Here is a 55,236-nt window from a genome sequence, read left to right as displayed (position 1 = left end):
GCGCATCAGGCCGGAGACGAGCAGCTCGTGGCCTCCACGCTCGCCCACCGTGCCGGTCTGCAGGACACCCGGAGCAATCCCGAGCAGGTGATCGACCTCGCCGTCGCCGCCCGCAGGCACCTCGGCCCGCCCACACCGCTGGACACGATGGCCTACCGGCACGAGGCGCACGGTCACGCCATGGCCGGAGCCGAGGACATGTGCCATCGGCGCCTGGAGGAGAGCGCGGAGTCACCCGTGGACATGACCGGCGACACGCCCTCCGCGTTCGACTACCCGCTCGGGCTCCACCACACGCTGGCCGCCGGATGCCTCATCACCCTGCACCACCCCGACGACGCGATCGAGATCCTGGAGCATGATCTGCCGGGAGCCCCACCGACCTACATGACGGCCTACAACCTGGCCTGTCTCGCCCACGCCTACGCCGACGCGCACGAGGGCGAGCGCTCGGCCTCGGTGGCCCATGAGGCCTTCGCCATGTCCCGGCGGACGGGCGCGACCCGCGCCCTGCGAGAACTCCACCTCATCCGGGATGACATCTCCCGATGGTCACACCAGTATTGACGACGCCGATCCGTGCCGCCGGCGCGGTGGCCTCACCCTCGCCAGCGTCATCATCCCCACGACGGTGAACGTGGCCACGCTCACCAGCAGTACGGCCCCGGACGTCACCGTCAGGTCGGCCGGCGCGAGCCCCCTCGCCGCCTGGAGCACGCTCACCGCGATCAGCCCGCCGTACCCGGCGGATGCCACGGCGACCAGCCGGGTCCGGGCACGCTCGGTCCAGGTGGTGAGCGTCAGCAGCGCGGCGAGCACGGGCAGCACCTGGAGAGCGTGCAGCGTGACCGCGTGCGGCACCTTCAGCTGCCCCGCCGCGCCGAAGATCGACAGATCGGTCGCCTCGGGCGGCAGCCCGATCGCCCTTCCGTTGGCGATCAGCGCCCCGCCGGCGACCTGGCTGAGCAGCAGGACGGCCAGGCCCGCGCGTATCGCCACGCGCATGCTCGGCGAGGCGTCCAGTTCGCGGAACGCGAGCACCGTCATGATGACGATCGGCGGGATCAGGCCCACGAACGCGAACCCGGCGAGGGTCGCGGACACGACCGCGTCGGCCGTCGTGGAGAAGTTCAGATGGGAGGGGACACCACGCCAGCGCTGAACGGCGATCAACGCGACCTCGACAGTGCTGGCCACGCTGAGCGCGCCGACAAGCCACCGGCCCCGCCGGGAGGTGAGCCGAAGCCTGCCGGCGACCCAGACCAGGCTGAGCAGCGTCATCCCGAAGGAGAAGCCGAACAGTATCGGCTTGCGCCACGACACCGGCCCCGCCCAGCTGCCGCCGTCGATGGCGTAGACGACCAGATGGAAGGCGCTGCTGGCGAGCAACAGCACCGCGACGCCGTATCCGAGCCGTTGGTAACCGCGCATGAGCCAAGCCTCGGGCACCGGGGCCCGCCGGCAATCCCCCGCCGGGAGACTCCCGGCCTACACCGAGCGGAGTACACCAGGTAGGGCGCGCCGGGCAGGGCATGCCGGGCGGGCGCGGAGGACCGGTTCCGGGGAGAGCACCGGGGTCGTGGAGTCGGCCTCGAAGGTGGGGGTATGGACATCGGATGAGCATTCAAGAAGAACTCCGCCAGGTCGAAAGCGATCTGGCGAGACTGCGCGCCGAGGCCGCCGACCTGCGCACGCAGGTCGGAGAGATCGGTCCGACCGATGTCAACGAGCGAGCAGCGTTGATCACCATGGCCGAGCAGCAGGAGTCCCTGGCCGGCGAGCTGGAGGCTCGGCGCGAAAGACTGCTTGAACAGATCGGTGACGCGAAACATGCGGAATCCCAGGGCTCCTGACGCGATTCACCTGCCCACGGCACAAAAAAACCCATCTTTTCCGACATTCGATTACACATGACACCAAGGGGTAACGATAAGGACGAATCAACACCAGGGGGACAAAATGATCAGGATGCTCCACAGGATGGGTGTACGGCCGGGCATGATGTACGCGGCGGGGGTCGCCTCCATCGGCCTGTCAATCGCCTCCTGGATCTCCTCACTGACGATGGAGAAGGCCGGGATGGACCGAGCGGATCGATGGGGGATCTTCATCGGCGAGTGGGCGCCGACCTTCTTCGCGATGGGCCTCGCCCTGCGGATCGAGGAGACACACGGCGGCGTCGAGGCGAGGGAAACCGAGACTCCCGAAACGACCTACACCGAGGGCAGGATGCCGTCGCGCGCCGGCGTCTAGCCAGGCACAGGAGCGATCGTGGGCAGGTCGCGTTCCGGCGAACGCGGCCCCGCCTGCCGGCCGATCCCACTCTCATGATCTCTCGACCATCGCCGGGTGCCTCAGATCGTCGACACGGACGACCACGTCGGCGACGTTCACCGGCTGAACCTCATGCTCGTACCGCGCGTAGGCGGGCAACGTCCACTGCTGCTCCGGAGCGGTCCGCCGGGCGAGCGCACCTGGTGAGAGCCAGAGATGCACGGCCAGATCGAACGGCAGCCCCCGGCCCAGCAGCAGGGCTCCGTCGAGCAGCAACACCCCGCCCTCCGGCACGGTGACGTAGGGAGCGCGGGTGGCTCTGTCGATGGTGGCGTCCCACAGTGTGGGCAGGATCTTCCCCGACCGGCCGGGCTCAAGCGGGCCGAGGACCTCGCGAGTCAGCGCTCCGAAGTCGAGCCAGTCGGCGTAGAAGGCGTCCGGATCGGTCCGGCCGCATTCGAAGCGCAGCGACGCCGGGCGCAGGAAATCACCCGAGGACACCCGGAAGACCTCACGACCTCGGAGCCGGAGGGGATCCACCAGCGCGCCCGCGAGCCGTCCCGGCTGCGCCGCCGGAGCTCCGTCGATCACCACCCGCACCCAGGAATGCCGGGGGGCCGAGGCTATCCGATCGGCGACTTCCTCAACGAGCAGCGACGGGGAGATGGGCCGTATGTCCACACGGACATCTTCACCGATGGCGCCCGGACGAGCCGCCGGGCGTTCCGGCCCCGACCACCTATCGACCGCCCATTCTCCGGCAAAGCCCTCCCCTTGCTCCCGTGAACCGGTCAACCACCATGATCTAGTCAAAGTCGGACGTGATCCCGCTCAAAAGTCAGCACTCTCGGGTTGCCTGACGGTCACTCGCGGTAACGATCCTTGTGGATCGCACCGGCTCGGCCGTGACTGGATGCCGGTCTCCCGATCGTGGCCCTGTCCTGGAGGCCGCGCACTCAGGGAGCCGCATGACCTTCGCGTCTTACCGTCACCACGATTACGGGCGGCTATCTATGGAGACAGCGATGTCAGGAGAATCTAAATGATCAAGCGTGGTAAGCCCACCAAGAACGGGCAGGTCAGACTCACCTTCACCGTGCCGGTCGATCAGCCCGTCGGCGGGATCTCGCTGGTCGGCGACTTCAACGACTGGGACCCCTACGCCCACCCGATGCAGCGCAAGGACAACGGCACCTACCAGGTGAGCCTCACCGTTCCATCGCAGCAGCCCATCCGTTTCCGCTACCTCGCCGACGGCGGTGTGTGGTTCGACGACGCCGACGCCGATCACCACGACGAGCATGGCTCCCACCTGAACCCGGTGAAGCAGTAGGGCTCCTCGGCCTGCACCGTCACCACGCCCGCCGGCTGAAACCCGGCCGGGCAGCCGCTCACAGCCCAGCCGCGCCGCAGGGCAGAGTTCCGCCGCCTCCGCGATCAACCCATTGTCCGGGACGGCCTCCCCCCTCCCACTCTCATGCGGGTCCAGCGGAGGATTCCGGACGCGGAGAGTGACCGGCCCGGCGGGCACGGGCGCGGCGGAACACGCCGCCCGGCCTCACCCGGCGCCATGGTCATCTCCCTTCAGCCGTCATGCCCGGACTTCAGCCGTCATGCCCGGACTCATGATTGAGCCGGTTCACCGCTAGGGCGAGCGCGGTGCCGTACACCACGTGACCGGCGGCCATGACCGCTTGACGTTCCGGCAGATCCTCGGAGATCGGTGGCAGTATGCCCAGGCGCGGCACCCATCCCTGGTAACTGACGAACCAGATGGCCAGCCCGTAGCCGACGCCGAGGAGGATCGGCGCGCGTCGTCCTCGATGGAGCAGGCTGAACAGCGAGCCGAAGGCGGCGCCGAAGCCGAAGTGCGCGATCGCGCTGAGCACTCTCTCACCCGGCTTGGGCCGGTGCTTGTGACCGGGAAGGAGCGCACGGGTGATCCGTTTGGGCGGCTGATCCGGCATCAGACCGGCCCGGTCTCCGGCGAGCATCACCGCGCTCATCAGCGCGGTGGCGGCCGTGCCCGCGACGGCTCCCTTCACAAGGTCCTGTGTCATGACCTCACCCCATATGCGTTTTCCTGACCGGCTGTTAAACATGTCTACGGAGTGCGACCGAGAGCCCCGAGGGTGTCACGGGCGAGCTGCAGGACGCGGCCGTCCCGGACGAGGTGGAGCTGGAGGCTCGACGACCCCGCGTTGACGGTGAGCACCGCCGGACCGGTGGTTCCCATGCCTTCCGCGTGCCGTTCACCAATTCTCAGTATGTATCTGTGAGGCTCGGTGAGCCGCCGCGTTGCCGGGGCAGCGTTCCCCTGATGAGGGGTTCCCGTTTCGCCGGTGCGTGCCCGGCACGGATACCGGGGCCTACCGCTCCTCCACGGGCGTTTCGCGTCTCCCCGCAACTCTGGGCGACGTCATGCTCATACCGGGCCGCCAACGCGGCCAGGTTACGTGCGGCGTTGGCATCCCGGTCCAGGACCAGACCGCAGGCCGCACAGGAGTAGGTGCGCTCCGCCAGGGCGAGCTTGGCTTTCACCGCGCCACAGCCGGAACACGTCTTGGAGGAGGGGTACCAGCGGTCGGCCACCACCAGCCGCCCGCCGCGCCAGGCGCTCTTGTAGGTCAGCTGGCGGCGCACCTCGGCCATGCCGACATCGGCGATCGCGCGGGCCAGCCGCCGGTTCTTCGCCATCCCGGCCACGTTCAGGTCTTCGACCACGACCGTGCCATAGGTCGCCGCCAGCCGGGTGGTGAGCTGGTGCAGCCCGTCGCGCCGCTGGCCGGCCACCCGGGCGTGGGCCTTGGCCAGTTGAATCTTGGTTTTGTGCCAGCGCTTGGAGGCCTGGCGTCTGCTCCCGTCGGGGGTGCGCGGCCCGGCGCGGCGGGCGAGCCGCTTGTTGAGTTTGCGGAGTGTGCGCAGCGCCGCGCGGTGGTGTTTGGGGTTGTCGATGACCTCGCCGGTGGACAGCACCGCCAGCGCCCTCACCCCGAGATCCACCCCCACCACCGCGTCCGGGCGGGCCGGGGCGCGGTCGGCGCGGTCGATCTGGCAGGTGAACGCGACGAACCACCGCCCGCCCTCGGCGCGGATGGTGGCCGACAGGATCCGGCCGGTGCCGCGTTCCAGGTGGCGGGCCAGCTTGCGGGTGGACTCGCATGTCTTGATGGTGCCCAGCCGGGGCAGGGTCACATGGCGCCGGTCGGTCTCCAGGCGGATGGTTCCGGTGGTGAACCGGCACGACAGGGTGGCGCGATGCTTGGCCCTGAACCGGGGAAACCCGACCGGCCCGCCCGCCCGGGTGCCCTTCCGCGCCGCCGACCAGTTCGTCAACGCCCGGGCCAGGCCGTCCAGGCCGGAGCTGTAGGCCTCTTTCGAGTTGTCGGCCCACCACGGCGCGACCGTGTCTTTGGCGGTGTTCCACGCCCGGCGCAGGCCGTACAGCGACCACGGCACCTCGGTGAGCAGTTCCTCGGGCACCTGGTAGGTCTTCTCCGCCTCCCGCTGGGACAGGGCGGCCCTGACGCGGGCCAGCCCCCAGTTGAACGCGAACCGCGCCGCGCCGCAGTGCGAGGCCAGCGCGGCGGCCTGCGCGGGGGTGGGGTCGAGGGCGTAGCGGTAGGCCTGATGGATCCGCCCCACCCTCCACCCCTTTACTTGAAGTTGTCGTTCAATCACTGTGAGTTTAACTCGGGTGGGGGGCGGCGGCCACCCGACCGGCGAAGGACTCACGCCCGGCGCGCCCGCGACACCCGCACCCCACGCTCCGGCGCTTCCGCGACCGGTAACGGCCGACCGGATGCTTCCGTGGTGCGCCGGCACGGGGTTTCTGGCGGGCCACCCACCTCTCCAGGCGGAACAAACCAGAGAAGAACTGATAAACGCCGATAAAACAATCAACAGTTCACACCCCCGACGGCGGGGGGCAAACGATCCGCCCGGCCAGAGGCCTCCCCCACCGGTTCTTGTCCTCATCGGTCGGCGGTACGGCCGCGGAAGGTGCGGCCCCTCGCCGTTGAACTGCCGTAAAGCATGGGCGTACGGTGGTTGCAGTGGTTTCCGTCTTCGCGCGGCTCCCATAAGGGCGCTGTCTCCAACAGCCGTAGACAGCTGGGCATCATGACTCGACTTTCCATCACCGTGAACGATCAACCGCAGTTCTCTGTGGTCGCGCTCATCGGTGATCTAGACAAATTATCGGCCCCACAGCTTGAGGAGGCATTCGCAGCGCTTTGGGCGGGAGGGCACACTCACGTCATCATCGACACGACCGGCCTGGGCTTCTGCGACTCCGCGGGAGTCTGGACACTACTTACGATCTTACGTCGCACCTACGAGCAGAACGGCTGGTTGCGCCTCGCCGGGGTCCACGGGTTCCTCGCCCGCCTTCTGGAGCTGACCCGGCTGGGCGCGGCGTTCCCCATCGACTCCGACGTGGATGAATCCTTGCGGCAGGCCTTCGAAGGAAGCGTCCCGGCCGTCCGGTGAGCCTCGCCGCCCCGTCCGGGCGCCTCGACGGAGTCCTTCCGGTCCTGCCCGCGGCTCCGCGACGCGTTCGGGGGACGGGCGGCGTCCGGAGGATCCGGCGCGTGTGTGGAAGATCGAGGTCGATAGTGTCGGGCTCATGCTGCGCTGTGCCGTACTGGATGACTACCAGGGTGTCGCTCTCGGCCTGGCCGACTGGTCGGCGGTGGAGGTGACGAGCTTCCGGGAGCACTTCGCCTCCCAGGACGACCTCGTGGACGCGATCAGCGGCCACGAGATCGTGGTGATCATGCGGGAGCGGACGCCGTTCCCCGCGGAGCTGTTCGCCAGGTTGCCGAAGCTCAGGCTGCTCATCACCTCCGGGATGCGCAACGCCTCCATCGACCTGGACGCCGCCAGGGCACACGAAGTGACCGTCTGCGGCACGGGAAGCGGCTCGACCCCGCCCGCCGAGCTGACCTGGGCGCTGATCCTCGGCCTGACCAGGCACCTGGTCCCCGAGAGCACCGCGATGCGGCACAACGGCCCCTGGCAGAGCACCGTCGGCACGGACCTGCACGGCAGCACCCTCGGCCTGCTCGGCCTCGGCAAGATCGGTGCCCAGATCGCGAGGGTCGGCCAGGCCTTCGGCATGGACGTGATCGCCTGGAGCCAGAACCTCACGAAGGAGAGGACCGGCGAGCTGGGGGTGAGGCTCGCGCCCTCGAAGGAGGCGCTCCTCGCCGAGTCCGACATCGTCTCCGTCCACCTCGTCCTCAGCGACCGCACCCGCGGCCTGGTGGGCGAGAAGGAGCTGGCTCTGATGCGCCCGACCGCCTATCTGATCAACACCTCCCGGGCGGCGATCGTCGACCGGCGTGCCCTGGTCGAGGCCCTCGAGACAGGCCGGATCGCCGGCGCTGGGCTGGACGTCTTCGAGACCGAGCCGCTCGCGCACGACCACGTCCTGCGCACGCTGCCCAACGTGCTGGCCACCCCGCACCTCGGATATGTCACGCAGGCCAACTACCGCACCTACTACGGCGAAGCCGTACAGGACATCGAGGCCTTCCTCTCCGGGGAGCCGATCCGCCGGCTGGCCTGATCGGCCGGCAAAGGCCCGAGCGGGGCGGGCCATCTGCCCCAGTCGTCGCACCGGCCACGAACAGGTAAAACAATCCGGGTCATTGGCCCGTGTGTGGCCCGTGAATGGCGAGTCTTGATGATCCGCCGTGAGACACTCCCCTCCGGGACCGGAATCACGTTTTAGCAGGTCAGGGCATAGATCAAACCCTTGATCAGGTTGAAAACGAGCTATCGAGACCGGTCCCGTGAAACCTATGTTTTTCGGGGGGAACCGAGGATGTCTCGCGTCCGTATCACCATGGACAACGCCGCCCTGCGTGACGTGGCCATGCGCGCCGCCACCGGGAAGAGGTCCGAGTTCGACGTCCGGGCCACTCAGGTGGTGCAGCGGATCAGTGCCTCGCACGGCGGCCGGCCAGTCGACGAGGTGTACGAGGCCCTGCAGGCGGGCCTGCTGCAGATTCCCGGCATCCAGCAGTTCGACGAAGCACAGATCCGTAAGTGCGCGACCCGCATCAGCCTGCGGCAGGAACCACTGGCGGAGTCCTAGCGGAGCCCTTCCGGGCGCCCCGGCCGGTGCTTCGGCACCGGCCGTTTCCAGACAGCGCGTTTCCAGGCCGCCCGCCTGGTGGATGCCGCCCTGCGTCGATCCCCGGCCCGGAAACTAGACTTCCGGCATGATTCGCCCCGCAACGCCGGACGACGTTCCGGCGATCATCGATATGATCCGTGGACTCGCGGAGTACGAAAAAGCGCTGGACAAGGTCGAGACCACCGCCGAGCAGTTGCACGACGCGCTCTTCGGCGCCACGCCCGCCGTGTTCTGCCATGTCGCCACCGACGGGGAGCGGGTCGCGGGGTACGCCATCTGGTTCGTGTCCTACTCCACCTGGCTGGGCAGGCACGGGATCTACCTCGAAGACCTCTTCGTCCACCCCGGCAACCGCGGACACGGGTACGGGAAGGAACTGCTCGCCGAGCTCGCCCGCATCTGCGTGGAACGCGGGTACGGCCGGTTCGAATGGTCGGTTCTCGACTGGAACACCCCGGCCATCGAGTTCTACCGTTCACTCGACGCGGCACCGCTCGACGAATGGGTCATGTACCGGCTCACGGGACCGGCACTCGAAAAACTCGCCGCCGCCGACGGCTGACACCGGGCCCGCCGCGAGAGACGCGGATCGTCCCCGGCGCGCATGGACCCGGGCCCGTCCGGGCGTACGGGTCATCGCAGCAGCTTGAGGCTCTGCTCCTCCCAGTAGGCGAAGCCCAGCCGGCGGTGCGCCTCGACCGCCGCCCGGGCGTGCTCCCTCGCCCGGGCGGTACGGCCCAGCCGCGCCGCCAGTTCGGCGAGCACCTGATGCGTGGAGCCCCAGCCCGCGCTGCCCGTGCCACAGACGATCAGCTGGTCCGCGTACGGCAGGAGCCTGTCGTAGAGGTCGCCGGGGTCGGGAACACCGAGCCTGGCCGCGATGAGCCCCCAGACGGGGGTGAGGAAATCGGCGATCCAGTCTTGCCTGATCTCGGTGCCCCATCGCTCGATCAGGTCACGCGCGAGGTCGTCCTTCCCGGTGTCCAGGGTGGCCAGGACGGCAACCGGCCGCAGCGGGACCATCAGCGGCTGCTCGGCCGCCGTGACCAGCTCGTCGAGCATCTCGGCGACCCGCCCCTGCCCGCGCCTGCAGGTGAACAGGGCCACCAGCCTGCGGTATTCGGCACCCCAGAGGCTTGAGCCGTACCGCACCTCGCCGAACCGGCCGACGAGCGCCTCCGCGTCCGCCCAGCGACCCTCGACGGTGTATCTGGCGGTCTGGGCGACGCGTACCGTCGCCTCCAGCTCCGGGCGGCGCACCTCGGCCAGGGTCCGCTCGCACCGGGCCAGCTCGCGGTCCCACTCCGCCAGATTCCCCGCGCGCAGCAGGCAGGCCATCCGGAGCACCCTCGCCACGATCTGGGCCGCCCGGGGAAGCTCCGGGATGGCCAGCATCTCCTCGGCGGCCAGGAGCCGTTCGGCGTTGTGGTCGGGCACCCACCCCGAGAGGAGATAGTTGTTCAGGGTGCGCGCGAGCAGATCCCGGTCGCCCAGACGGCGGGCGATCTCCACGGCCTCCCGCGCGTGTTGCTCGCCCTCGGCCCGGCGGGGCCCGTAGTACAGCTCCATGCTCAGTGTGCCCAGCACCGCCGCCCGGTCGCGCTCGTCCATCGGGCCTGCCAGCAGGTCCTCCAGCACGGCGACCATCTCGTGGTCCACCACGCCGTAGGGGCGCCAGTTCCACACGGACAACCCGCCGAATACGATGATCGCCGAGATCAGCGCCGCTCTGTCCCCCGCACGCCGGGCCAGGCCGATCGCCTCGTTCAGGTCGCGGAAGGCCCCCGCGGCGTCTCCCGCGGTACGGCGGGCCCGCCCCAGCTCGGTCAGCACGGCGCACCGGCCCGCCTCGTCGTCCGGCGCGACACAGGCCAGCGCGAGTTCCCAGAGCTCGACGGCCTCGGCGAAGGCGAGCTGGGCGACGGCGTGCCGGGCCGCGCGGGAGGCGTAGTCCACCGCCCTTGCCGCACCGCCCACCTTGGAGGCCATCCCGAAGTGGTGGGCCAGCCGGGCGGGTTCGGCTCCCGGCAGAGCCTCCAGCGCCTCTCCGGCCCTCAGGTGCAGCCGGGCCCGCTCCAGGCGGCTCAGCCCGGAATGCAGCGCGTCACGCACCAGGGCGTGGGAGAAGCGATAGTCGAAGCCGCCGGGCGGCTCGAACAGCAGGCCGGTCGCCACCGCCGGTTCGAGCAGCGACATCACCTGCTCGACGGGGGTTCCGGTGACGGCTTCGAGCAGGTCGATCTCCACGTCGCGGCCGACGACCGCCGCCGCCCGGAGGAGTTTCCGCGTCTCCTCGGGGAGCCTGGCGACGCGGCGTTCGATGACGTCACGCGCCCCCGGGGGAACCGCGTCCAGCAGTCCGTGCTCGCTCTCCCGAAGGCGCAGCACCTCGCCCAGGTAGAAGGGGTTTCCGCCGGTCCGCTCCAGCAGCGCCCCGACCAGCTCCGGCTCCTGCGCGATGCGCCTCAGACGCAGGTAGGACGACACGTCGGCGGCGCCGAACGGGGCCAGCTCCACGCGCCCGGTCGACCGCTCTTTCGACAGGGCGCCGAGGGTGTCGCGAAGCTGCTCGGGGTGCTCACCCGGCTCCGGGCGCAGCGTGACCACGATGAGCACCGGGTGGCGGGCCAGCTCGCCCGCGACGAAGGTCAGCAGCCGCAACGAGGAGACATCGGCCCAGTGCAGGTCGTCCAGAACCACCAGGAGCGGCTCGCCGGTGGCGGTCAGCGCGGACACGACCCGGTCGTACAGCTCGAACAGCGCGACGTCTGGATCATGGTCGGGCGACGCCGCCTCGTCCGCGGCGGAGCTCCGGGAGCGGAGAACCGAGTCGGCGCCGCACTCGCGCAGAATCTGCGTCCAGGGCCAGAAGGCGGGAGCCGTACCGTCCAGGCAGCGCCCCCAGGCCACCCGGAAGCCCCGCGCGACGGCCTCGTCGGCGGCGGCCTGGGCGAGCCGGGTCTTGCCGATCCCCGCCTCGCCGGTGATCAGCAGCACACCGCCGTGGCCGCGCCGTACCTCGGCCAGCCGCTCGCCCACCAGGCGCAGCTGTGCCTCCCTCGCGACCAGCCCCTCGCTGACCACCGGTTCCGCGGGCCGGGGGGCGATCGGCGCGGCCGGCGCCTCCAGCTCCGGCGCCTGCCCGAACACCGCCTGTTCCAGCCGCCTCAGCTGCGGCCCCGGCTCGATGCCGAGGTCACCGGCCAGCCGCTCGCGGGCCCTGCGCAGCGCGTTGAGCGCGTCGGCCTGCCGGCCCGCGTGGTACAGCGCGAGCACCAGCAGTCCCCACGCGCGTTCGCGGTAGGGGTGGGCCTCGACCAGTGATTCGAGATCCGGCACGCATGCACCGCCCTCGCCCAGCGCCAGCCGTGCCTCCAGCCGGTCTTCGGCGGCCGCGATCCGGAGCTCCACCATGCGGGCGATGGCGGGCTGGGCGAACTCCTGCCCGGCGAACTCCTCCAGCGGGTCACCCCGCCACAGGGCCAGCGCGCGGTCCAGCGCGCGGCGCGCCTCGGCGTGCTCGCCCCAGGCCAGCGCCCGGCGTCCTTCCTCGACGCCGGCGGCGAAGCGCCCCAGGTCGATCTGGCCCGGGGCGACGGCGAGCAGGTAGCCGGGCTCGCGGGTGAGAAGGACCTTCGGGGGCGTGCGGGGCCTGCGGTCGGGCTCCACCACCTTGCGCAGGTTGGAGATGTAGGACTGGAGCGTGCCCGTGGCGCTGGAGGGCGCCTCACCGGCCCACAGTTCCTCGATCAGCCTGTCCAGTGGGACGACCTTTCCCGGCTCCAGAGCCAGCATCGCCAGCACGGCGCGCTGCTTGCGGGTGCCCAGGTCGAGCCGGTGGCCGGCGGCATCGGTGACCTCGAACGAGCCGAACATACGAAAATTCAGGCCCGTTTCCATACTTCCTTGTCCATTTCCGGCAGTCCCAGGCGACAGCGTACTCGCCGACCCGACGCCACCAACGTGTGTCATCGCGGGAGGTTTCCGCCTGGGACTGCCGTGCTCCTACCGGCTGGACCTGGTGACACCGGGGAGCTCACCCTGGTGGGCCGTCTCGCGGCTCCCGTAGCGCCGCTTGAAGCGCTCCACGCGACCGGCGGTGTCGAGCACCCGGCCGCGCCCGGTGTAGAAGGGGTGGCTCGCCGAGGAGACGTCGACGTCGACCACCGGGTAGACGTTTCCGTCCTCCCACTTGATGCTCTTGTCGCTCGTCATGGTCGAGCGGGTGAGGACGGCGAAGCCGGCGCTCGGGTTCCGGAAGACGATCGGGCGGTAGCCGGGGTGGATGTCCTTCTTCACGGTTATCGCTCCTCCCTGAACAGGACGTGCTTGCGGACGATCGGGTCGTACTTGCTGAGCGTGAGCCGGTCGGGGTCGTTGCGCCGGTTCTTGCGGGTCACGTAGGTGTAGCCGGTGCCCGCGGTCGATCGCAGTTTGGTCACCGGGCGTAGCTCGTTCCTGGCCAAGGTCGGCTCCTCTCGGGTCGGTTGACTGTGTAATGATAACGACATCGGTTTTCATTCCCGCAACCCGAATCTTTTTCAAGGAAGTTCCGTGCCCACCCCTGTCGTCCTCGTCGGCGGCCTGCATGCCCAGGCCCGTGTCGCCTCCGAGGACAGGCCGCTGAAGGGCCGTCCCGGTGCCGTCTCGATCCATCACGATCTGCGCGAGGTGACCCACGCCGCGTCCAGCGGATCGTCCGCGACGCCTCCGGCCCCCCATCCTCGGCCTCAAGGGGACCGCCTGAGGTCCCGCCGCATCCCGCGCGGGCAGGCCTGCCGGAACATCCGGAAAAACCGGCGGGTCACCGGCCGGAACACCCGGGAAAAACGCGTTGCGCCCGATCTCGCCAGTGGAAAACAATTGTCTCGATCGCATTATCCGAAAGGCAATGAATTGAACATCCGACGTCGAATGACGATGTTCGCCGAGGCTCGCGTGTGACGATTGGCGACGTCACACGCGAGCCGCCCCGGGCAGCCGGTCCGGGGCGGCTTTTCATGTTCCTGGCGGGTGGGGGCGCTGGCGTGCCCGGCGGTTTCATAAGCCGCTCCAGGCGGGTTCGATTCCCGCACCCGCCACTCACCACCCGCCTCGGCCTCGGCCTCGGCCTCGGATCAGAGACTGCCGCGAAGAGGGTTTCGAGAAAGACGGCGCGACGGCTGCGGCTGTGTAACGAACTGACAGAAGTCGCGCAAACAGCTGTCCATAACCGATGGTTATAGCGAAAGGTCTTGGACGACACGAGGTCGCGGGTCCCAGGATCAAAGATATGAGAACGCGAACCCTTGGCAACCTGAAGGTCTCGGCGATCGGCTTCGGCGCGATGGTGCTCTCGCCGGGCATGTATGGAGAGATCGACGAGGAGCGGGCGCTCACCGCGCTCGGCCACGCGCTCGACTCCGGTGCCACCTTCATCGACACCAGCGACGCGTACGGCGACGACGGCCACAACGAGCGCCTCGTCGGCAAAGCGATCAGGGGTCGGCGAGAAGAGGTCGTCGTGGCCACGAAGTTCGGGCTCAACGTGCCCGAGGAGGCTCAGGCTCACGCGATCCCGGTCGGTTACGCGTTCCGCGAGTTGCTGGTGAACGCCGAGCCTCGGTTCGTCCGCGCCCACGCCGAGCGGAGCCTGCGCAACCTCGGCGTGGACGTGATCGATCTGTACTACCCGCACTTCCCCGACCCCGCCGTACCGATCGAGGAGACCGTGGGCGCGGTGGCCGAGCTGGTCGAGGCCGGTCTGGTGCGCCATCTGGGGCTGTCGAACGTCACGGCCGACCAGGTACGGCGGGCCCACGCGGTGCACCCCGTCACGGCGGTGCAGACCGAGTGGTCGATGTGGCGGCCGATCGAACCGGACCTGCTGCGAGCCGCGACCGAGGTCGGCGCCGGGATAGTGCCGTGGAGCCCCCTCGGCGCCGGCTTCCTCACCGGGGCGGTGCAGAACCTCGGAGAAGGAGACTTCCGGCACCACGTCCCCCGTTTCAACACCGAGAACCTCGCCCAGAACAACGACCGATACGCCCCGGTTCGGGATCTGGCCGCCGAGCTGGACATCACCCCCGCCCAGTTCGCCATCGCCTGGCTGCTCCACCAGAACCCCCATGTGGTGCCGATCCCCGGCAGTCGCACCCCGGCCCACATCACCGAGAACCTCCAGGCGGCCGACATCACCCTCCCTCCCGACACTCTCGCCCGCGTCGACAAGGCTCTCGCCTCCGTCGAGGCCGTCGGAGACACCCTGCTCTGACCGGCTCCGGCAGCCCTGGAGCACCCAAGGCTCTGACCGGCACTGAATCGACATTGACCGGCACCAACCGACGCTGACCGGCACTGATCGACCTCGGCCGACCTCGACGCTCGCGGCTGCGAGGTTCGCGGAAGACGGTTCCCAAAGGCGACTCCGAAAGGCGGCCCCTGGCTAACGGGGGTCGCCTTTCTCGTTTTGACGTCACCGGGGTTGCGATGACGTCAAAGTGACGTCATAGTAGTGCCATGGACGTCACGCCCTTCGTCGAGAACCTCCGCCGCGCGCTGACCGCGTCGGCCGCGGTCGCCGGCCCCGAGACCCAGGCCACCGTCGAGAGCCTCACGGCGGCCCTGGACGCAGCCGTCCGGCTCACGCTCATCGACGCGCTCTCCACCGCCGCCGACGAGATCACCAGGGACCTCGCGCCGGGCTCCGTCGAGATGCGGATCCGCAACCGCGAGCCGGAGTTCGTGGTGACGCCGCCGGTGGCGGAGTCCTTCGGATCTCCCTTCCCGCCCCCGCCGCCGGGGTCACCCGGATTTCCGACGCCGCCCGCACCGCCGCTGCCGCCCGAGCCGCCCCAGCCTCCCGGCGACGCGGGCACCGCACGCATCACGCTGCGGCTGCCCGAGCCGCTCAAGGGCCACGTCGAGGAGGCGGCGAACATGGAGGGCATCTCGGTCAACGCCTGGCTCGTGCGGGCGGTGTCCGCGGCCCTTACGCAGGCTCCGCGCGGATCCCGGCCTCCCTCCACCGGAAGACGCATCAGCGGCTGGGCCCGCTGACTCCGCGCTTCACCGGCTCTCGGCAAGACCCCGCCAAACTTCTCCGGCTCCCGGCAAGACCCCGCCCAAGCTTCACGACCCTGATCGCGGCCTCCGCGGCCGCCACCCCCTCAACCTGCAAGGGAGATTTCGCCATGCCCGTTTTCCAGACCTCCGGACCCGTCACCCTCGACGTGAAGCTCCCCGCGGGCGACCTGAACATCACGGCCACATCGCGCGAGGACACCGCGGTCGAGGTACGGCCCGCCAACCCGTCCAGGTCCGCCGACGTCAAGTGCGCCGACAAGACCCGCGTCGAATACGTCGACGGCACGATCTACGTCGAGGCACCCGAGCCGCAGCTGTCGCTGGGGCGTCCCCCGAAGCTGGAGATCCTCGTCGGCCTGCCGGAGGGGTCGCGGATCGACTTCGCCGCCGCGTCGGCCGACACCCGGATGACCGGTCGTCTGGGCGACGTCACGGTGACGACGGCCTCCGGCGACGTGCGGATCGACCGGTGCACCGGCCTTGCCGTCAGGACGGAGAGCGGTGACGTCACTTGTGACGTCACCGAAGGCAGCGCCCGAGTGAGAACGTCGTCCGGACGCATCAGCCTGCGAGAAATGTACGGCGAAGCGGAAGTCACCACCGCTTCGGGCAAGATCGATCTCGGCACGGTCGGCGGCGACGCCACCGTCAAGTCGGCCTCCGGAGACGTCCGGATCCGGACGGCCGGTGGCTCCGTCCAGGTGAAGAGCGCGTCGGCCGACGTCACCGTCGAGTCGGTCGCTCGCGGAAACCTCTCGATCACGAGCTCGTCGGGCGACGTCAAGGTCGGCGTCGCCCGGGGGACCAGCGCGTGGCTCGACGTCTCCTCGGTGTCGGGCGACGTCGACTCCTCTCTGGAGCGAACCGATCAGCCCGCCGACGGCGAGGACAAGGTCGAGCTCCACGTCCGCACCATGAGCGGCGACATCTCCATCACCCGCGCCCGCTTCTGAGCCCAGGCCCCAGACCCGCACCCAGACCCAGGTCCAGGTCCAGGTCCAGGTCCTGGTCCTGGTCCTGGTCCAAGTTGGGATCCAGGCCCAGGCCAGAGTCCGGGGCCAGAGCCAAGTCGGGGCCCCGGTCCAGGCCCGCCCCCAAGTCCAGGTCCAGGCCCAGGCCCGTACCCGCGCCGCGAGCGGCGCCGTCTCCAACACCCACGCGTTCCCGAAGGGAAAACCATGATCAACGACATGCAGGCCAATGCCCTCTGTTCCCAGCGGCACGCGGAGCTGATCGCCGAGGCGGAGACCCGGCGCAGGATGCCCAAGCGTCCCCGGTCCTCCCGCCTGTGGGCGGCTCGCACCCTTCACGGGCTCGCCGACCGGATCAGCCCGCCGGTCGGCGAATAACGCCCGCCACCCCGCCCGGCGCAGGCCGACAGCCGCGTGAGCGTCACCCCGCCGTAACCTCGCGGCCATCTCCCGCCTGTTCGCTGTGATCCATGCTCTGGCCGGAAACCGACGTCGTCGGATCGGATGTCAGCCTCCCCGTCACCGTCTACGGCACGGTCAGCCGGGATCCCGACGGCGAACTCGCGCACGAGGGGAATCGTGTCCCCGACATCGTCGCCCTCGACCATCGGCGGCTGGTGGTCGGCTGGCGGGCCGGGGTTCGTGACGAGCGGGACCCGACGCCGACGGACCAGGGCGCCATCATGTGCGCCAGGTCGGGCGACGGCGGCGAGACCTGGACGGTGAGCACGCTGGCGGCGGCCACCGCCACCCACCGCTACCACTACGTGATCTTCCTCAACGACGGGGGCACGCTCTACGCGTTGCTCGGCCGGATCACGGTCGACCGGGACCGCGACCGGGAGGGCGACGTCGACGGCTTCCCCACCTCGATGGTGGTCAGGAGAAGCACCGACGACGGCCGCACGTGGACCGACTTCCCCGTCACCGTCGACGTGCCGGACAACGGCCGGGGCGTGGTCGTCGCGGGCAAGCCGCTGAGACACCGCGGGCTCTGGCTGGTGCCGTACTGGCGGCACTCGGGGGGCACCACCCGGGCGGGCGTGCTGCGCTCGGCCGACCTGACGACCTGGACCTCCGGCGGGCTCGCGGAGAACCCGCCCGGCGTGGCGGTCGAGGAGCCGCAGATCGCGGTCTCTCATGACGACCCCGGCACGCTCGTGATGGTGACACGCACGCTCAACCTGACCGGCGGCACCTCGGCGGCCGCCCGCGACGCGTTCTACCGCGCCAACGCCGCCCACTGCGCCACGGCGACCAGCACCGACGCCGGGTTGACCTGGTCGCCGATGACACTGGACGGGAACCTGCCCAACTACTACGTCAAGACTTTCTTCACGGCGGGCACGGACGGCCTGTACCTGGCGATCTACAACACGCTCGCCGGGCCGTTCACCGGGACCTCGGCGAGCAAGCCCGACCGGTACCGCGAGGTCCTGCACTACAAGGTGAAGCGACCGGGCGAGCCCTGGGAGCCGGGACGGCTCTTCGCCGACGGCGCCCGGCTGACGAGGGGCGCGGCCCGGGGCTGGGACGTCTATCCCAGCGCCGACGAGTACGAACCCGGCCGGTTCTTCGTCGTCTGGGAGCACAACCAGACCAATGTCAGGGTGGCCAGGCTCGACGTCTCCCGGCCCTTCGACCGCAGCGACCTCATCACCGGCGACTGGGTGCTGAGCGGCGGCGCGCGGCGGGCCGGCGGCGGGTTCCGGCTCAGGAGCACGGGCGCGGGGGCCTCCCAGGCGTCCTGTGCCCTCGACCGCTCGCGGGGCTGCGACTTCACCCTGGAGTTCCGTGGCCGGGTGGAGGACGACAGCGCGCTGAATCCCCGCACCGGCGACGGCGTCTGCCTCGGCGCGAAAGTGGCCAACGGCGCCAGACGGCTCATGCTGACGGTCCAGAAAAGCGGGGTCTGGACGATGCGCAAGGGCTCCGCCGTCTGGGAGAAGGTCTACACGCTGGACACCGCGGGACGGCTCGCGACCTGGAAGGTGAGGGTGGACAGCGCCGGAGTGGCCCGGCTGTTCCGCGACGGGACCGACACCGGGGCGACCTGGGTGATCCAGGACAGCGGGGAGAGACCGCAGGTCACGCACTGGGTGACCGGCACCCCCGGCGGCAACGCCGCCGAGGCCGTCATCGAGTGGACCCGCCTCACCCCCACCTTCGGGCTCCCCCTGCCCTGACAGCCGGGAGGCTCAGACGAGCTTTCCCTGGCGGACGACCACCCGGCCGCCTTTCATGACCAGGTCCCTGACCGGATGGGTGACGACCGCCTCGGCTGGGGTTCGTGCCTCGACGACGACCAAGTCGGCGACAGCACCGGGAGCAAGACCGTACGCGTCGAGGTTGAGCGCCCTGGCCCCTCCGTAGGTGGCGGCCCGCAGGGCTAGCTCGATGTCCTCATCCCGGCGGAAGGTGCTGCGGTAGGCCAGGTGCATGGCGCGCTCCAGCATGTCGCCGCTGCCGTACGGACCCCACAGGTCGCGGATACCGTCGTGACCACAGGCGACGTTCACGCCGGCCGCGTCGAGCTTCTTGATCGGGGGGATGGGGAAGCTGTAAACCGCCGCGGTGGCCACGCTCACCCCGGCGGCGGCCAGCCGATCCACCAGCCGGTCCTGATAGGCCTCGTCGATCTGGCCGAGCGCGTAGGCGTGGCTGACCGTCACCCGGCCCTCGAGTCCGTGGTCACGCGTGCGGTCGGCGATCAGCTCCAGCTCCCACGCACCGAGCGCTCCGGGGTCGTGCAGGTGCAGGTCAATCCCCGCGCCGTACTGCTCGGCCAGGTCGAACAGGATATCCAGGTGCCGGACCGGATCGCGGTCCACGCCCGCGGGGTCGATCCCACCGATCGTCTGGACCCCGTTCTTGAGCGCCTCCTCCAGATACTCGGCGGTGCCGGGGTTGGTCAGCAACCCGAACTGCGGGAAGGCGACCATCTCCACGGTGACCCGTCCGGCCAGCTTCCGGGCCGCGGCACCGACCGCCTCGACCCCGCCGAGGCCGATGACGGGATCGACGTCAACATGACTGCGCACGTGCGTGGTGCCGAAAGCGATCATGCGTTCCAGGAGCGCCGTGATGTTGTCCACGTTCGGCAGGCCCAGCTCACCCCGGCGAGCGCGTTCGTTGGCGACCCTGTCGGCGAGCGAGTCCCCCGCCGAATGGGGCACCCAATCTCCGCCGTACAGGGTCTTGTCGAGGTGGCAGTGCGCGTCGATCAGCCCCGGCAGCACCAGCCGACCCGGCACGTCGATGACCTCGGCGTCCGGGGCCTCCAGCCCCGGTTCGATCCGGTCGATCACCCCGGCCCGGATCAGGATGTCCACGGGCTCCCCGAAACTCCATGGGTGACCACCGCGAATCAGCACGTCAGACATGATTCTCCTCTGTCTCGGACAAGCGGGCAGCATGCTTTAGAGTCATTCTTTTTCGTAATTAGTGTCTATGTAATGGCGGCCATTCATGTGATCGGTTTCCAGAGTGATCACGGGTTTTCCCTCCGCCTTCGCCGCCTGACGGCTCTCGTCCGGTTCGTGGTCGCCCGGTTCCGGCCGGGGCGACTGCCGTACCTCGCTCCTGACGTGACTCCTCCGCTCCCTGCCGACCCGTCTCTCCAGCCGCTCGATGTCGGGGCGACACGGTAGCTTGGTGGCTGCTCGGCACGGCCGCCCATCACAGCTGCCACCACAAGGAAAGAGAGATCGTGACGACGTCTATTCATCAGCGGATCGCCGAAGAGCTGGGTGTGCGCGAACGGCAGGTGCAGGCGGCCGTGGAGCTGCTCGACGGCGGGGCCACCGTGCCGTTCATCGCCCGTTACCGCAAGGAAGCCACCGAGATGCTCGACGACGCGCAGCTGCGCACGCTCGAAGAGCGGCTGCGCTACCTGCGCGAGCTGGAGGAGCGGCGCACCGCGATCCTGGAGTCGATCCGCAGCCAGGGCAAGCTCGACGACGCCCTCGAAGCGCAGATCGCGGCGGCCGACTCCAAGGCCCGTCTGGAAGACATCTACCTGCCCTACAAGCCCAAGCGGCGGACCAAGGCGCAGATCGCCAGGGAGGCCGGGCTCGAACCGCTGGCCGACGGCCTGCTCGCCGACCCGTCCGTCGACCCGCAGGCGGCCGCCGCGGCCTTCGTCGGCGAGGGGGTGGCCGACGCCGCCGCCGCGCTGGACGGGGCCCGGGCGATCCTGGTCGAGCGCTTCGGAGAAGACGCCGACCTGGTCGGGGAGCTGCGCGAGCGGATGTGGGCCAAGGGCCGGCTGGTCGCGGCGGTCCGCGAGGGCAAGGAAGAGGAGGGGGCCAAGTTCTCCGACTACTTCGACTTCGCCGAGCCGTTCACCAAGCTGCCCTCCCACCGGATCCTGGCGATGTTCCGGGGTGAGAAGGAAGAGGTTCTCACCCTCACCCTGGAGCCGGAGGAGGAGCCCACCGGCACCTACGAGGGACGCATCGCCCACCGGTTCGGCATCGCCGACCAAGGGCGTCCCGCCGACAAGTGGCTGGCCGACACCGTCCGCTGGGCCTGGCGGACCCGCATCCTCGTCCACCTCGGCATCGACCTGCGGATGCGCATGTGGCAGGCCGCCGAAGACGAGGCCGTGCGCGTTTTCGCCGCCAACCTGCGCGACCTGCTGCTCGCCGCCCCGGCCGGCAGCCGCGCGACCATGGGACTCGACCCCGGTCTGCGCACCGGTGTGAAGGTCGCGGTGGTCGACGCCACCGGCAAGATCCTGGCCACCGACACGATCTACCCCCACGAGCCGCGCCGCCAGTGGGACCAGTCGCTGGCGACCCTGGCCGCGCTGGCCAGGAAGCACAACGTGGAGCTGGTCTCGATCGGCAACGGCACCGCGTCGCGGGAGACCGACAAGCTGGCCGGTGAGCTGGTGAAGCTGGTCCCCGGGCTGACCAAGGTCGTCGTTTCGGAGGCCGGCGCCTCGGTCTACTCCGCCTCCGCCTTCGCCTCCCAGGAGCTCCCCGGCCTCGACGTGTCGCTGCGCGGCGCCGTCTCGATCGCGCGCAGGCTCCAGGACCCGCTGGCCGAGCTCGTCAAGATCGACCCCAAGTCGATCGGCGTCGGCCAGTACCAGCACGACCTCGCCGAGACCAAGCTCTCCCGTTCGCTCGACGCGGTGGTCGAAGACTGTGTGAACGCGGTCGGCGTGGACGTCAACACCGCCTCGTCACCGCTGCTGACCCGGGTGTCGGGCATCGGTGCCGGCCTGGCCGAGAACATCGTCCAGCACCGCGACACCAACGGCCCGTTCCGCTCGCGCAAGGAGCTGAAGAGCGTGGCCAGGCTCGGTCCCAAGGCCTTCGAGCAGTGCGCGGGCTTCCTGCGTATCCCCGGCGGCGACGACCCGCTCGACAGTTCCAGCGTGCATCCGGAGGCCTACCCCGTGGTGCGCCGGATCCTGTCGGCCACCGGCGGCGACATCGGCACGCTGATCGGCAACGGCACGGTGCTGCGGGCCCTGAAACCGCAGGACTTCGTCGACGACACCTTCGGCCTGCCGACCGTCACCGACATCCTGGCGGAGCTGGAGAAGCCCGGCCGTGACCCGCGTCCCGCCTTCAAGACCGCGACCTTCAAAGAGGGCGTGGAAAAGATCTCCGACCTCAAGCCCGGCATGCTGCTGGAGGGCGTGGTCACCAACGTCGCCGCCTTCGGCGCGTTCGTCGACGTCGGCGTGCACCAAGACGGCCTGGTCCACGTCTCGGCGCTGTCTCACAACTTCGTCAAGGATCCGCGCGAGGTGGTCAAGCCCGGCGACATCGTCCGGGTGAAGGTGCTCGACGTCGACATCCCCCGCAAGCGCATCTCACTCACCCTCCGCCTGGAGGACGAGGCGGCCAGGGGCTCCGGCCAGCGCGACCAGTCCGGCGGACGGCGTGACGGCGGCAAGCGCGGCGGCCAGCAACGCCAGGACCGCGGCGGCCAGCAGCAGGGGCGCGGCGGCCAGCAGCGTCAGGACCGTGGCGGCCAGCGCGGCGCGCCGGGCGGGGCAATGGCCGAGGCGCTGCGCCGCGCCGGACTCGACGGCTCCGGCGGCAAGCGCTAGGTGTATTGACCACGGGCGTTGCCGACAGCAGGGCTTGATCAATAGCGAAGATCTCCGGCGTGGTGAAGGTGTCAAGTCTTCACCACGCCAGAGATATTCGTGTCCCGCCTTAACGCCCGGCTGACCATGTACGGCAGGCGGCGGGCGCGGGGATACCCGTACGGCTGCCGCCTTCTCGGATGGCGGCCGTACGGCTACCCTTGGGGCGAGATCACTTCGTCGAAGGTCCGGGCGCACCGCTGAAGCGCCCTCACGCATGTTTCTTTCCTCTTCCGCGGAGGTCTTCCGCGAGCGGCCGTGAGCGGCCCCGTCATACGGGTCCGAACCCGTAAGGATCTGCGGGCGGTCCGGCGCCCGCGTCCGCCCCGCTGTCTCGGTCACCTGTGCGTCGCGCCGTTGTGGCCGATGTACGGCGTCAATCTCGGCACCCTGCTGCGAACCTGCGACGCGGTCGGTGCGTGCATGGCCGTACCCCGGCTGCCCTGGGTTCCCGAAGCTTTGAAACGGGGCAACACCCTGCGCGGGCCGGCCTGCGTGCACTGGGTGCGGGATCCGTCGGCCTGGCTCACCGAGCAGCGCTCCGCCGGCAGCCACATCATCGGGGTGGAGCTGGCGGAGGAGGCCGTACGGCTCGCCGACCTGCCGATGGCTCGCCGTCCCACGGTCGCGGTCCTCGGTCACGAGCGCGATGGCATCCCTCCGGAAGCCCTGGATCTGCTGGACGCGGCCGTGGAGATCCCGATGATCGGCATCGGGGCGAGCCTGAACGTGGCGGTCGCCGGGTCGCTGGTCCTGTACAAACTGGCGGGTTTCGCCTGATGCCTGCCGCGGCACCCGGCCGCACCGCTCGAGAAGCCGTTTCCAGGTCACCCGGCCTCGGAGGATTCGGCGACTCCCGCCGCCCTCGGGCGGAAACGGCTTCGAGAACCCCGGATCGCGCCTCGATAGGTTACCTTGAGTAAGAAGGTTCTGATCAGTAAGGTGGTTTCTATCAGGAACCAAAAGGATGCCACTCCCGTCACGGCGAGGGCCCGCTCCTCGCCCAGTCCCTCCGGAGATGATCATGGGCAGCAGAGGTTCCCTCGGCCACACTCCGGCGGCATGCCGGGCCCGCGAGATCCTCGACCGCGTGGGAGGGAAGTGGTCGCTGTATGTGATCTCCCAGCTTGGTACGGGCACCAAGCGGTTCACCGAGCTCAAACGCGGCATCAACGGCATCAGCCATCGCATGCTGACCGTCACGCTGCGCGAGCTCGAACGCGACGGCATCGTCTCCCGGACGATCTACGCGGTCATGCCGCCCCGCGTCGAATACACGCTCACCGCGATGGGCCACACCTTGCTCGACGCCGTCAGCGGCCTCGTCGTGTGGGCGGAGAGCCATCTCGATGAGATCGACGCCGCCCGTGCCGCCTACGACGCCCGCGCCGAATGAGCCGGCGGGTCGCGCCGGGGAGTCGCACCCGGTGGCCGGGGTGCCCGGCGGCGCCGTCTCACCGGGCACCCCGGGGCGGATCGCCGGCCCCGCGGGTCAGGAACCATCCACGTATTCGCGGAAGTCGATGATGAACGGCGGCGGGACCGGCTCGTCTTCCGTGCCCGGTGCCGGGCTCCGTTCCAGCAGCTGGGTGCCGACCACGGATCCGGCGAACACCGCGTGCAGCCGGACCCTGCCACCCGACCTGTTGCGGAACCCGTGGGCGACGCCCGGCGGCACCAGGATCACCGCGCCGGGCTCTACCGGCTGCCACTCCCCGTCGTAGAACGCCTCCGCCTCACCCTCGTCGATGATGAGAACCTCCTCATTCGTGTGCACGTGCACCGGGATGATCTCGTCCGGCGCGAGATGCTCGAAGTTCAGCACCAGGTCCTTGACATAGAGGCCGTCAGGGCGGGCCGGATCGAGCACCAGGGAGTGGAGCGAATTCGGCTTGTAATTGTGCGGATCCTCGGGAAAAGGTTTGTAGTCCAAGCGATTGATAATGCTCATGGCAGAAGTCTGAACCCGAATGCTTTTCGCAGGTAGATCGCACTTTTTCGTAACCTTGTAATGCCGGGGTAACCGTCCGCGGCGCACCGTGCCCAGGCATGGAGTTCCCGTTCACATCTCGACCCGGAAATTTGGGCCTCCTCGGATGTGACGCGACGCGCATACCATCCACCGCGATGACTACCTATCGGCGGCCGGTTGCCGTCCTCTTTCTGGCGCTCGTGGTGGTTCTGTCCGCGCTGTCCCCGGTCGCCTCGGCCTCGGTGACGTCCTCAGGCTCCTCGGCCTCCTCGGGCTCATCGGCTTCCTCGGGCTCATCGGCTTCGGCTTCGCCGGGCGAGGAGCGGTGGGGCGACAAACGCTTGCACGACGTCAGCTTCCTGACGGCGCACAACGCCTTCACCAACTACGAGGACGCGCGCTGGAGCGTGGTCAACCAGAGCGAGTCGATCCGCGGCCAGCTCGAAGGCGGCGTGCGCGGCCTGATGCTCGACACGCACTGGTATTCCAAGAGCACCTGGCTGTGCGCGGTGAGCCTCGGCCTCGACTGCTACCCGAGTGACGTCTACCTGTGCCATGGCGACTGCAAGGCCTTCGCGGGCGTGACCTACGCGCTTCCCCGGCAGTCCTTCCACGGCGCGATGCAGACGGTGGTGGACTTCATCCGGGCCAATCCCCTTGAGATCGTCACAGTCTTCCTTGAGGACTACACCTCCGCCGACCAGCTGGGCCAGTCCCTGGCCAAGGTCAGGGGTTTGAACGAGGTGCTGTTCCGGCCCGAGGAATACCAGGTGCGCGACCGCGGCTGGCCGAAGGTGGCCGACCTGGTCACCGATGACAAGCGGTTGCTGATCTTCGGTCCCGGCGGGCGCGAGCACTTGGGCGTCATGAACGAGAAGGACTGGACGGTCGCCAACTTCTGGAGCATCGGCGACCTGGGCGACCAGCTCGCCTGCACCAGCCGCTACCCCGACATCCCCCTGGACAGGCAGGAGCCCGGCTTCCAGCGCCTGTTCGTCATGAGCCACTTCCGCAACGTCCCGACCATCGGGACCGCCGCGGCCGACAACGGTGCGAAGCTCCGCGATCGCATCAACGACCGGTGCCGCCCCGCTGCCGGGCGCGACCCCAACTTCGTCTCGGTCGACTTCCACCGGAACTCCGACGGGAGCGGGCACACGCCCCGCTCCATCGTCGCGGAGCTCAACACGCGAGTCGCGCGGATGGCCCGGCCCTAGTACCGAACGCCCCTCGGTGCCTTCCTGCGCGTGCCACCGCGGTCACGGCGGCACGTGGTACGGCCGGCACGCGGTGCCGGGTCTTCCGAGCCCTGGAGGAACCCTGTCCGGAGCGAACGGGAGTGGATCAGAGCAGGCGCCTGATGTCGCCGTAGGCCCGGTAGAAGCCGCCCCTTTCGGAGTAGCGGACGCCCTCGACGAGGTAGCGGGCCCCCGCCTCCCGCACGCCCTTGGGGAACTGCACGTTGCGCCGCGAGTCGTAGCCCTCGCTGATCACTCGCACCCGGAGCCGCTCGCCTTCCCTGACGCACTCCACGACCACGCCGCCGTTGACGTCGGAGACGGTCTGCAGTTCCACGATCTCCAGCGTCGTGGTCGGTTCCATCACGGCCAGGCCCGCCGCCGCCTTGACGTCCACCGGTTCGGGAACGGTGCCCGCCTGGGCTGCCCTGATCGCGGTCTCCGTGGCGTCGATGCAGGCCAGGGTGCCGTCGGTGGTCACGATGTAGAGGCGGTCGTCGAGATACTGCATGGAGAAGGCCGAGCCGCAGCCGGTGGCCAGCTTCCACAGCCGCTCGCCGCTCTGGTCGAAGCAGTAGATCGAGGAGTGGTTGTCCCCGGCGAAGACGTAACGGCCGCCGGGAGCGGTGGCGCAGGAGAAGACGGTGGCGTCGCAGCGGTAGACCGCCTGGGTGGCGCCGTCGGACTTGCGGAGCCGGTGCACGGTGCTGCGCGACGTACCGGCGTAGACCGAGTCCGCCTCCTGCCAGCCGAACAGCACCGCGCCGGCGAGGCCGGTCTCCCAGACCGGCGTTCCGTCGGCGGCGTCGTAGCGGGCCACTCCCCTGGAGTGACCGTGGTAGACGGCGTCGTCGTCGCAGCGGACCATCCAGGCCGAGTCTCCCGCGCCCTTTCGCGCCCACTGGAACTCGTCCTCGTGGTCGATGGTGGTGATCCGGCCGCCGCGGTCGGAGACGCCCAGCACTCCGTCGTGGATGTCCAGCCAGTAGATGTCGACGTCCTCGGCGATTTCGTAGGCGAGCCGGGGGACCTTCCCGCTGAGGTCGTAGACCTTGCCGTCGTCGGCGCCGGCGTAGATCCAGAAGTCGTCGGCGACGATGCACTTCACCCCGTCGGGTAGCCGGAAACGCCCGGTGACGGTGCCCCCGTGGGTGACGGTGTAGACGTCGCCGTTCTGGTTGCCGACCCAGCAGCGCTCGGAGTCCACGAAGATGCCGAACGCCGGCGCGCCGCTGGCGAAGCGCCAGAGCACCGGCGCCTGGCTGGCGGTGGAGCGGAGGCTCTCCGTGCTGCGGCGGGTGACCGCGCGGCGCTGCCGGACTCCGCGCACCGCCGGGGCGTATCCCCTGCGGACCTTCTCGCCGACTTTCTTCGCCGCGGCGGTCGCGGCCTTCTCCACTGTGGCGAAGGACGACACCTTGACCTGTCCCTGCTCACCGATCCGGCCGTAGCTGATCGTCACCTGGAGCCCGTCGTGCACGACCTCGTAGAACTTGTGTGAGCCTCCGCCGTCTTCGGACAGCTCCAGATACGTGCTCTGCGCCGCCATGCCGCACCTCTCCGTTGTGATCGACTTTCCGCGGAGCGTACGGCACGCAGGCGACAGATTAGGAAAAGTGATGACCCGTACCAGCCGACCGGCATCATCGCCCCGCGGGCACCGGATCCCCGTCCGCCTGGCGCCTGCGGATCAGCGCGACCACGACGGAGGCCACCGGGGCGGCCAGGAAAGCGCCGACGATCCCCCCGATGACGCTGCCCAGCGCGATGACGATCAGGATGATCGCGCTGGGCAGCTGGAGCGCCCGGCCGTAGATCTGCGGCGCGAGCACGTGCCCCTCGATCTGCTGGACCAGCACGGTGACCGCGACCACGATCAGCGCCACCAGCCATCCCTTGGCCACGAGGGCCACCACCGCCGCGAGCAGGCCCGCCGTGAACGCGCCCACGATCGGCAGGAACGCTCCGACGAACGTCAGCACAGCCAGCGGCAGCGCGATCGGCACGCCCAGGATCCACAGCGCGACACCGATGAAGAACCCGTCGACCAGGCCGACGATCGCCACGCCGCGGATGTAGCGGCCGACGACGTCGAAGATCACATTGCCACTCTCGTACAGGGTCCGCCGGATCCCCCGAGGGGCCAGATCCGTGATCCACCGGAAAAGACGATCGCCGCCGTGCAGGAAGTAGATGGACAGGATCATGGCCAGCACCAGGCCGACCATGACCTCCCCGACGGTGCGCACGCCGGTGAGGGCGCCACTGGCGATCTTTCCGGCCTGCCGGCTCAGATACTGCTTGACCTGGTCGAACAGCTGGGAGGCCTTCGCCTCGCCCAGACCGCTGGATGACACCAGCGACTGCAGATCACCGGTCACCTTGTCGATGCTCTGCCGCAACTGGGCCACACCGTCGATCGTGGGCGGCACGAGCAGCGCGACGAACGCCACCAGGAGGAGGAACCCGCCAACGCACACGACGGTGGTGGCGAGTGCCCGGCTCAGCCCGCGCCCGGTGAGCCACCGGTACGGCGGGAGCAGAAGCGTGGTGATGGCCAACCCGATGATGATGGGGATGACCACTGCCATGACCGCGTGAAGGCCCCACAGGATCACCGCGATCAGAGCGATGATCCCGAGCAGCCGCCACGCCGTGTCGCCCGCTCGCCGCAGGCTCCGGTCACCCGTGGCGGCGGGATCCGTGTGCTCTCCCATGCCGGGCCCCTTCCCCGCACGGATCACCAGCAACCGCGCCGACCTGCGCGATCGGGGAAGCGACGGCGGGCATCCCGCCGTGGACGGCGAGGACCCGGCCGAAGTGAGGATCGGGCCGGAACGCCGTGGCGAACCCGTACGCGCCGGGCACGACCATGCCCCGGTTTCCCTCGGCGGTCCACGGCACTCGCGGGCCTTCCGCCGGATCAGCCAGGCGCCGTCGATATCCGCGAGGGCGGCGGGCGCGAACAGCGGCAGGAAGCGGGCGGCGGTCACGATCGCGCCGAGCCGCCAGCATCAGGCCGACCATCGTCAGCACCGCGACCTCGAAGACCACCACCAGCCGCTGGGTCACCCCGGCGGGGATGTCGTCGTTGCTCAGATCGATCCCGAACATCCGCACGACGTAGGGAAGGACCACCAGGACCATCACACCCAGGGAGGCCAGGCTCAGCAGCCGTACCGGCCGGGCGTAGGGGCTGGCGGCGTTCCGCCGGGCCAGCATCAGGCCCGCCACCGGCATCGTCAGGAAGGCCACGAACGCCGCGTACCGGTGGATGCCGCCGGACATCGAAAGCGGCACACCGGGCTCGTCGGTGGGGAAGACGCCGATCAGCAGCATGCACAGGCCCCAGACCCCGACCAGCAGCGCGGCCTCGCGATCCTCGCCTCGCCGTACCAGCGCGGTTCCGAAGGTCGTCGCACCCACGGCGAAGAACGTGAGCGAGACGGGCAGCAGCCAGCCGTCCGGCTGGAACGCGTACTCGCTGATCACGGTGTGCACCGGATCGAGCCCCGTGGCCACGTGCAGCCCGAGCATCGCCACGGCCCCGGCGCCGATCGCCGCGTAGCCGCCGAGGATCATCCTGGATCCCGAAAAAACCTGACTCCCCATGGCTCAACCATGGCGACGGAGCTTTTCCCCGAGTACCGGAAATGATCCCCAGTCATCCCTGAGTGATCCCGGAGGAACCCTGGGGTGAGGTAGTGCCCGCTTCAGGGGGATACTCCGACCACCGAGTCCCTGAGCTGGAAGAAGACGGCGAAAGGTAGGGCCCTCCCCCTCAGGGTCGCCGCGCGGGAGGGACCCGGCTTGACTTAGAGCGCACTCCAAGGAGCAAGGTGGTGTCCATGGGAATCACCATCCAGGAGGCCTCGCGCAAATCGGGGCTGAGCGCGCACACGTTGCGCTACTACGAGCGCATCGGGCTCATTCACGAGGTGGATCGGGGCTCGAACGGGCACCGAAGCTACGCGGCGCCCGATCTGGACTGGCTCGATTTCCTTAACAAGCTACGCGCGACCGGCATGCCGATCGCGGACATGTGCCGCTACGCCGAGCTGCGCAGGCAGGGCCCGGAGACCTCCGGTGAGCGGCGGCGGATGCTGGAGGCCCACCGGGAGCGGGTCAGGGCGCAGATCGCGCAGCTCACCGAGGACCTGACGGTCCTCGACTACAAGATCGACTTCTACAACGCATTGGAGCACGGATGATCAGGCGCCGTCTCGGGCAGGGAGGCCCGGAGGTCCCGGCCATCGGACTCGGTTGCATGGGCATGTCGGAGTTCTACGGCGCGGCCGACAAGGCCGAGTCGATCTCGGTCATCCACCGCGCCCTCGACCTCGGGGTGAACTTCCTCGACACCGCCGACATGTACGGCAAGGGCCGCAACGAAGAGCTGGTCGGACGGGCGATCAAGGGGCGCAGGGACGAGGTGGTGCTGGCCACCAAGTTCGGCATCGTCAGGTCCGAGGATCCGGCCGTCCGTCACATCGACGGCAGCCCCGGCTACGTGAGAAAGGCCGTCGACGCCTCGCTCCGGCGGCTGGGCGTGGACCACATCGACGTCTACTACCTGCACCGCCGCGACCCGAACGTGCCCATCGAGGAGACCGTCGGCGCGATGGCCGAGCTGGTCGCCGCGGGCAAGGTCGGCCACCTCGGCCTGTCCGAGGTGAGCGCGGAGACCCTGCGCAGGGCGAACGCCACCTACCCGATCTCCGCCCTGCAAAGCGAGTATTCGCTGTTCACCCGGGGCATCGAGGAGGAGATCCTGCCGGCCGCCCGGGAGCTGGGCGTCGCGCTGGTGGCCTACTCCCCGATCAGCCGGGGGCTGCTCGGCGGCACGCTGCCGCCCGCCGAGGAACTGCCCGACGACGACTTCCGCAAATACCTGCCCCGGTTCACCGGGGAGAGCGGGGCTCACAACGAAGCGCTCGTCGCCGAGGTCCGCAAGATCGCAGAGGAGGCGGGGAGCACTCCGGCCCAGCTCGCCCTGGCCTGGCTGCTGACCCGGGGCGAGGACGTCATCCCGATCCCGGGCACCAAGCGGCTGCGCTACCTGGAGGAGAACACCGCGGCGGCCGGCATCACGCTGACGCCCGACCAGCTGGCCGCGCTCAACGCCGCCGTGCCGGCCGGGGCCGTGCTCGGCGACCGCTACCCCGACATGTCCTCCGTCGAGCGCTGACTCACACGCGCCCGTCGAGCGCTGACTCACGCGCGCCCGTCGAGCGCTGGCACACACCCGGGAGCCGCGATCCTCGCGACGAGGACCGGCTCCCGGTTCCGCTCCGCCGCTCACCGGATCGGCGTAGAGAACGAGAACGCCGGCGGCGGGCGGTCCCAGAGAGAAGGCGACCGGTCTCAGACGGGTTCCGTGCCGTTGCTCACCCGATCGGCAATGGCGGGACACCGGGGGTGACCACCTCGGAGCGGTCAGGGTTATTTTTGGCCTCTTATCCATCTCAAGACGGATTCCATCTTGCGGGAGCCTCTCTACTCTCGCCTCATGAGCCGCCGTCCACCCCCTAACGCGATCGACTGGCTGCTCTCGGTGGCCGTGGTGCTGCTCGCGATCGCCGAGGAGATCGGCGATCACCTCCTCGCGACGGGGCGTCCGCATCCGGGGTGGTGGATCCCGGCCGTCATCGCCATCTCCGTGCTGGTGCTCCTGCGACGGCGGGCTCCGTTCACCGTAATGTGCCTCCACTCGGCGGCGTCGGTCGCGGCGTTGGCGCACTTCGGCGAGGGCGTGGCCACCTGGCAGTTCCACACCCAGCTCCTGCTGTTGTTCACCCTGCTCAGCGAGTTGCCGCTGCGAGACCCACGGGTCGTCGCCGGACTGGCCGCGACGGCGGCGTTCGTCTCCATGATGATGCTCACACCCGCCGGGTCGTGGGGGGTCGGGGAGGTGACGGTCGCGCTGGGGGCGGCCTCAGTCGCGGGCATCGCCGTACGACGGCATCGTCAGATCGCGGTCCAGGCACGGGAACGCGGTGAGCTGCTCGCCCGGGAGGCGGTGCGCGAGGAGCGGGTCAGAATCGCCCGCGAACTGCACGACGTCGTCGCGCACGGCGTCAGCGCGATGGTCATGCAGGCCGGCGTCGCGCGGCTGATACTCCGGTCCGACCCGGTCACCGCGCGCGAGACGCTGAACGTGGTGGAGGAGGCGGGACGCGAGGCGGTGGAGGAACTGCGCCGCGTGCTGGGGCTGCTGCACACCGGTTCGGAGTGCGACGGGCTGGCCCCGCAGCCGCGCCTGGCCCGGCTGAACGATCTGGTCGAGCAGATGCGCGCGGCCGGTCTCGACGTGGAGCTGAGCGTCGAGGGCGAGCACGTGCCGCTGCCCGTGGGCCTGGACCTGTCGGCCTACCGGATCGTCCAGGAGGCGCTGGCCAACACCTTGCGGCACGCGGGCCCCACCGAAGTCCGGGTGACGGTCTCCTACCGGCCTCGGGCGCTCTGGCTGGAAATCCTCGACGACGGCCCGCGTGACGGCCACACCAGGCAGGCGGGCGGGCCGGGACACGGGCTGGTCGGCATGCGCGAGCGGGTCGCGCTCTTCCACGGCCGGTTTTCGGCGGGCCCTCTGCCCGGTGGCGGATACGGCGTGCGGGTCACGTTCCCGCTGCCCGCAGAGGCCGGGCCGGGCGAGGCGCCGTGACCGCATGGCGCGAAGACGACGCTCGCCCTGACCACGGCGCGAAGGCGACATGGCGAAAACGGCATGACGAAACCAACGCAGCCAAGACGAAGTGCGACGATCCGGATGGCTCAGGAGATTCCTGGTGGCTCAGGACGCCAGACGTGAGGCGAGAACACCGGCGCGCGCGAGCTGCACCTCGCGGGCCTTCTTGGCCGCGAAGCCCAGGAGCGGGCGGTTCCACGCGTGCACCACGAGCGTGTCCTCGACCTCGGTTCCGCCGTCCTTCTCGGTGAGGGCGAAGCGGTAGTCCAGCCGTACCCCGCCCGGACTGTCCACCTTCCCCTCGACGGTCTCCGGCGTGCTCCGCAGCGTCACCTTGATCAGGTTGTCGTATTTGACCATGCCGAGGAACGTGAAGCGCTCGACCGAGACGTAGTGCGTCTCCCCGTCTCTCTCCTGGATGTCCCTGACCGCGACCACCAGCGGCGAAAGTCCCACGTAGCTCTGCGGCTGGCTCAGGTGGGCGCGAAGCGCCGCCGGAGTGTTCCGGACATGGAAGGTATGGCGAAGCGTGACCTTTGGCACCGTTTTACCCCCGTAAAAAGATCTTTAGTGGGAGACACTAACGGGTTCGGCCATGTACCACCGGGCATGTTGCTCACCTCGTGTGAGGGAATCGAGCCTGCGGGGCAGTTCGCGACGGGAGAAGGGATCGGCACCGGCGTTGCGGATGTGGATGCCCACGGCGTACATGTCCCGGACCTCCATGAGGGTGGAGTAACCCGGCCATGAGCGTAGGTCGCTGCCGTAGGCGTCGGCGAAGGCGTCCACGTCGGCGGCTGTCAGGCCGAAACGGCGCTGGCCGTGGTAGGTGTGGACCAGGTCCCACTCGCGGGGGCCGACCGCGACGCCGTCCCAGTCGCAGAGCACCACGTGGCCGTCGGTGCGGCGCAGCAGGTTGTCGATCCAGGCGTCGCCGTGCAGCAGCACCGGAGAACCGTCCACGTCGAGGTCCGACCAGCGCTCGGTCAGCTCCGCGATGCGGTCGCGCAGCCAGGCTCGCTGGCAGGAGGTGAGCACCGTGGACCGGTCCACCGCCCCGCGGATCTCCGCCAGCGGGTCGGCGAACCGCTTCAGCGCCACCGGCGGCACCGGCAGCAGGTGCAGGCTGCGCAGGATCTCGCCCAGTTCCGTGGTGGTGGGACGGCCGCTGGCCGGAACGTAGTGCCAGAACGTGATGACCCTGCCCTCGTGCACCACGGGCTGGTCGGAGATCTCATCGGCCGGGCGCACCGCGGGGAACCCCTGCTGGGCCAGCCAGCGGGCCACCGCGAGCACGATCGGCAGGCGGGTCAGCGCGTTGGGCGCGGTGGCGATCCGCACCACGATCTCGCTGCGCAGTTTGAAGACGGCGTTGCTCCGCACCCGCAGCAACTCGGCGTCCGTGTGATCGATCCCAAGGCCCTCACAGACCTCGCGCATGATCGTGAACGCCTCCTCCGCGAGCGGGCCCATCAGCTGGCCTGGCCGGCGTCGGCGAGCAGATCGGTCAGGCGGCGCACCGCCGCCGCCTTGCGCCGGGCGGGCGGCACTCCCGACAGCAGCCCCCGGGCGCGGTTGAGCACGATGGAGGTGCGGTGCTCCGGCGGCACCTGGAGCAGGGCCTTCTCGGCCAGGTGACAGGCATCTTCGATCTTGCCGTCACGAACGAGGTGCGCGGCCTGGTCGAGCAGGATGAGCACCGGGTCGATGGCGTAGGGGCCGGAGGGGCCGAGGGTCCAGTCGACTTCCTCGCCCAGTTCGATCAGGGTGCCGATCCGGTAGAACTGCAGGCGCCGCTCGGAGAAACGGAAGGCCAGGTGGTCCTGACCCTCCGGGGGCATCCTGGCGAAGATCCGCTCGGCCTCGGCCAGGGCGATCCGGGCTGCCTTGTGCTCGCCCAGCCTGGCCAGCGCCCGCGCCTCCGCCGCCGCGCCGAGCGCCGCCGGGGAACTGGGCGCGTTCCCGGCGAGCATCCTGGCCTCGCGCGCGAGCCGTACGGTCTCGGCCAGGTCGCCGTAGTAGTAGGGCAGCATCGCCTGCTGCGCCCGGACCAGGGCGCGCAGCCGCAGGTCGCCCATGTCGTCTGAGGCGGTGCGGGCGGTGCCGTACCAGGCGTGGGCCTGACGGGTGTCGCCGAGTTTCATCAGCGCGTCGGCCGACAGCAGCGCGAGCATCACGGTGGCGCTGAGCAGGCGGCGCTGGGCCATCGCGGGTTGCCGGGCGCCGGCGAGCGCCCGCACGTCCGACAGTTCCAGCATGAGCCGGTAGAGCATCGGCAGCGGGGCGCTGCTGATGTATTCGCGGCGGTAGCGCAGCACCTGCTCGTCGAGCCGGTCAAGCTGCTCCTCGGAGACGGTGGCCATGGCGAGCGTGCGGTCCAGGTCCTGGCGGGTCCGCTCGACCTCGGCGAGCAGCCGCCCGCTCATCGCGAACCGGGAGCCGAGCAGGGCGTGGTGGAACAGCGCGCGACGCTCCATGTCGTCGTCGCTCCGGTCCTCCATCCGGTACGGCTGGTACGGCGCGCGGCCTTCAGCGCCGGAGACGACCACGACCTTGGTCCCGCCGTCGTCCTCGCAGTAATCACCGGCCAGGCCGAGCCGTACGGCGTTGGCCCGGTAGAGTCGCGCCAGCAGGTCGATGGTCTGCGGCCGTGGCCTGGCGCGGTTGTTCTCCCAGGCGTTGAGCAGGTCGATGCTGGCCCGCGCCTCGCCCAGGTTCTGGCGCTCGCACAGCTCTTCGAGCTCCTGGACCGACTGCCGGGCCGACCACCCCCGGGCCAGCCGGTGCGCCTTCAGCAGGCTCACCCCGCAGCAGCCGTGGATGGCCTGCGTGGTCTGCCATGGCGTCCACTGCTGGGACTCGGCCTTCTCGCGCCAGCGTCGTGCGCAGGCGGGTGAGTGCTCACCTCGGGCCACGGCGCCCCTCCCGGTCGCTGTTCACACAAGATTAACGAGAGCGCATCACAGAGTAAGCATTCCTGTGCATTGCATTCCCTTTATTCGTGCTTTCCCCACGGAACGGCGGCGAGTTTCGGCTCTATTCCACTGATCCAGCCGCTCTCCGAAGGAGGGGCGATTGCCTGACACGTCATCAAACTTCACTCTGCAGATGAGAACGTCACCACGTCCGCCAGGAGTGATCCGGATGACGGCAGAGCCCGGCGAGGCCGTCGACCATCTGCGGCGTCTCGCCGCCCAGTTGGAAGCGCACTCGTTCAAAGTGCATCTGAAATCTTCCCCGGGGCTTTTCCCCCGCCTTCATGTGATCAACCCGATGGCCCCCGCCGTGACGGAGGACGTCCTCGCCGCCCATGAGGAGGACGGCGAGTGGTGGTTCTGGCTGTCCTGGGCCGGGCGCATCGGACACGCCGAGGACGTCGCCACCGCTGCGGAGCGTGTGGCCAGTGTGCTTCATGTGATACGCAGATAGGTGATTCTTGGGTCTCACATGGGTAATACCCGGTGATCAAACCCCAGAGAGGAGCGGGACCGTGAAAAGGATCCAGATCATCCAACGTCCGCGTCCACCACGCAAGCCGATGCCGCTCGATCTCCGGACCCCCTCGGGCAAGCCGCTGCCCTTCTAGGAGCGATGCGGCGGCCCCACCGCCAGGCCGAGACCCGCGCGGGCACGCGCCCCCGTTGCAAGAAGCTGTAAGAACCTGTTAGGGGACATCAAGCGTTCTGCAGGCACCTGCCTACACCCTGTATGCATGACCAAGCTCTCGTTCACCCCAAGTGTCAGCGTGGTGGTTCCCGCTCTGAACGAAGCCGCCAACCTCCCGCACGTCTTCGCGACCCTGCCTGCCTGGATCGACGAGGTCATCCTGGTCGACGGCAACTCCACCGACGACACGGTCGCCGTCGCCAAGGTCCTCCGTCCCAATCTGCGCGTCGTCACGCAGACGCGCAGGGGCAAGGGCAACGCCCTCACCGAGGGATTCGCCGCGGCCACCGGCGAAATCATCGTCATGATCGACGCCGACGGGTCCACCGACGGCCGTGAGATCATCGCCTTCGTGACCGCGCTGGTCGAGGGCGCCGACTTCGCCAAGGGCTCCCGTTACGCCCCCGGAGGCGGATCCGACGACATCAGCCTGGCCCGCTCGCTCGGCAACAAGGCACTCACCATGATCACCAACAGGCTGTACGGCACGCGTTACACCGACCTCTGCTACGGCTACAACGCGTTCTGGGCCCGCCACCTCGACGCCCTCGATCTCGACTGCGACGGCTTCGAGATCGAGACCCTGATGAACGTCCGCGCCGCACAGGCCGGGCTGGTGATCCGCGAGGTTCCCAGCCATGAGCGCAGCCGCATCCACGGTGCCAGCAACCTGCACGCCGTACGGGACGGCTGGCGGGTGCTCAAGACCATCCTGCGCGAACGCACCCGCCGCAGGACCGAACCCGTCCCCGCCCTGAAGGAACCCGCAGCCGCCTGACCAGGGCGGGACGTCACCGCCCTAGATCGCGAAACACACCACACAGGGAGCCGAACAGCGCTTCAATGAAGTCGTACGGCGTGCGGTCAGCGAAGGCTCCAGGTGGTCGCCCGGCACGGAGAAGAGGTGGCCGTCATCATCGACATCGCCGAGCATCGCCGTCTCAAAAGCGGCGACCCCGACTTCAGCCATTTCCTTCCCTCCGACCCCGACTGGGACGACGACATCGAATTCCCCCGCGACCATGACCTCCCTCGAGAGATCGCTTTCGGCTGACGGGCCGGGTCAGGAGAATTTCGACTTCGGGCGTTCCTGGAGAACACCGTCCACGTAGATGTCGACCTTCTCGTTGTAGAAGGAGATCAGTCCCGCGATGCGCCGGCTCTCCTCCAGCGGGGTCCGGTAGGACCAGGCCAGGTCCGCTTGGCCGTTGACCGACCAGTATTCGGCGGTTCCCTTGTAGGGGCACCGGGTCACGGTGTCGGTGGGGGCGAGCAGGTCCAGGCGAATGTCGGTCTTGGGGAGGTAGTAGCGCGGCGGCAGGCCGGTCTCGAAGAGGATCCGGGGGCTGCGGGAGTCGGCGACGGTCACGCCGTCCACCTCGACGCGGACGTGGCGGGAGGACGGCAGGATGTCCACTCGGGTGTAGGGGCTACGGGCGTGGACGTAGACCTCCTCGTCCTCCTCGAACCAGGCGTCCATCGCCTCCCACTCCAGCCGCACATGATCGCGCAGCTCCTCGATCGGGGAGTCCGGGTAGGCCAGCGCCGCGTCGGCCACCCCTTCGACGTCGTAGAGCACCGCCTCTCCCCGGCTGGGTGACCGCCGGGTCTGCCCGCTGGGCTTCAGCTCGACGGCGATGTCCTCGCGGGGAAAGTAGTACGTCGGGTAGTAGGGCACCTCCCAGACCAGAAGTGCCCGGGTGGTGTCGGCGACGGCCTTCCCGCCGAGGAAGGCTCGCACTCTCCTGGCCGTCGGTTCGATCCGGACGCGCCCACGTGTGATCGGCTCCATGACGGCGGCAACCCCACACCGCGAAGGACTATTCCTCCGCCCGAGAGGCGGATGTGAGTGTTCGCGATGCAGGCCAGCGCGACTTTTCCCACCTAGAGTCACATCATAGGCACGATGTGTCACATCGGTATCACTTGTAAGTCGAGTGAAAGTGATCCGCAAGGATGTATACCTACAGTCTCAACCGTCACAGATTGCAGTGAAAGGTAATAATGTTCAGCGTCCTCTCCTCCCGTCGTATCGCCGCCACCGTCGCGGGAGCCGCTCTCCTCTCCCTGACCGCCGCCTGCGGCGGATCCGGCGACACCGCGCTCTGCGGCGAGGCGAAGCAGCTCATGACGAGCTACACCTCGTCCATGGCCGCCAACGTCGGTGACCCGAAGAAGTTCAACGACGCGAACCAGAAGTTCGCGGATGACCTGAAGGCCCTGGCCGGCAAGGCCGATGGCGACCTGGCCTCCGCCCTCAACGACCTGTCCTCCACGTTCGGCGCCGTCAAGCTCGACGCCAAGGACCCGGCCGCGACAGCCGCGTCCGTCCAGGACCTGGGCAAGAAGGCCGCCGAGGCCGGCGCCAAGCTCGGCACCGCCTGCCCTGCCTCCTAGCAAGACCCGTGCCTCCGTATAGGGGGCACCTCTGACGCGGCCGCCGCTCCGCCTGCGGGGGGCAGTGCGGGGCGGCGGCCGAGCACGTCACGGTTCGGCCCGCCGTACGGCGACGCCGGCCACAGCCGCCGGGCACCATTCCGCCATCGGTGCCCGGCGGCCGGAACATGGCCCGCACGGTCGTCAGCGACCGGTGCGGGCCTGTTCGTAGCAGCGCTCGAAGCCCTCCAGCACGACCGGCCACGAACTGCGGGCGGGCTCGGTCTCGCGGTTGTGCGCCGCGATCGACTCGCGCAGCTCCCGGTCGCGGATCAGCCTGGCCACCGACGCGGCCAGCTCCTCGAAACTGCGGCCGAGCAGGCCCTCCTTGCCGGGACGGACGAAGTCGGCCACTCCGCTCTGGGCGCGCGCGACCACCGGGACCCCCGCCGACCTGGCCTCCAGCGCCGCCAGCCCGAACGACTCGCGGGGCGCCGGGGCGACGAACACGTCCGCCGAGGTGAGCAGTTCGCGGATCTGGTCGCGGCTGTAGCGGCCTGGCAACGACACCCAGTCGCTCATCTCGTTGGCCCGCAGGTAGCGTTCCATCTGCGAGCGCGCCGGGCCGTCCCCGACGACCGTGGCCCGTATCGGCGTCTCCTGCGGCACCTGGGCCCGGGTCTCCTTCAGCAGCTTGAGCAGCCTGACCGGCTGTTTGCGAGGCGCCAGCCGTCCCACGGCGACGACGTGCACGGGCTCGCCGTCCGGCTCGCGCCGTACCGGATCAAGAGAACGCCAGCCGGAGACGTCGAGGCCGTTGGAGACGACGTGCACCGGCACCCGGCGGCCGGCCACCGCGCGGATCGGCAGGGCCGCGGCCTCGCTCACCGCGGTGCCCACCAGCCCCCAGCGGTGCCATTCGAACAGCAGCCGCAACCCCCGGTAGACCTCGCGGGTGACCGGGTCCCACATGCTGTGCACGGTCACGACCACGGGCAGCCCCACCCGCACGGCCGCGCGGACGCCCATCCAGGCGAACGGCGAGACCGCACCCGTGTGCACGTGCACCACATCGGGGCGCCGCGCCGTCATCAACCGCAGCAGATGCCCCACCCCGAACGGATGGACCGGCAGATCAAAGGGGAGTTTCGCGATGATTCTATGCACCCCGGGCAGGGACTCACCGGGGGTGGCGGTGGCCACTTCGACATCGTGGCCCGCTTCTCTCTGCATCCGAATCAGATCGGCGACCTGAACCTCGATCCCACCGAGGCGCGGTAGATAACAGTCACTGACGTGGAGGATCCTCACCGTGCCAGCGTAGCCCCGCGTGAGATCATGCTTGCGTGCCCGCCGAGTCCTGCCTCGTGGATCTCACCGAGGCACGGCCCGGGCGACCACAATAGGCAAAGGATTCAAGGGGCGGGGCCCGAAGCGGGCCCGAGCCGCGCGAACGGAGTGAGGGCGATAAAGACCGTCAAGACAGCCGTCTTCTTCCATGCCCATCCCGATGACGAAGCCCTGCTGACCTCGGGCACCATGGCGATGCTCGCCGCCGAGGGGCACCGGGTGGTCCTCGTCGTGGCGACCTCCGGGGAGCGCGGCCAGGCTGACATCGCACCCGGTGAGGCGCTGGGCGCCACGCGGGTCGCCGAGCTGTACAAGTCGGCGGCGGCGCTCGGCTGCGCCCGAGTGGTGAACCTCGGTTACGGCGACTCCGGGCTGGGACCCGACGGCGGCATCGCCGAGGACCGGCCGGACAACGCGTTCATCGACGCCGACGTCGAGGAGGCCGCCGGGCGGCTCGCCGCGATCCTCGCCGAGGAACGCGCCGACCTGCTGACGACCTATGATCCGGCCGGGGGTTACGGGCATCCCGACCATGTCCAGGTGCACCGGGTGGGCGGCCGGGCGGCCGAGATCGCGGGAACCCCGATCGTGCTGGAGGCCACGGTCAACCGCGACCCGCTGCTCAAGGGGCTCCGCCTGGCCCGCAGGTTCTACCCCCAGCTGGACATCCGCGCCTTCGAGCGGGCCTACTCCCCCGGCGAGGCGATCACCCACCGGGTCGCCGTACGGCGCTTCGCCCGCCAGAAACGCGCGAGCATGGCCGCCCACGCCTCCCAGGCCACCGGCGCCGACACCCGCACGCTGGGCGCGATGCTCAAGATCCCTCAGCCGATCTACCGCTTCGTCTTCGGCACCGAGTGGTACGTCCAGCGCGGCCTGCCACCCGGCACCCGGCTGAGGCACCCGTTCGAAGTTCCTCCCAAAGGATGAGCTCCGGACCGGCACACTTGGTCTGGGGGGTTACATGAAGAACAAGTGGGTCCAGATCGGACTGTCAGTCGCATCTCTGGCGTTGGCCGCCACTCTCGTGCGCTTCCTGCCGCAGATCGTGGAGGCGTTGACCGGCCAGCGGGTCTCCTGGACGCAGATCGGCGCCCAGTTCGCCAAGCTGAGCTGGCAGATGATCGCGCTGATGGCCGCCGTCTGGCTGGCGAGCCTGCTGGCCTACACGTTCGTGCTGACCTCCTCCCTGCCCGGTCTCACCCACCCGCAGGCCCTGACCCTGAACGCGGGCGGCAGCGCGGTGAGCAACCTGTTCCCGTTCGGCGGCGCGGTCGGGGTGGCGATGACGTTCGCGATGACCAAGGGGTGGGGCTTCCCCATCCGGGCCGTCGCGGTGTCCACGCTGGCCAGCGGCATCTGGAACACGTTGTTCCGCTTCCTGCTGCCCGCCGTCGGCATCGTGGGCCTGCTGGCCAGCGGGCAGCGGCTCAGCCCCGCCGTGACCAACGCGGCCTGGGTGGGCGTGCTGTCCATCCTCGTCCTGATCGCCGTGGTGACCGTCGCGCTCTACTGGGACCGCGCCGCCGCCGTGCTCGGCCGCGCCCTCGACTCGGTCGCCCGGCTGCTCCCCGGCAAGGTCCGCCCCGCCGAGCACACCCTCTCCCAGTCGCTGGAGAAGCTGCGCGCCGACACCTCCGACGTCGTACGGCACCGCTGGCCCGGGATGACCCTGGGCATGATCTTCTTTCTCGGGTTCCAGTGGCTGATCCTGGTCTGCTGCCTGCAGGCCACCGGCGCCTATCCGGGGCTGGCGCAGTCGATCGCCGCCTTCGCCCTGTCCAGGGTGCTGACCACCGCCGTGGTGACCCCGAGCGGGACCGGGATCATGGAGGCTGGCACCATCGGCGCGCTGGTCTACTTCGGTGCGCCCCTCGATTCCGCGAGCGCCGCTGCGCTGCTTTTCGGGTTCTGGACCTACACTGTCGAAATCCCCTTCGGCGGCCTGGCGCTGGGCGCGTGGGCGCTTCTGCGCCGGCGTGAAAACGCCGCTTCGGCCCCCGAGAAGGAGCCGATCAGCCGCTAGATTGGGAAATACCTTGTGCGTGATTCGAAGGCCCGCATAGCGTGGCGGCTGACATGGTGGCGTTCCGGGTTCTCGGTCCGGTCGAGGCGCATTCAGACGATGACGAGCTCGACCTAGGCGGGTTACGGCAACGGGCCGTCCTCGCCCGGTTGCTGGTGGCGCGCGGGCAAGTCGTGCCCGTCGACTCCCTCCTCTACGACCTGTGGGACGACGACGCGGCCAAGGGGGCGCAGTCGGGTCTTCAGGTCTACATCTCCCGCCTGCGCCGGGTCCTCGAACCCGGCCGCCCGCGCGGAGGCCCCAACCGCCTGCTGGTGACCGTCGCCTCCGGCTACGCGCTGCGGGTCGCCCCGGACCAGGTGGACGCGCTCCGCTTCGAGTCGCTGGTCCGTGCGGCCGGTGAGCACCTGGAGGGTGACGACCCCGCCTCGGCCCGCATCCGGCTGGAGAAGGCGCTGGGGCTGTGGCGCGGCACGCCGTACTCCGACTTCGCCGACCAGCCGTGGGCCGAGGCCGAGGTCAACCGGCTGGCCGAGCTGCGCCTGGTGGCCCGGGAGCGGCACGCCGACACCGGCCTGCGCCTGGGCATGCCCGCCGAGGCGGTGCCCGACCTGGAGGCGCTGACCACCGAGCACCCGCTTCGCGAGGAGGGCTGGCGGCTGCTCGCCCTCGGCCTGTACCGGTGCGGGCGGCAGGGTGACGCGCTGGCCGCGTTGCGCAGGGCCCGCGGGATCCTCGCCGACGAGCTGGGCATCGACCCCGGTCCCGCGCTGCGCAAGCTGGAGTCCGACATCCTGGCCCAGGATCCCGGGCTGCAGCTCGCCGCTTCCCCGACCAGCCGGCAGCGCCCGCCGGTGCCCGCCGACACCTGGCCGCCCCGGCCCGCGATGATCCCGGTGGAGCTGCCGCCGCTGGAACCCGAGCCGTTCGTCGGCCGCGACGCCGAGCTGGACCGGCTGACCACGGCCGCGGCCCGGACCGGCCGTTTCACCGTCGCGGTGGTCAGCGGAGACGCGGGCGCGGGCAAGACCACGCTGGTCCGCCGGCTCGCCAGACGGCTCTCCGACGACGGCTGGGGCACCTCCTCCGGCGCCTGCCCCGACAGCAGCGCCACCCCGCCCGGCTGGGCCTGGGTGGAGATCCTGCGCACCCTGGTGAACGCGGCCGGTCCCGGGGAGTACGCCCAGCTGCTCGCCCCGCTGCTCGACGACGCGGCCCCCGAGCCCGACGACGACCAGGCCTCCGGCGGTTTCCGGTTGCACCGGGCGGTGGGCGGCTATCTGGCGGCCGTCGCCCGGGACACCCCGATCCTGCTGACGCTGGAGGATCTGCACTGGGCCGACGACCAGACCCTCGCGCTGCTGCGCGCGCTGCCGAGCCTGCTGGCCACCAGCCGGGTGCTGCTGGTGGTGACCTGCCGTGACAGCGAGCTGAGCGACCAGCAGGCCGACGTGCTGGCCGCGCTCGCCCGGCTCGGGCCGGTCCGGGTGGGCCTGACCGGCCTGGATCCCAAGGCGGCGGCCGAGCTGGTCCGAGCGACGTGCACGCGCGAGGTGGACGAGGAGGCGGTCAACAGCATCGTCGAGCGGACCGGTGGCAACCCCTTCTTCGTTCGGGAGACCGTCCGCCTGCTGGACGCCGAAACGGTCAACGGCCGTGCCACGGTCGCCGAGGTGATCTCCGGGGTGCCCTCCGGCGTCCGCGACGTGCTTCGGCGGCGGATCTCCAGGCTGCCCGCGGCGGCCCAGCAGATCCTGCTGCAGGCCGCGGTGATCGGCCGTGACGTCGACGTGGACGTGCTGGTGGACGTGGCGGGCGACGAGGACGCCGTGGTCGACGCGGTGGAGGCCGCGCTGCTCGCCGGGCTGGTCACCGAACCGGGCCCCGGCCTGCTGCGCTTCGACCACGACCTGGTCCGCGACACGATTTACTCCGATGCCTCCCGGCTGCGCCGTTCCCGGCTGCACGCCTCCGTGGCCGCGGTGATCGAGCGCAGGAACCCCGGCGACGTGGCCGCGCTCGCCCATCACTACGACGCGGCCGGCACCACCGAGACGGCCATCAAGGCGGTGCACTACGCCGGGCTCGCCGCCGAGCAGGCCGAGCGCCGCTTCGCCCACCGCGAGGCCGCCTCACTGTGGGAGCAGGCCATCGCCGCCTTCGACCGGTCCGGCATCACCTATACCCCCGCAACCACTCGGGAACGCCTGCTGCTGACCCTGAACCTGATCAAGGCGCTGGCGCTGTGCGGCGACATGGCCGCGGCCCGCAGGCGGCGGCGCGAGGCGATGGACGCGGCCCTGCCGCTGGGCAACCTGGAGCTCACGGCCCGGGTGGCGGCCTCGCTGGCCGTACCGCACAAGGGCATGGCCCGCGACTTCACCCGCACCGCGTGGGAGATCGTCGACGTCGCCGAGCAGGCGCTGGTCGAGCTGCCCGCCGCCGAACAGGCGCTTCGGGCGAGCCTGCTGGCCACGCTCGCGCTCGAACTGGAGGGCTCCGCGACCCCTCGCGGCGAGCAGGCCTCGCTGGAGGCCGAGGAGCTGGCGAGGCGGAGCGGTGACCCGGCGCTGCTGGCGACCGCGCTGAGCGGCCGGTTACGCCAGTCCTACGGCATCACCCCGGTCGGCGAGCGCGAGGTCATCGGCCGGGAGCTGCTGGAGGTCGGCAAGACGACCGGCCAGGTCTCGGTCCAGGCTCTGGCTCATCTCGTGCTCATGGAGTGCGCGGCCGCCTCGGGCGCGTTCGCCGAGGCCGACGCGCACGTGGCCGCCGCCGAACGGCTCGCCAGGCAGTACGGCCTGCCCGCGCCGGCCGCCGTCGGCGCCTGGTATGCCGGGCAGCGCCTGATGATCGCAGGTGACTTCACCGGCGCCGAGCGCGCCTACCGCGACGCCGCCCGGCTGACCGCGCGGGCCGGGATGCTCGAAGGCCGCCAGGACCTGCCGCTGATCACCACGTTCTGCCTGCACCTGGTCAACGGCCGGGCCGCCGACATGGTGGAACCCCTGGCCGAGGCGCACCAGCGCGGGGCCAAGTGGACCCTCGACGCGTACGCGGTGGCCCTGGCCTCGGCCGGGCACACGCGTGACGCGAAGGCGATCATCGCGGTGAAGACTCCGGTGCGTCCCGACTTCCTCTACGAGCTGGCGATGATCTGGCGGGCCCTGGCGGGCATGCTGCTGGACGACCGGGAGCGGATGACCGAGGCCTACGACACGCTGAAGCCGTTCGCCGAGCGGATCGCGGGCGCGGGCACCGGCGTGGTGGCGCTGTGGCCGGTCGCGCTGACCCTTGGTGACCTGGCGCTCCGCCTCGGTTTCAGCGAGGCGGTGAGGCCCCACTACGAGAAGGCCCTGTCGGTGGCCCAGCGGGTCGGCGTGGCCCGCTGGGTCGAGGCCGCGCAGCGCTCGCTCAACGGCTGACGAGGGATTTCTCGCTGCGCGCGGGAGCATCGCCGGAGGCCGGCGGCGTGGCCCGGCGCCGTCCGGGGCCGCCGATCGTCTGGGACCGCCATCCTGGTGACCGGCATCGATCTTGAAGAAAGCGTGATCGTCTGCATCGGTGCCTGCGTCGCCGCACCCGTCCGCGCCTGGACGGGGACGTCGTGAGACGTCGCCACCCCAACGTAGGCACCGGCGAAGGCCAGTGTGGCCATCAGCAGTTTCACGGCGTTCGCGGTTCCGCTCACCACCACCAGTGCCACGCTGCTCCGCGGACTCATGACAGGCACCTTCCTTCCTCACGACAGGTGTATGCCAGGGCGGTTGATCGCCGCTTGACGTCCGCTTGCAGGGGATTCGTAGTGCTAAATCAGGTAAGCCTGCCCTAATATCGAGTAGTGCAGCCCGAGCGAATATGGTGGTGATGTTCACAGATGCGAAGTTTTGCGCCGAGCATCCCCGATCCCACCTCTGCCGCGTTCCTGGGCATGCCGCTGTGGTTATGGGCCCTCCTCGGCGGAATCGGCCTGTTCGGCGCGTTCCAGGCCTACTACTGGATCGGCTACAAGCTCGGCCCCAGGATCTACGCGTCCCGCCTGGGCCGGAAGATCGGCCAGGAGAACATCCTCAAGGTCGAGAACGCCGTGAGGAAGTGGGGCGCGCTCGCCGTCTACGGTTGCTTCTGGGTTCCCGGACTACGGCACACGCTGCCCTGGACGGCCGGGGTGCTTCGGATCTCCTATCCCTGGTATGCCGCGGCCAGCGCGCTCGGCTGCCTGACCTGGGTGCCGGTGACATACTTCGGCCTTTACTCGCTGATCTGGGGCTGGCTGAGGCTGGCCGCGGAGTCGCCGCTCCTGGCGGGCGCGGCCGCCGTGGCGGCGATCGCCGTGATCGCCGGTCTCGTCCGCCGTCGCCGCCACCGCCGCAAGGCCGCACAGCGTGCGGAAGAAAAAGTCACCGTCGCGTGAGCCCCGCTTCCCGCCGAGCCCTGCCCGCGCGATCGGCGGGCAGGGGATTCGAGAGCCTCAGCTCGCGCCCGTCGAGATGAGCGCCGAGTCGTCGACAACCGCGTCCGCGGCGTGCTTGCGGACGGATTCGATGCCGTTCATGCAGGCCACCTTGGTGCTGTAGGCCTCACTGACCGCGATGGTCTGGCCGTTTCCGGCCACGAGCTTGAAACGGAACTCGCCGCGCGTGTCCCTGGTGATCACAAACTTTCCCGCCATGTCGTTCCCCCCGAATCCGGCAACAGGTCATGCAGGGGGATCATTTCCGCTTCGATCTTGTCCATACAGCGTCAATGTCAACGTTTCCATTGCCAAAAGGCCAAGATCCGCAAATTGACGGTCACTTCTGTCACCATGATTCTCATGCAAACCGGGGGAATCCGTTTCATCATCTGTGCCACCCTGGCCGCCCTGGCCACCGGGTTCGCCACGCCCGCCCATGCCCAGCCGCCCACCGAGCAGGCCACCCGGCAGGCCACCGAGCGAGCCGGCCACCGCGCCGCCCCGGCGGTTCCCGGACGGGCCGCCTACCTGTTCGACTCCACCACGGGAGCGGTCCATTTCAGCAAGCAGGCGACCAGGCGGCTGCCGGTGGCCAGCCTGACCAAGGTCATGACGGCATACGTCGTGCTGCGGGAAGCCGGGCTGAACGACATCGTCACGATCAACACCGGAGACGTGCGGCACGCGGCGACGAACGACGCGACCAGCGCCGCGCTCCGGAACGGCGAGCGCCTGACCGTCAAGGACCTGCTCTACGGGGTGATGCTCCCCTCCGGAGCGGACGCCGCCCACGCGCTGGCCCGCGTCTACGGCCCGGGTGAGGCCAGGTTCGTGGCCAAGATGAACACCGCAGCCCGCTCTCTGGGCCTGGCCGGCACCCGCTACGCCAACGCCGACGGCCTTCCGGAACCGAGCGGCGGCTACTCCACCGCCCTGGACCAGGCCAAGCTGGCCGACGTCGCGCTTCGCGACCCGATGCTGCGGACCATCGCCTCCACCAAGCGCCATGCCGTACGCAAGTCCAACCTGCACCGGGCCCACATCTGGGCCAACACCAACAAGCTGCTCGACATGACACCCGGCGCACTGGGCGTCAAGACCGGCTACACCCGGGCCGCCGGGTTCTGCCTGTCCTTCGCCGCCGAGCGCGACGGTCACCTGATGGTCGGGGTCATCCTCGGCGACTCCAAGGCGGACCGGCGGTTCCAGACCGCCGACCGGCTGCTGGACTGGGCGGACGATCAGGATGCGGCAGACGACACCGACGACGCCGACGACGTCTGAGGTCCGCTTCCCGGGCGGGTCAGAGGCTCTCGATCCGGACGTCCGAGGTCTCGGCGTCCGGTTCCAGGAAGCGCAGGAGCGCGTCGGCCTCCTCGGTCAGGTTGGAGATCGCGCTCTTCGGAAGGGACTCGAAGGGGGTCATCCGCAGGATGGCGTCTTTCCGCCTGCGCTCCACCTGCCAGGTGCCACGGGCGAAGCCGTCCCAGAGAAACGTGGCGCGCACGCGGAGGTTCTTGGTGACGACCCGCCCTCGATACTCGTCCGCGATCACGCGGGTGCGGTCGGCGTGCGCGAGCATCAGATTGTCGAAGTCGGGCAGGAACCGCGCCGGGGCGGGGACATCTTCCGCCGGGCGCGGAGCCTCCGGCAGATCGAACAGTTCGCGGCCCTGTTCGTCGCGGAAAACGCGCAGCCGCGGGCGAAGGCCGTCCAGCACGGTGCGCAGCCCCTTGATCCCGGACCAGGTCTGCACGTCGGCGGAGGCGGCGGGCCCGAAGGCCGCCAGATGGCGCAGCACCAGTTCCTCGACCGGTTCGCCCGACAGGTCCGATCCCAGCCACATGTCTGCCAGCGTGAAGTCCGCCGCCGGCGGAAACGCCCAGCGGTCTTTGGTGGGAACCATGACCAGCGGTAGCTGGGTCCGTACGGCATAGCCGAGCCCCCGATCGTTGACCTCGGGAAACTTCTCCTGGAGAAGGCTTCGCAGTGTGGTGAAGCCGAGAGGCCGCCGCTGGAGGAAGCCCCGCGCGACAGGGAGCAGTTCGTCGAGATCCAGCCCGGCGAACAGGTCGCCACGTCCGGTCACCGCGGTGGCGAGCATGGGCTGCAACGTCATGCGGAACGCCGCGTAGTCGGCCGCGCTCATCAGGTGCAGCGTGGCGCGCATCATCGTGGCGCGCACGAGAAGGCGGTCGTGCAGCGCCTGGTGCAGGTCCTCGCGGCGGAACCCGTCCACCCTCGTCCACAGGCCGGTGAAGGGATGCCTGGCCTCCTGCGCCTGCATGCCGCCGAGCCGTTCCACCGCCGTGACGACGTCGGTCTTCTCCCTCGACAGCAGCATCTGCCGGGCCAGCGTCGCACGGTTGAGCTGCCGTGTCGTCAAGGTGTCCATGCGCCGATGCTGGCAGCCATACCTGACAAGTGATGGCAGGTAGGCGAGATCGGAGACAGGCCCGGCACCCGGCTCTCGTCAACGCGGCCCGCGGAGAGACCGCCCGCAGGCGGTGTTCGTCTGGCGCGATACGGCTGCCGCCAGAAACTGTGATCACCCCGGCCGTCGCGCCTTGGCAGCCGTCATGGGGCGATGTTCTGGTTCAGGCGGAAGAGATTGCCGGGGTCGTACCTGCGCTTCACGGCGACCAGCCGTTCGTAGTTCTGCCGGTAGTTGGCGCGCACGCGGTCCTGGTCGTCGGCGTCCAGGAAGTTGACGTAGCCGCCTTCCTGGGAGTGCGGCCGCAAGGCCGCGTCGTAGGCCCGGCACCACCCGACGTTGGCCGCGATGTCGGCGGGGTCGGTGAAGGACGGGCCGATCCCGGTCGAGAAAGCCGCGTCCCGGTAGGCGAACGCCGTCTCCCCCGGGCCGACCCGATGGCACGCGCCGTCGATCGGGAAGATCAGCGTGTCGCTCTGCAGGGAGGGCAGAGCGGCGCCGTAGGCGAGGTGGACGTCGATGGCCCCGTCGGTCAGCTCCCGGCTGAAGTAGCCCTTCCAGTAGTGGTACAGGCCGGTCGGCATCTCGTCGTCGAACAGGGTGTTGATCACGGGGTACGGCATGCGCGCCACGTGCTGCCCGATCACCGGGCCGAGCGCGGCAAGACGGGCCCGCACCTGCCCGTCCTCCTCCCCCGGCCCGCTCCAGCAGGTCAGCACGACCATCACCGGCCGCCCGTGCCAGCGTTCGGGCAGGAACGGCGCCGGCGGGCCGAGCACGACCCCGAGCAGCGCTCCCAGTTCCTCGGGCGCCTCCGGGATCAGCTCGCGGTAGCGGCGCGCCACGTCACCGTCGAGAGGGTAGAAGGTGGGCCCGGCGAGGACGTCGCCCACCGGGTGCAACCGGAACTCGAAGGAGGTGACGACCCCGAAGTTGCCACCGCCTCCGCGAACGGCCCAGAACAGGTCGGGGTTGCGATCCTCGTCGCACATCAGCAGGCGGCCGTCGGCGGTGACCACGTCGGCCGAGACGAGGTTGTCACAGGCCAGCCCGCAGCGCCGGGAAAGATAGCCCATCCCGCCGCCGAGCGTCAGACCGGCGACACCGGTGGTGGAGACGATCCCGCCGGTGGTGGCCAGCCCGAAGGCATGCGTCGCGTGGTTGAGGTCGGCCCAGGTGCAGCCACCCTCCGCGCGGGCGGTGCGCCGCTCCGGGTCGACCCGGACCCCGCGCATCCGCCCCAGGTCGAGCACCAGCCCGTCGTCGCAGGTCGCGTAGCCCGCCACGGCGTGGCCGCCGCCGCGCACCGCGAGTGGCAGACCCCGCTGCCGGGCGAGGTTCACCCCCGCCAGGACGTCGGACGCGTCGGCGGCCTGTAGGACGAGCGCCGGGTGCCGGTCGTGCATCGCGTTGTACGCCCTGCGCGCGGTGTCGTATCCGGGGTCGCCGGGCTGGACGATGTCGCCGTGTACCGACTCGCGCAGTTCCTCGAGCTGCCTGTCGTCGAGCACGGCCTGGTATGTCGTCATGATCGGAACCAGCTCTCTGCGTCGCCGGGCGGGAACCGTCCGGCGTGCCGTGGTCACGTCGTTCGCATACCTGTTGTAGGCACGACGGGCGCCGCTCCGCATCGCCGGAACGGCCCAACCCGCGCGGCCCGGAAATGGGCGAAACAGCCCACGGAGCGGCCGGTCAGGCGAGGTCGTGGGTGTAGGCGAAGGCCGTGGCCGCCGCGCGCGAGGAGACGTCCAGCTTGGCGAAGATGTTGTTCAGGTGCCGGGCCACGGTGTGCTCGCTGATCGCCAGCTCGGCGGCGATGCTCCGGTTGGTCCTGCCCTCGGCGACCAGGCGCAGCACCTCGGCCTCTCTTCGCGTCAGCTCACCCGGAAGGTGCCGGCGTCCGCCCGCGAGCAGGGCGCTCGCCCGCCGGGCCTCGGGCTCCGAGCCGATCTGCTCGAAGGCGGCTCGGGCGGCCTGGAGTTCCAGTCGTGCGGTGTCGTGGTCGCCCGCCGCCCGGTCAGCCGCCGCGAGCGTCATCCGGGTCTGCGCGGCCTCGTACGGCACGCCGAGTTCCAGCCACGCCACCAGGGCCCGGCGCAGCAGGCGTATCGCCCGATCGAGGTCCTGCTCGGCCAGGGCCACCGCACCGCCCGCCAGGTCCGCCATGGCGTCCAGCAGGGCCGACCTGGCGTCCGGCCATTTCCGCGCGATCGACTCCAGCTCCCCGGCAGCGGCCCGCGCACGCTCGATCACACCGACGGCCAGCGCGACCTCGACCTCGGCGGCGAGCAGCCGGGAGCGGCCGAGGCGGCCGTGCGCCTCGGCGGCCAGCGCGAGCCGCAGCGCGGCGGCGGACGCCTCGGCCTTGCCCTGGGCCAGGCGAAGCAGCGCCAGGCCGGGCTGCGGGTCCCGGCCGAGCCGGTGGGCGCGTTCGAAAGCCTCCTCGGCGGCGGCCAGATCGCCCCGCCGCCGGTGGATCTCCCCGGCGATGTAGTGCACCTCCCCGGCCACCCGGGGGTCGTAGGCCGCCAGCTCCCGGCAGGCCGTACCGGCCTCGGCCATCGCCTCGTCCCAGGCGCCGCGCAGGTCGAGCACCTCCACCAGGTGCACCCGGCACAGGCCGTGGAACGGGTTGCCTGCCGGTAGCGAGGCGCACCACGTCATGGCCGTCTCGGTCCACTGGGCGGCGCGCTCCAGCTCGGCGGCCGCCATGCACTGCTGCAGGGCCAGGCAGTAGATCCACCCGGTGAACAGCGCGCTGAGCTCTCCCGCCATGACCGCGCACATGACGTCGTCCAGCATGGCCAGGCCGTCTCCGGCCCGCCCCTGCGCCAGCAGCACGCCGCCCTGGAGCTGCCCGCCCATGGCGGCGAGGTCCCGGCTGCCGCAGCGCTGCGCGATCGCGACCATCCGGCGAGCGGCGGCGAGCGCCTCGTCCGGAGCGCCGCGGGCCAGCGCCAGGTCGACCTCGCTCCAGGCGAGGTAGCAGTGCTCGACGCACTCGGCCTGGTCGCCGAGGTGCCGCTGCGCCCGGCGCAGCCATCCGGCGGCCACCGCCGCCTTGCCCATGTCCTGGTAGTCGTAGGACAGCATCCACGCGGTGTATCCGGCCCGCCGCTCGGCGCCCGCGGCCGCGTATCCGGTGTACGCCCTCAGCCGCGCGGCGAGCGACTCGTCCGAGTGGCACGTCCACCATGCGGCGTCGGCCAGCGCGGAGAGATCGTCGGGCGTGAGTTCTGACCCGGCACCTTCCTGGAACAGCGCGTAGGCCTCGCCCCACGCCTCACGCACGGCCGCCTTCCGCGCCCGCTCCACGGCCGCCTCCCCGGCCCGCTGGGCGGTCGCGTCCTCAGCCCGCTCAGCGGCCGCATCCCCGGCCCGCTCGGCGGTCGCGTTTTCTGCCCGCTCAGCGGTCGCGTTCCTGGCCCGCTCGGCGGTCGGGCCACGCTCAGCCACGCGCAGCTCCCTTCTCGCCGCCCGTACGCCTGCCCCGCTCTTATCAGCGTAGGAGGTTGTCCGCCCGGCCATATCCCGGCCGACCGGACCGGCCCGTCCGCGCCCCGGACGCGCGGGCAGATCCGTCCCGCCCCGGACGCGCGGACAGGCCTGGGCAGTGCGGACAGGCCTGGGCAGTGCAGACAGGCCCGGACGGTGCGGTCAGCGGGCCGGCGGGTCAGCCCTGCTGCCGGGGCGGGTTCGCGGCACCTTCCCGCATCAGGCCGTGGCAGGCGATGGCGGCGGCGGCCACGACGTTCAGGGAGTCGACTCCCGACGCCATCGCGGCCGGGCTCATCGGGATGCAGACCGGCTCGTCGGCCTCGTGCAGCCACCGGGAGGAGAGCCCGTCGCCCTCGGAGCCGAGCAGGAGCGCCACCCGATCCGCCATGGTGACCCTGTCCATGGGCGTGGCGGCCTGGTCGGGAGTCAGCGCCAGCGTCTGGAAGCCCGCCGTGCGGAGCTCCGCGAGGCCGTCGTACCAGTTGGTCATCCGCGCGTACGGGATCGCGAAGACCGCCCCCATCGAGACCTTCACCGATCTCCTGTAGAGAGGGTCGGCGCAGCGGGGCGACAGGATCACCGCCTCGACGCCCAGCGCGGCGGCGCAGCGGAAGATGGCCCCGACGTTCCCGTGGTCGACGAGGTCCTCCAGGACCAGGACACGACGGGGCGGAGCGCCACGTCCGGCGGGGCCGGCGTCGCCCCTGTGCCCTTCCACGGTGAGGCCGGCCTCACCCCCGGCACTGTCGGCGGCGGGGCCGGAACGCCGTTCCGCGTCGCCGTCACCGGCGAGGTCTCCGGACACCGGCGCGCGGAAGGCGCCGCTCAGGATCTCGCCCACCGTGGGCAGTTCGCGCCGCTCCATCGCGGCCAGCGCGCCGCGGTGCACCGGGAACCCGGCGATCTTCTCCATGACGTCGTCGTCCACCACGTAGACCCGGTCGCCGAGCCCGTCCAGCAGATCGGCCAGGGAGTCGACCCAGCGCCGGGTCAGCAGCACCGACCGCACCTGATAGCCGGTCGCGACGGCCCGGCGGATCACCTTCTCCCCCTCGGCGATGAAGAGGCCGTGCTCGGCTTCCAGGCTCTTGCGCAGCTCGACGTCGCGCAAGTTGGCGTAGTCGGCCAGGCGGGGATCTGAGGTGTTATGCACCTTCGAATACTGCCATGACCTGCCTGAGCTGCCACATCAGCGCGTAGACCAGCAGCAGGGCACAGCAGCCGACCACCACTCCGGCGCCCACCCTGGTGATCGTGCCCGCCAGGGTGGGCGCCGGAAAGGCCATCGGCCATATCGCGGCGCCCAGCGCGGTGGCGGCCGCGGTCGCCAGGACCACGCCGTGCCGTACATGGCCGGGGAGCTTCAGCCGCTCCGGCACCGTCATCGGCTCCATCCGCGACAGCCCGCGCCAGGCCCACCAGGTCACGACTGCCAGGCCGACGACCGTGGACAGATACTGCAGCAGGCGAAAGGCCGGAAGCCCACCGGCCACCGGAGCGGTCAGCCACTCCCAGCCCCACACGCCCTGGCTGTAGGAGTGGGTGAAGGAGTCCCACAGTTTGTGGGTGAAGGCGCCGACGACACCGCCCGCGATCACCGTGGGCAGCCGGCGCGGGCCGTACCTCCCGGGAGCCAGCGAGGCGGCCCGGCCCGCGACGCCGGGGGGAAGCAGGGCGGTCAGGGGGTCGCGGAGCAGGCCGTGGAAAAGCGCCAGCAGCACGACGACGGCGAGCGGGTCGATCGTGAGGACGCCCCGGAGGGAGTGCCAGATCATGTAGTCCGGCAGGAAGGGCAGGAAGATCGGCAGGTCCGGCACCATGGCGCCCAGGGCGAGAGCCCATGGATCCAGCATCCGGCGCGCCCGTGCCGAGGAGATCAACGGCAGCACGGCGGCGATGTGGCTGGGCGTGAACGGCACGACTTCCCCCGAGAATCTGCGGATTTATCCCCTTCGGGAGACTACGCCGTCGAGGTTGCCGCCGAGCGCTTCGCCGCTTCGTCGCGATGCCACGTTCGGTGATGTGTATGTTACTGAGTGTTGTCATGCGGGGATTCGGGGGGCCAACATGGCTGACCAGACCGTGCTGACTCGACCGGCGGCCGAGGACGAGTGGCTGCGCGACGCCCGCAGAGCGCGCGCTCTCTCCATCGCCACCCTGGTCTGGCTGGGCGCCGAGAGCGTGCTCGGTCTCGCCGCCGGGCTGGGGTCGCACTCGGTCGCGCTGATCGGGTGGGGCATGTCGTCGCTGGTGGAGGCGTTGGCCAGCCTCATCGTGGTGTGGCGGTTCACCGGGTCGCGAACCCACTCGGCGGATGCCGAGGACAGGGCTCGCAAGGGAGTGGCGATCAGCTTCTGGCTGCTCGCCCCCTACCTGGTGGCCCACGTGGCGTACGACCTGGACATGGGACACCGGGCCGCGCCCAGCGCGCTGGGCGCCGTGGTGACGACGGTCAGCCTGGTCAGCATGCCGCTCCTGGGCCTGGCCAAGCGGCGGCTCGGCGCCCGGCTGCACTCGGCGGCGACCGCGGGCGAGGGCACCCAGAACCTGCTGTGCGCGCTGCTCGCCGCGGGGGTGCTGGCGGGGCTCGCGCTGAACGGCGCCGGGTGGTGGTGGGCCGATCCCGCCGTGGCGGTGCTCCTGGCCGCGGTGGCCGTACGGGAGGGTTGGAAGTCCTGGCGCGGGCATTCCTGCTGCCACTGATCTCGGCTCTCCCCGCAGATCACACACCTTAGTTACTAACGCGTACGGTGATACCTGCACCATGAGAGCCGTTTTGCCACAGTAAGCGCACCCAGTACAGTTCCGTCAACATTGCGGAGAACCTCCCGATGAGGCGATCCGCTGGCTCCATGACATCGACACCGAAGAGGGCATCGTGGGCGGACGACACCGGACGGATGAACTCGACGACGGCTACAACTCCCAAAAAGAGCCATCCAGGCGGCGCCGTGGCGGGCGTGGCATG

General features: G+C 70.0%; 58 protein-coding genes and 1 tRNA gene (2 of these 59 only partly in view). 34 read left to right on the top strand and 25 right to left on the bottom strand.

The genetic code is table 11. The features are described from left to right. Window positions 1-567, top strand: partial view of a hypothetical protein gene (locus ACFY2X_RS23785; protein ID WP_389941139.1) — the 3' end only. 627 nt of this gene lie to the left of the window's left edge; the window shows 567 of its 1,194 coding nt (coding positions 628-1,194); its start codon lies beyond the left edge, outside the window; the stop codon is at window positions 565-567. Here the strand turns inward: ACFY2X_RS23785 and ACFY2X_RS23780 are convergent. Beyond that, window positions 553-1,431, bottom strand: coding sequence for a hypothetical protein (locus ACFY2X_RS23780; RefSeq protein ID WP_389941137.1), 879 nt, complete (start codon window positions 1,429-1,431; stop codon window positions 553-555). The genes ACFY2X_RS23785 and ACFY2X_RS23780 overlap by 15 nt on opposite strands. A 185-nt stretch (window positions 1,432-1,616) precedes the next feature. Here ACFY2X_RS23780 and ACFY2X_RS23775 point away from each other — a divergent pair, with 185 nt between their 5' ends. Beyond that, on the top strand, window positions 1,617-1,853 hold the full coding sequence (locus ACFY2X_RS23775) for a hypothetical protein (RefSeq protein WP_389941135.1): 237 nt from the start codon (window positions 1,617-1,619) through the stop codon (window positions 1,851-1,853). Between the two features lie 115 nt (window positions 1,854-1,968). Further along, entirely contained in the window at window positions 1,969-2,253 is a 285-nt protein-coding gene (locus tag ACFY2X_RS23770; protein WP_389941133.1) for a hypothetical protein, read from the top strand. Window positions 2,254-2,325: 72 nt separating this feature from the next. On the opposite strand, the gene ACFY2X_RS23765 is transcribed toward ACFY2X_RS23770, so the two are convergent. Further along, complete coding sequence (locus ACFY2X_RS23765) at window positions 2,326-2,955, bottom strand: uridine kinase (protein ID WP_389941131.1); 630 nt, start codon at window positions 2,953-2,955, stop codon at window positions 2,326-2,328. 361 nt (window positions 2,956-3,316) lie between these two features. Here ACFY2X_RS23765 and ACFY2X_RS23760 point away from each other — a divergent pair, with 361 nt between their 5' ends. Further along, window positions 3,317-3,607, top strand: coding sequence for an isoamylase early set domain-containing protein (locus ACFY2X_RS23760; RefSeq protein ID WP_389941129.1), 291 nt, complete (start codon window positions 3,317-3,319; stop codon window positions 3,605-3,607). A 271-nt stretch (window positions 3,608-3,878) separates the two neighbouring features. Here the strand turns inward: ACFY2X_RS23760 and ACFY2X_RS23755 are convergent, their stop codons facing one another. From ACFY2X_RS23755 to tnpB, 3 genes are read right to left on the bottom strand one after another with little or no spacing between them, the layout of a single operon-like run. Then, entirely contained in the window at window positions 3,879-4,334 is a 456-nt protein-coding gene (locus tag ACFY2X_RS23755) for a DUF6789 family protein (RefSeq protein WP_389941127.1), read from the bottom strand. Between the two features lie 44 nt (window positions 4,335-4,378). Further along, a complete protein-coding gene (locus ACFY2X_RS23750) occupies window positions 4,379-4,510 on the bottom strand; it encodes a hypothetical protein (RefSeq protein ID WP_389941125.1) in 132 nt (43 codons plus the stop codon). A 26-nt stretch (window positions 4,511-4,536) separates the two neighbouring features. Next, window positions 4,537-5,919, bottom strand: a complete 1,383-nt coding sequence (gene tnpB, locus ACFY2X_RS23745) for an IS607 family element RNA-guided endonuclease TnpB (RefSeq protein ID WP_389941123.1) — start codon at window positions 5,917-5,919, stop codon at window positions 4,537-4,539. Window positions 5,920-6,396: 477 nt separating this feature from the next. Here tnpB and ACFY2X_RS23740 point away from each other — a divergent pair, with 477 nt between their 5' ends. From ACFY2X_RS23740 to ACFY2X_RS23725, 4 genes are all read left to right on the top strand, one after another. After that, entirely contained in the window at window positions 6,397-6,765 is a 369-nt protein-coding gene (locus ACFY2X_RS23740; protein WP_389941122.1) for an STAS domain-containing protein, read from the top strand. Window positions 6,766-6,868: 103 nt separating this feature from the next. After that, window positions 6,869-7,846, top strand: a complete 978-nt coding sequence (locus tag ACFY2X_RS23735; RefSeq protein WP_389941120.1) for a D-2-hydroxyacid dehydrogenase family protein — start codon at window positions 6,869-6,871, stop codon at window positions 7,844-7,846. A gap of 258 nt (window positions 7,847-8,104) precedes the next feature. Then, the gene (locus ACFY2X_RS23730; protein ID WP_389941118.1) at window positions 8,105-8,377 is read left to right on the top strand and encodes a hypothetical protein; all 273 of its coding nucleotides are present in this window, start codon (window positions 8,105-8,107) and stop codon (window positions 8,375-8,377) included. A gap of 127 nt (window positions 8,378-8,504) precedes the next feature. Further along, complete coding sequence (locus ACFY2X_RS23725; protein ID WP_389941116.1) at window positions 8,505-8,981, top strand: GNAT family N-acetyltransferase; 477 nt, start codon at window positions 8,505-8,507, stop codon at window positions 8,979-8,981. 71 nt (window positions 8,982-9,052) lie between these two features. Here the strand turns inward: ACFY2X_RS23725 and ACFY2X_RS23720 are convergent, their stop codons facing one another. From ACFY2X_RS23720 to rpmG, 3 genes are all read right to left on the bottom strand, one after another. Next, window positions 9,053-12,319 (bottom strand): BTAD domain-containing putative transcriptional regulator, encoded by a 3,267-nt coding sequence (locus ACFY2X_RS23720; protein WP_389941114.1) that lies wholly within the window; start codon window positions 12,317-12,319, stop codon window positions 9,053-9,055. Between the two features lie 105 nt (window positions 12,320-12,424). Then, a complete protein-coding gene (locus ACFY2X_RS23715) occupies window positions 12,425-12,718 on the bottom strand; it encodes a type B 50S ribosomal protein L31 (protein WP_389941112.1) in 294 nt (97 codons plus the stop codon). Between the two features lie 2 nt (window positions 12,719-12,720). Further along, window positions 12,721-12,885 (bottom strand): 50S ribosomal protein L33, encoded by a 165-nt coding sequence (gene rpmG, locus ACFY2X_RS23710; RefSeq protein WP_389941110.1) that lies wholly within the window; start codon window positions 12,883-12,885, stop codon window positions 12,721-12,723. An 88-nt stretch (window positions 12,886-12,973) separates the two neighbouring features. Here rpmG and ACFY2X_RS23705 point away from each other — a divergent pair, with 88 nt between their 5' ends. From ACFY2X_RS23705 to ACFY2X_RS23685, 5 genes are all read left to right on the top strand, one after another. Continuing rightward, window positions 12,974-13,363, top strand: coding sequence for a hypothetical protein (locus tag ACFY2X_RS23705; protein WP_389941108.1), 390 nt, complete (start codon window positions 12,974-12,976; stop codon window positions 13,361-13,363). Window positions 13,364-13,427: 64 nt separating this feature from the next. After that, a tRNA-Met gene (locus tag ACFY2X_RS23700) sits at window positions 13,428-13,500 on the top strand. A gap of 191 nt (window positions 13,501-13,691) precedes the next feature. Further along, the gene (locus ACFY2X_RS23695; RefSeq protein ID WP_389941106.1) at window positions 13,692-14,672 is read left to right on the top strand and encodes an aldo/keto reductase; all 981 of its coding nucleotides are present in this window, start codon (window positions 13,692-13,694) and stop codon (window positions 14,670-14,672) included. Window positions 14,673-14,917: 245 nt separating this feature from the next. Beyond that, window positions 14,918-15,457: a hypothetical protein gene (locus ACFY2X_RS23690; RefSeq protein ID WP_389941104.1), complete on the top strand. Its 540-nt coding sequence runs from the start codon at window positions 14,918-14,920 to the stop codon at window positions 15,455-15,457. A gap of 134 nt (window positions 15,458-15,591) precedes the next feature. After that, window positions 15,592-16,437, top strand: coding sequence for a DUF4097 domain-containing protein (locus ACFY2X_RS23685; protein WP_389941102.1), 846 nt, complete (start codon window positions 15,592-15,594; stop codon window positions 16,435-16,437). On the opposite strand, the gene ACFY2X_RS23680 is transcribed toward ACFY2X_RS23685, so the two are convergent. After that, a complete protein-coding gene (locus ACFY2X_RS23680) occupies window positions 16,418-16,642 on the bottom strand; it encodes a hypothetical protein (protein ID WP_389941100.1) in 225 nt (74 codons plus the stop codon). The genes ACFY2X_RS23685 and ACFY2X_RS23680 overlap by 20 nt on opposite strands. A gap of 20 nt (window positions 16,643-16,662) precedes the next feature. Between ACFY2X_RS23680 and ACFY2X_RS23675 the strand changes: the two genes are divergently transcribed. Beyond that, on the top strand, window positions 16,663-16,833 hold the full coding sequence (locus ACFY2X_RS23675; protein ID WP_389941098.1) for a hypothetical protein: 171 nt from the start codon (window positions 16,663-16,665) through the stop codon (window positions 16,831-16,833). 92 nt (window positions 16,834-16,925) lie between these two features. Next, window positions 16,926-18,641 carry a sialidase family protein gene (locus tag ACFY2X_RS23670; protein WP_389941096.1) on the top strand — a complete coding sequence of 572 codons (1,716 nt, stop codon included), beginning with the start codon at window positions 16,926-16,928 and terminating at the stop codon, window positions 18,639-18,641. Window positions 18,642-18,653: 12 nt separating this feature from the next. On the opposite strand, the gene ACFY2X_RS23665 is transcribed toward ACFY2X_RS23670, so the two are convergent. Beyond that, window positions 18,654-19,838, bottom strand: a complete 1,185-nt coding sequence (locus ACFY2X_RS23665) for an amidohydrolase family protein (RefSeq protein ID WP_389941094.1) — start codon at window positions 19,836-19,838, stop codon at window positions 18,654-18,656. A 326-nt stretch (window positions 19,839-20,164) separates the two neighbouring features. Between ACFY2X_RS23665 and ACFY2X_RS23660 the strand changes: the two genes are divergently transcribed. The 4 genes from ACFY2X_RS23660 to ACFY2X_RS23645 all read left to right on the top strand — a co-directional run bounded on the left by ACFY2X_RS23660 (window position 20,165) and on the right by ACFY2X_RS23645 (window position 23,960). Beyond that, window positions 20,165-22,525 carry a Tex family protein gene (locus ACFY2X_RS23660; RefSeq protein ID WP_389941092.1) on the top strand — a complete coding sequence of 787 codons (2,361 nt, stop codon included), beginning with the start codon at window positions 20,165-20,167 and terminating at the stop codon, window positions 22,523-22,525. Window positions 22,526-22,624: 99 nt separating this feature from the next. Then, a complete protein-coding gene (locus ACFY2X_RS23655) occupies window positions 22,625-22,768 on the top strand; it encodes a hypothetical protein (protein WP_389941090.1) in 144 nt (47 codons plus the stop codon). 54 nt (window positions 22,769-22,822) lie between these two features. Then, on the top strand, window positions 22,823-23,344 hold the full coding sequence (locus ACFY2X_RS23650; RefSeq protein ID WP_389941088.1) for a TrmH family RNA methyltransferase: 522 nt from the start codon (window positions 22,823-22,825) through the stop codon (window positions 23,342-23,344). 244 nt (window positions 23,345-23,588) lie between these two features. Then, complete coding sequence (locus ACFY2X_RS23645) at window positions 23,589-23,960, top strand: winged helix-turn-helix transcriptional regulator (protein ID WP_389941087.1); 372 nt, start codon at window positions 23,589-23,591, stop codon at window positions 23,958-23,960. Between the two features lie 96 nt (window positions 23,961-24,056). Here ACFY2X_RS23645 and ACFY2X_RS23640 read toward each other — a convergent pair whose 3' ends face one another. After that, window positions 24,057-24,515, bottom strand: coding sequence for a cupin domain-containing protein (locus ACFY2X_RS23640; protein ID WP_389941086.1), 459 nt, complete (start codon window positions 24,513-24,515; stop codon window positions 24,057-24,059). 176 nt (window positions 24,516-24,691) lie between these two features. On the opposite strand from ACFY2X_RS23640, the gene ACFY2X_RS23635 reads away from it, so the two are divergent. Next, window positions 24,692-25,753 carry a hypothetical protein gene (locus ACFY2X_RS23635; RefSeq protein ID WP_389941085.1) on the top strand — a complete coding sequence of 354 codons (1,062 nt, stop codon included), beginning with the start codon at window positions 24,692-24,694 and terminating at the stop codon, window positions 25,751-25,753. A 127-nt stretch (window positions 25,754-25,880) separates the two neighbouring features. Here the strand turns inward: ACFY2X_RS23635 and ACFY2X_RS23630 are convergent, their stop codons facing one another. From ACFY2X_RS23630 to ACFY2X_RS23620, 3 genes are all read right to left on the bottom strand, one after another. Beyond that, window positions 25,881-27,323, bottom strand: coding sequence for a WGR domain-containing protein (locus ACFY2X_RS23630; RefSeq protein ID WP_389941083.1), 1,443 nt, complete (start codon window positions 27,321-27,323; stop codon window positions 25,881-25,883). 94 nt (window positions 27,324-27,417) lie between these two features. After that, window positions 27,418-28,491, bottom strand: a complete 1,074-nt coding sequence (locus ACFY2X_RS23625; protein ID WP_389941082.1) for an AI-2E family transporter — start codon at window positions 28,489-28,491, stop codon at window positions 27,418-27,420. Further along, window positions 28,457-29,386, bottom strand: coding sequence for a DUF998 domain-containing protein (locus ACFY2X_RS23620; protein WP_389941080.1), 930 nt, complete (start codon window positions 29,384-29,386; stop codon window positions 28,457-28,459). Before ACFY2X_RS23620 ends, ACFY2X_RS23625 begins: the two co-directional genes overlap by 35 nt. 236 nt (window positions 29,387-29,622) lie before the next feature. Between ACFY2X_RS23620 and ACFY2X_RS23615 the strand changes: the two genes are divergently transcribed. From ACFY2X_RS23615 to ACFY2X_RS23605, 3 genes are all read left to right on the top strand, one after another. Beyond that, window positions 29,623-29,985: a MerR family transcriptional regulator gene (locus ACFY2X_RS23615; protein WP_389941078.1), complete on the top strand. Its 363-nt coding sequence runs from the start codon at window positions 29,623-29,625 to the stop codon at window positions 29,983-29,985. Next, the gene (locus tag ACFY2X_RS23610; RefSeq protein ID WP_389941076.1) at window positions 29,982-30,962 is read left to right on the top strand and encodes an aldo/keto reductase; all 981 of its coding nucleotides are present in this window, start codon (window positions 29,982-29,984) and stop codon (window positions 30,960-30,962) included. The genes ACFY2X_RS23615 and ACFY2X_RS23610 overlap by 4 nt, the downstream gene beginning before the upstream one ends. Window positions 30,963-31,283: 321 nt before the next feature. Continuing rightward, the gene (locus ACFY2X_RS23605) at window positions 31,284-32,438 is read left to right on the top strand and encodes a sensor histidine kinase (RefSeq protein WP_389941074.1); all 1,155 of its coding nucleotides are present in this window, start codon (window positions 31,284-31,286) and stop codon (window positions 32,436-32,438) included. 129 nt (window positions 32,439-32,567) lie between these two features. Here the strand turns inward: ACFY2X_RS23605 and ACFY2X_RS23600 are convergent, their stop codons facing one another. Genes ACFY2X_RS23600 through ACFY2X_RS23590 form a run of 3 tightly spaced genes read right to left on the bottom strand, consistent with a single transcriptional unit; the run spans window position 32,568 to window position 35,377 of the window. Further along, window positions 32,568-33,005, bottom strand: a complete 438-nt coding sequence (locus ACFY2X_RS23600; protein WP_389941072.1) for an SRPBCC family protein — start codon at window positions 33,003-33,005, stop codon at window positions 32,568-32,570. Between the two features lie 24 nt (window positions 33,006-33,029). Beyond that, window positions 33,030-33,935, bottom strand: a complete 906-nt coding sequence (locus ACFY2X_RS23595; protein ID WP_389941070.1) for a phosphotransferase enzyme family protein — start codon at window positions 33,933-33,935, stop codon at window positions 33,030-33,032. Further along, a complete protein-coding gene (locus ACFY2X_RS23590) occupies window positions 33,935-35,377 on the bottom strand; it encodes a helix-turn-helix domain-containing protein (protein WP_389941068.1) in 1,443 nt (480 codons plus the stop codon). The genes ACFY2X_RS23595 and ACFY2X_RS23590 overlap by 1 nt, the downstream gene beginning before the upstream one ends. Window positions 35,378-35,606: 229 nt before the next feature. Between ACFY2X_RS23590 and ACFY2X_RS23585 the strand changes: the two genes are divergently transcribed. From ACFY2X_RS23585 to ACFY2X_RS23575, 3 genes are all read left to right on the top strand, one after another. After that, window positions 35,607-35,891, top strand: a complete 285-nt coding sequence (locus tag ACFY2X_RS23585) for a hypothetical protein (protein ID WP_389941066.1) — start codon at window positions 35,607-35,609, stop codon at window positions 35,889-35,891. 283 nt (window positions 35,892-36,174) lie between these two features. Beyond that, complete coding sequence (locus ACFY2X_RS23580) at window positions 36,175-36,906, top strand: glycosyltransferase family 2 protein (protein WP_389941064.1); 732 nt, start codon at window positions 36,175-36,177, stop codon at window positions 36,904-36,906. Between the two features lie 126 nt (window positions 36,907-37,032). Beyond that, complete coding sequence (locus tag ACFY2X_RS23575) at window positions 37,033-37,182, top strand: hypothetical protein (RefSeq protein WP_389941062.1); 150 nt, start codon at window positions 37,033-37,035, stop codon at window positions 37,180-37,182. A 9-nt stretch (window positions 37,183-37,191) separates the two neighbouring features. On the opposite strand, the gene ACFY2X_RS23570 is transcribed toward ACFY2X_RS23575, so the two are convergent. Continuing rightward, window positions 37,192-37,920 (bottom strand): DUF427 domain-containing protein, encoded by a 729-nt coding sequence (locus ACFY2X_RS23570; protein ID WP_389941060.1) that lies wholly within the window; start codon window positions 37,918-37,920, stop codon window positions 37,192-37,194. A gap of 212 nt (window positions 37,921-38,132) precedes the next feature. Here ACFY2X_RS23570 and ACFY2X_RS23565 point away from each other — a divergent pair, with 212 nt between their 5' ends. Continuing rightward, complete coding sequence (locus ACFY2X_RS23565; protein ID WP_389941058.1) at window positions 38,133-38,525, top strand: hypothetical protein; 393 nt, start codon at window positions 38,133-38,135, stop codon at window positions 38,523-38,525. 183 nt (window positions 38,526-38,708) lie between these two features. Here the strand turns inward: ACFY2X_RS23565 and ACFY2X_RS23560 are convergent, their stop codons facing one another. After that, the gene (locus ACFY2X_RS23560; RefSeq protein ID WP_389941221.1) at window positions 38,709-39,737 is read right to left on the bottom strand and encodes a glycosyltransferase family 4 protein; all 1,029 of its coding nucleotides are present in this window, start codon (window positions 39,735-39,737) and stop codon (window positions 38,709-38,711) included. A gap of 225 nt (window positions 39,738-39,962) precedes the next feature. Between ACFY2X_RS23560 and ACFY2X_RS23555 the strand changes: the two genes are divergently transcribed. The 4 genes from ACFY2X_RS23555 (at window position 39,963) to ACFY2X_RS23540 (ending at window position 46,294) form a co-directional block, all read left to right on the top strand. Further along, entirely contained in the window at window positions 39,963-40,784 is an 822-nt protein-coding gene (locus ACFY2X_RS23555; RefSeq protein WP_389941056.1) for a PIG-L family deacetylase, read from the top strand. A 34-nt stretch (window positions 40,785-40,818) separates the two neighbouring features. Continuing rightward, window positions 40,819-41,880: a YbhN family protein gene (locus ACFY2X_RS23550; RefSeq protein ID WP_389941054.1), complete on the top strand. Its 1,062-nt coding sequence runs from the start codon at window positions 40,819-40,821 to the stop codon at window positions 41,878-41,880. Between the two features lie 41 nt (window positions 41,881-41,921). Next, window positions 41,922-45,305, top strand: coding sequence for a BTAD domain-containing putative transcriptional regulator (locus ACFY2X_RS23545; RefSeq protein WP_389941052.1), 3,384 nt, complete (start codon window positions 41,922-41,924; stop codon window positions 45,303-45,305). A gap of 452 nt (window positions 45,306-45,757) precedes the next feature. Beyond that, window positions 45,758-46,294 (top strand): DedA family protein, encoded by a 537-nt coding sequence (locus tag ACFY2X_RS23540; RefSeq protein WP_389941050.1) that lies wholly within the window; start codon window positions 45,758-45,760, stop codon window positions 46,292-46,294. A 57-nt stretch (window positions 46,295-46,351) separates the two neighbouring features. Here ACFY2X_RS23540 and ACFY2X_RS23535 read toward each other — a convergent pair whose 3' ends face one another. Beyond that, on the bottom strand, window positions 46,352-46,552 hold the full coding sequence (locus ACFY2X_RS23535) for a YegP family protein (RefSeq protein WP_389941048.1): 201 nt from the start codon (window positions 46,550-46,552) through the stop codon (window positions 46,352-46,354). 144 nt (window positions 46,553-46,696) lie between these two features. On the opposite strand from ACFY2X_RS23535, the gene ACFY2X_RS23530 reads away from it, so the two are divergent. Further along, complete coding sequence (locus ACFY2X_RS23530; protein WP_389941046.1) at window positions 46,697-47,620, top strand: D-alanyl-D-alanine carboxypeptidase family protein; 924 nt, start codon at window positions 46,697-46,699, stop codon at window positions 47,618-47,620. Between the two features lie 19 nt (window positions 47,621-47,639). On the opposite strand, the gene ACFY2X_RS23525 is transcribed toward ACFY2X_RS23530, so the two are convergent. From ACFY2X_RS23525 to ACFY2X_RS23505, 5 genes are all read right to left on the bottom strand, one after another. Continuing rightward, window positions 47,640-48,731, bottom strand: coding sequence for a winged helix DNA-binding domain-containing protein (locus ACFY2X_RS23525; RefSeq protein ID WP_389941044.1), 1,092 nt, complete (start codon window positions 48,729-48,731; stop codon window positions 47,640-47,642). Window positions 48,732-48,913: 182 nt separating this feature from the next. Further along, complete coding sequence (locus tag ACFY2X_RS23520) at window positions 48,914-50,299, bottom strand: FAD-binding oxidoreductase (protein ID WP_389941042.1); 1,386 nt, start codon at window positions 50,297-50,299, stop codon at window positions 48,914-48,916. A gap of 163 nt (window positions 50,300-50,462) precedes the next feature. Next, window positions 50,463-52,226 (bottom strand): LuxR C-terminal-related transcriptional regulator, encoded by a 1,764-nt coding sequence (locus ACFY2X_RS23515; protein ID WP_389941040.1) that lies wholly within the window; start codon window positions 52,224-52,226, stop codon window positions 50,463-50,465. A 217-nt stretch (window positions 52,227-52,443) separates the two neighbouring features. After that, window positions 52,444-53,421: a TrmH family RNA methyltransferase gene (locus ACFY2X_RS23510; protein WP_389941038.1), complete on the bottom strand. Its 978-nt coding sequence runs from the start codon at window positions 53,419-53,421 to the stop codon at window positions 52,444-52,446. Then, window positions 53,414-54,187 carry a DUF4184 family protein gene (locus tag ACFY2X_RS23505; protein ID WP_389941036.1) on the bottom strand — a complete coding sequence of 258 codons (774 nt, stop codon included), beginning with the start codon at window positions 54,185-54,187 and terminating at the stop codon, window positions 53,414-53,416. Before ACFY2X_RS23505 ends, ACFY2X_RS23510 begins: the two co-directional genes overlap by 8 nt. 148 nt (window positions 54,188-54,335) lie before the next feature. Here ACFY2X_RS23505 and ACFY2X_RS23500 point away from each other — a divergent pair, with 148 nt between their 5' ends. Beyond that, a complete protein-coding gene (locus ACFY2X_RS23500; protein ID WP_389941034.1) occupies window positions 54,336-54,971 on the top strand; it encodes a hypothetical protein in 636 nt (211 codons plus the stop codon). Between the two features lie 175 nt (window positions 54,972-55,146). Next, on the top strand, window positions 55,147-55,236 hold the 5' end (the start) of the coding sequence (locus ACFY2X_RS23495) for a substrate-binding and VWA domain-containing protein (RefSeq protein ID WP_389941032.1). It continues 1,683 nt past the right edge of the window; the window shows 90 of its 1,773 coding nt (coding positions 1-90); it begins with the start codon at window positions 55,147-55,149; its stop codon lies beyond the right edge, outside the window.

This window comes from Streptosporangium sp. NPDC000396 (assembly GCF_042898655.1).
Classification (GTDB): domain Bacteria; phylum Actinomycetota; class Actinomycetes; order Streptosporangiales; family Streptosporangiaceae; genus Streptosporangium.
The sequence above is the reverse complement of the archived record's forward strand: the minus strand, read 5'-3'. Positions and strand labels throughout refer to the sequence as shown.

Coding starts and splice junctions, on each gene's coding strand:
- ACFY2X_RS23665 (WP_389941094.1), bottom strand. CDS start 19,838: ATGTCTGACGTGCTGATTCGCGGTGGTCACCCATGGAGTTTCGGGGAG.
- ACFY2X_RS23690 (WP_389941104.1), top strand. CDS start 14,918: ATGGACGTCACGCCCTTCGTCGAGAACCTCCGCCGCGCGCTGACCGCG.
- ACFY2X_RS23535 (WP_389941048.1), bottom strand. CDS start 46,552: ATGGCGGGAAAGTTTGTGATCACCAGGGACACGCGCGGCGAGTTCCGT.
- ACFY2X_RS23640 (WP_389941086.1), bottom strand. CDS start 24,515: ATGAGCATTATCAATCGCTTGGACTACAAACCTTTTCCCGAGGATCCG.
- ACFY2X_RS23760 (WP_389941129.1), top strand. CDS start 3,317: ATGATCAAGCGTGGTAAGCCCACCAAGAACGGGCAGGTCAGACTCACC.
- ACFY2X_RS23635 (WP_389941085.1), top strand. CDS start 24,692: ATGACTACCTATCGGCGGCCGGTTGCCGTCCTCTTTCTGGCGCTCGTG.
- ACFY2X_RS23775 (WP_389941135.1), top strand. CDS start 1,617: ATGAGCATTCAAGAAGAACTCCGCCAGGTCGAAAGCGATCTGGCGAGA.
- ACFY2X_RS23645 (WP_389941087.1), top strand. CDS start 23,589: ATGGGCAGCAGAGGTTCCCTCGGCCACACTCCGGCGGCATGCCGGGCC.
- ACFY2X_RS23685 (WP_389941102.1), top strand. CDS start 15,592: ATGCCCGTTTTCCAGACCTCCGGACCCGTCACCCTCGACGTGAAGCTC.
- ACFY2X_RS23570 (WP_389941060.1), bottom strand. CDS start 37,920: ATGGAGCCGATCACACGTGGGCGCGTCCGGATCGAACCGACGGCCAGG.
- ACFY2X_RS23615 (WP_389941078.1), top strand. CDS start 29,623: ATGGGAATCACCATCCAGGAGGCCTCGCGCAAATCGGGGCTGAGCGCG.
- ACFY2X_RS23620 (WP_389941080.1), bottom strand. CDS start 29,386: ATGGGGAGTCAGGTTTTTTCGGGATCCAGGATGATCCTCGGCGGCTAC.
- ACFY2X_RS23565 (WP_389941058.1), top strand. CDS start 38,133: ATGTTCAGCGTCCTCTCCTCCCGTCGTATCGCCGCCACCGTCGCGGGA.
- ACFY2X_RS23560 (WP_389941221.1), bottom strand. CDS start 39,737: ATGCAGAGAGAAGCGGGCCACGATGTCGAAGTGGCCACCGCCACCCCC.
- ACFY2X_RS23730 (WP_389941118.1), top strand. CDS start 8,105: ATGTCTCGCGTCCGTATCACCATGGACAACGCCGCCCTGCGTGACGTG.
- ACFY2X_RS23595 (WP_389941070.1), bottom strand. CDS start 33,935: ATGGGCCCGCTCGCGGAGGAGGCGTTCACGATCATGCGCGAGGTCTGT.
- ACFY2X_RS23630 (WP_389941083.1), bottom strand. CDS start 27,323: ATGGCGGCGCAGAGCACGTATCTGGAGCTGTCCGAAGACGGCGGAGGC.
- ACFY2X_RS23530 (WP_389941046.1), top strand. CDS start 46,697: ATGCAAACCGGGGGAATCCGTTTCATCATCTGTGCCACCCTGGCCGCC.
- ACFY2X_RS23670 (WP_389941096.1), top strand. CDS start 16,926: ATGCTCTGGCCGGAAACCGACGTCGTCGGATCGGATGTCAGCCTCCCC.
- ACFY2X_RS23585 (WP_389941066.1), top strand. CDS start 35,607: ATGACGGCAGAGCCCGGCGAGGCCGTCGACCATCTGCGGCGTCTCGCC.
- ACFY2X_RS23695 (WP_389941106.1), top strand. CDS start 13,692: ATGAGAACGCGAACCCTTGGCAACCTGAAGGTCTCGGCGATCGGCTTC.
- ACFY2X_RS23525 (WP_389941044.1), bottom strand. CDS start 48,731: ATGGACACCTTGACGACACGGCAGCTCAACCGTGCGACGCTGGCCCGG.
- ACFY2X_RS23580 (WP_389941064.1), top strand. CDS start 36,175: ATGACCAAGCTCTCGTTCACCCCAAGTGTCAGCGTGGTGGTTCCCGCT.
- ACFY2X_RS23750 (WP_389941125.1), bottom strand. CDS start 4,510: ATGGGAACCACCGGTCCGGCGGTGCTCACCGTCAACGCGGGGTCGTCG.
- ACFY2X_RS23770 (WP_389941133.1), top strand. CDS start 1,969: ATGCTCCACAGGATGGGTGTACGGCCGGGCATGATGTACGCGGCGGGG.
- ACFY2X_RS23755 (WP_389941127.1), bottom strand. CDS start 4,334: ATGACACAGGACCTTGTGAAGGGAGCCGTCGCGGGCACGGCCGCCACC.
- ACFY2X_RS23625 (WP_389941082.1), bottom strand. CDS start 28,491: ATGGGAGAGCACACGGATCCCGCCGCCACGGGTGACCGGAGCCTGCGG.
- ACFY2X_RS23540 (WP_389941050.1), top strand. CDS start 45,758: ATGCGAAGTTTTGCGCCGAGCATCCCCGATCCCACCTCTGCCGCGTTC.
- ACFY2X_RS23675 (WP_389941098.1), top strand. CDS start 16,663: ATGATCAACGACATGCAGGCCAATGCCCTCTGTTCCCAGCGGCACGCG.
- ACFY2X_RS23500 (WP_389941034.1), top strand. CDS start 54,336: ATGGCTGACCAGACCGTGCTGACTCGACCGGCGGCCGAGGACGAGTGG.
- ACFY2X_RS23740 (WP_389941122.1), top strand. CDS start 6,397: ATGACTCGACTTTCCATCACCGTGAACGATCAACCGCAGTTCTCTGTG.
- ACFY2X_RS23720 (WP_389941114.1), bottom strand. CDS start 12,319: ATGGAAACGGGCCTGAATTTTCGTATGTTCGGCTCGTTCGAGGTCACC.
- ACFY2X_RS23605 (WP_389941074.1), top strand. CDS start 31,284: ATGAGCCGCCGTCCACCCCCTAACGCGATCGACTGGCTGCTCTCGGTG.
- ACFY2X_RS23550 (WP_389941054.1), top strand. CDS start 40,819: ATGAAGAACAAGTGGGTCCAGATCGGACTGTCAGTCGCATCTCTGGCG.
- ACFY2X_RS23610 (WP_389941076.1), top strand. CDS start 29,982: ATGATCAGGCGCCGTCTCGGGCAGGGAGGCCCGGAGGTCCCGGCCATC.
- ACFY2X_RS23725 (WP_389941116.1), top strand. CDS start 8,505: ATGATTCGCCCCGCAACGCCGGACGACGTTCCGGCGATCATCGATATG.
- ACFY2X_RS23780 (WP_389941137.1), bottom strand. CDS start 1,431: ATGCGCGGTTACCAACGGCTCGGATACGGCGTCGCGGTGCTGTTGCTC.
- ACFY2X_RS23520 (WP_389941042.1), bottom strand. CDS start 50,299: ATGACGACATACCAGGCCGTGCTCGACGACAGGCAGCTCGAGGAACTG.